Source organism: Shigella sp. SIG3 (assembly GCF_053555855.1).
In genome coordinates this window covers 1-53,486 of record NZ_JBQZXE010000003.1, presented here as the reverse complement: position 1 = coordinate 53,486, position 53,486 = coordinate 1, and the positions used below count along the sequence as shown (strand labels likewise).

Below are 53,486 nucleotides of genomic sequence, written 5' to 3'. Positions count from 1 at the left end.
AGGTATTTATTGCCGCTGCGCTGGCGCATAACCAGACCGGACGCCCGATCTCCACGCATACGTCGTTCAGCACCATGGGGCTGGAACAACTGGCTCTGTTGCAAGCCCACGGAGTTGATCTTTCGCGCGTCACCGTTGGTCACTGCGATCTGAAAGACAACCTCGACAACATTTTGAAGATGATCGATCTCGGCGCGTACGTGCAGTTCGACACCATTGGTAAGAACAGTTACTACCCGGACGAAAAGCGCATTGCGATGCTCCACGCGCTACGTGACCGTGGGTTGCTGAACCGCGTCATGCTGTCGATGGATATTACGCGCCGCTCCCATTTAAAAGCCAATGGTGGTTATGGCTATGACTATTTATTGACCACCTTTATTCCGCAATTGTGCCAGTCAGGATTCAGTCAGGCCGATGTGGATGTGATGTTACGTGAAAATCCCTCTCAATTTTTCCAATAAGGACAGACTCATGAAAAAGATTGGCGTTGCAGGCTTACAGCGTGAGCAGATTAAAAAAACCATTGAAGCGACGGCTCCTGGCTGTTTTGAAGTTTTCATTCACAACGACATGGAAGCGGCAATGAAGGTGAAATCCGGGCAACTAGATTATTACATTGGCGCGTGTAATACCGGTGCGGGCGCGGCATAAAGCGAAAGACGAGCATATCGCCAAAATGATCGCTGAAGGGAAAGTGGCGTTTGGCCTTTCCGTTGAGCACGTCGAACACGCGATTCCGATGTTGATTAACCATCTGAAATAAAAGGCACGACTATGGATCTGTATATTCAGATTATCGTGGTGGCGTGCCTGACGGGTATGACATCGCTTCTGGCGCATCGCTCGGCGGCTGTTTTTCATGACGGCATCCACCCGATCCTGCCGCAACTGATTGAAGGCTATATGAACCGTCGCGAGGCGGGGAGTATCGCTTTTGGTCTGAGCATTGGTTTTGTGGCCTCGGTGGGGATCTCTTTTACCCTGAAAACCTGGCTGCTCAACGCATGGTTACTCTTTCTTCCTACCGATATCCTCGGCGTACTGGCGATAAACAGCCTGATGGCGTTTGGTCTTGGCGCTATCTGGGGCGTGTTGATCCTTACTTGCCTGTTGCCAGTTAACCAGCTGCTGACCGCGCTGCCGGTGGATGTATTAGGTAGCCTCGGGGAATTAAGCTCGCCGGTGGTTTCTGCTTTTGCACTGTTCCCGCTGGTGGCGATTTTCTACCAGTTTGGCTGGAAGCAAAGTCTGGTCGCCGCCGTGGTTGTTCTGATGACCCGTGTGGTAGTCGTGCGCTATTTCCCACATCTTAACCCTGAATCCATCGAAATCTTTATTGGCATGGTGATGCTGCTGGGGATCGCGATAACTCACGACCTGCGTCATCGTGATGAAAATGACATCGATGCCAGCGGGCTTTCGGTGTTTGAAGAGCGCACGTCGCGGATTATCAAAAACTTACCTTATATCGCCATCGTGGGAGCATTGATTGCCGCCGTTGCCAGTATGAAGATTTTTGCTGGTAGCGAAGTTTCGATCTTCACACTGGAGAAAGCGTATTCCGCAGGCGTGACGCCGGAACAATCGCAAACGCTGATTAATCAGGCGGCTCTGGCAGAATTTATGCGCGGACTGGGGTTTGTGCCGTTGATTGCCACCACCGCCTTAGCAACGGGTGTGTATGCAGTTGCGGGCTTTACCTTTGTTTATGCGGTGGGCTATCTCTCGCCGAATCCGATGGTTGCAGCGGTATTAGGCGCAGTGGTTATTTCGGCGGAAGTCTTGCTGCTTCGTTCGATCGGCAAATGGCTGGGACGCTACCCGTCGGTGCGTAATGCGTCGGATAACATCCGTAACGCCATGAATATGCTGATGGAAATGGCGCTGCTGGTCGGTTCGATTTTCGCAGCAATTAAGATGGCGGGTTATACCGGATTCTCTATCGCGGTTGCTATTTACTTCCTCAACGAATCCCTGGGCCGTCCGGTACAGAAAATGGCGGCACCGGTCGTGGCAGTAATGATCACCGGTATTCTGCTGAATGTTCTTTACTGGCTTGGCCTGTTCGTTCCGGCTTAAGGAAGGCTCCTATGAAGACGTTTCCTTTGCAAAGCCTGACTCTTGCTGAAGCGCAGCAAAAGCAGTTTGCGCTGGTGGACACTATTTGCCGCCATTTTCCAGGCAGCGAGTTTCTTGCTGGCGGTGATTTAGGGTTAACTCCAGGTCTGAATCAACCGCGTATTACCCAACGGGTGGAGCAGGTGCTGGCTGATGCATTTCACGCACAGGCCGCGGCGCTGGTGCAGGGCGCGGGGACTGGCGCGATTCGCGCCGGGCTGGCGGCTTTGCTCAAACCGGGGCAGCGTCTTCTGGTGCATGACGCGCCTGTTTACCCGACGACACGGGTTATTATTGAGCAGATGGGGCTGACGCTTATTACTGCTGATTTCAATGACCTGTTGGCACTGAAGCAGGTCGTCGACGAGCAACAACCTGATGCCGCGCTGGTGCAGCATACGCGCCAGCAGCCGCAGGACAGCTATGTGCTGGCAGATGTGCTGGCAACGTTGCGCGCGGCAGGTGTTCCAGCGTTAACCGATGATAACTATGCGGTGATGAAGGTAGCGCGAATCGGCTGTGAATGCGGCGCGAATGTCTCGACATTCTCCTGCTTCAAGCTGTTTGGGCCGGAGGGCGTTGGTGCAGTGGTTGGCGATGCCGATGTTATTAGTCGGATTCGCGCCACGCTTTACTCCGGCGGTAGCCAGATCCAGGGCTCACAGGCGCTGGAAGTCTTGCGTGGTCTGGTGTTCGCGCCAGTGATGCATGCGGTGCAGGCGGGAGTATCCGAACGGTTGCTGGCTTTGCTTAACGGCGGCGCGGTGGCGGAAGTGAAAAGCGCCGTCATTGCCAATGCGCAGTCGAAGGTGTTGATTGTCGAGTTTCATCAGCTGATTGCCGCCAGGGTGCTGGAAGAAGCGCAAAAGCGTGGCGCGTTGCCTTACCCGGTCGGTGCAGAGTCGAAATATGAAATCCCGCCGCTCTTCTATCGACTTTCAGGAACGTTTCGCCAGGCGAATCCACAACTCGAACATTGTGCGATTCGCATTAACCCGAATCGCAGCGGTGAAGAGACGGTGCTGCGGATTTTGCGTGAGAGTATTGCGAGTATTTAATGCTGGATAGCACCGTTCGGCAATCAAGCTAAATTCCGCACTGAACGCTCCCCTCGCCCCTTTGGGGAGAGGGTTAGGGTGAGGGGAACGTGCGGGATGTAAAATTCAGTGCGCCAGCATCGCCGGATGCGATGCTGGCGCATCTTATCCGGCCTACGGTTAATGTCTTTTATTATCAATCGTTAAGGTGATGCGATTGGCGCGGCAGAAGAGTTCGGAGACGTGCACCGGTTTGTCATTCTGATCAAAGGCGATTTTGCTGATGCGAAACAACGGTTCGCCCAGTTCGCATTTCAGCCATTTTGCCTGCGGGCGGGTGGCGGCAAAGATATCGATGGTCTTTTTGTCGCTGACCACTCGCGTGTCAAAACGCTCCTGAAATAACTGATAGGTGGAGCTTCCTTCGACGTAAATCTCATCAAAGTCAGGATAACGCGACAGCGGGATCCATGAACTATCAATAAACAGCGGCTCTTTATCGAGATACATCACCCGGCAGAGATGGAACACTTCGCTGTTTCCGGGGATGTTCAGCTTTTCGCAAAACGGCGCGGCGCTGACCCGTTCCTGTTCGATCACTTTCTCTTTCGTCGCCTTGCCTTGTGAGACGCCAAAATCGGTAAAACCACTGACAGTAAGCAGGGCGTTTTCAACTTTCTGGCTTTGTACAAAGGTGCCTTTTCCCTGCCAGCGGATCAGTACGCCGTCTGCCACTAAGTCGCTGATGGCTTTGCGAATGGTAATGCGGCTGACGTTATATTGTGTACAAAGCTCGTTTTCGGTAGGGATCTGTTGCCCGGCCTGGTAAACCCCCTGCGCGATATCATCCAGCAGCCGCTGGCGGACGGTAGCGTAGAGGAGTTGATGAGAGTAGCGGTCCGTAGCTGACATAATCGACCCTGAAATAAAGAATGAATTACTCGGATTATAGGGTCGTTTTCCGGCAAGTAACAGCACGTTGGCGTGAAGATGCTCACGCCAACGTTATACCTACCAGGCACCGTGGTACTGAATGGTTTTCGCCGCGCACGCCGTTCCCTGCGCCATCGCCTGCGGTAATGTCATCCCCGCAGACCAGCCGCAAAGGAATCCGGCAATGAACGAATCTCCGGCACCCATGGTGTCGATAACCGTCACCGGTTCAGGAGCCTGACGCCAGAACTGCGCGCCATCCCAGGCAATGCTGCCGTTTTCACCCAGCGTGACAATCACTGTTCCTGCGCCACGGGCAACAATCGCTTTCATCTTCAGACGCAGCGCTTCGTCTTCTTGCGGTGCGGAGGCAAAGGCAAAATCGAGATGCGGCACCAGTGTCTGCCAGAGCGGGCTGTCCCACTTGTCGGAGAAGTCGAAAGCGGTAAGTTTGCCCGCAGCGTGCAGCTGTGGGAATGCGTCTTCCGCATGTCCCCAGATTGCCGCGTGCACAATGTCATACTGCGCCAGCCAGGCGTAATCCTCTTCACTCAGGGCAAAGTCGGCCATCACGCCTTCGGTGTAGTCGCCAAAAACGCGATCATTGTCGTGCAGTTCCACCTGAGTTTGTGCGGTAACGCCGTGTTTCGTATGGACATGGCTGATATCGACGCCCATGCGGGCGAGATCCTGCTTCAGCTTTGTGCCGTAGTCATCGTCACCCACCCAGGTAATGCATCCCGGCTGTATGCCGTAGCGAGTGCAGTACACCGCCACATTGACCGCATTACCGCCAGAAAACGCTTTATTCAGTTGCGGGTAGATATCGACGCAGTTATCGCCGATTGTCGCTAGGGTTTTCATCTCTCATCCTCCGGCAGCAGCGCGCGAAAGCGTTCCAGCGCCTGGCGGGCATAGAGTCTGGGCTCGTTCATATACATCGTCACCAGCTCCACCGTACAGTAACCCTCATAGCCCCGATCAATAATATCGCGCATCAGTTCCCGCAGCGGCATTTTGCCTTCTCCAGGAATGTAATGCGTGTCGCTGGCCCCGTCGCTGTCGACAATATGCAGATGACGTAATTTATCGCCCAGTTTGTCGAAATAACTCATCACCGGTTCCGCCTGGACATACGGCGCGCAAATGTCGACCATGCTGAACAGGCGCGGCGAAGGCACCAGCGCCAGCGCATGAAGCACATCATTAGCATTACACACGACGTTCGATTCATACGGCGTTAACGGTTCGAGGATCAGATCCATGCCGATGTTTTCCGCGTACTCACACAGTTCGCTTAAGTTCTCTGCCAGCCGCCCCCAGATAACGTTAGGCGGCGTGAGATAGCCCGCGTGGGCCGCAGAAATCAGCGTATAACCCGCGTTCATCTCTTTTGCCATATATATCGCCAGCTTGATCATGTCCAGGCTTTCACGACGCATATGTTCATCGCCCAGCATCATGTTATACGGATAGCCGTTGGTTTCTGGCGTGTAACCGATAATCGGCATCTGATACGTCTGCGCCAGCGCCTTGATTTGTTTGATGCCGCCCGCTTTTAAGTCCGGCGCGAACGCGTGCGGGCGACCGCCCCAAATTTCGATGCCGTCGTAACCCAGCTCGCTTGCATCACGAAATGCGTGTTCAATAGGCAGCCGCTGGTGGCCGCAGGTAAACATACCTGTTTTCATCGGGTAACTCCTTGCGTAAATCCGGCCCGTTGCCGGGCCGGGAGAGGGATTAATATTCCACCAGACCACCGTAATAGCGGCGTTCATCCGGGTTGTGATCTTTGTAAATAGACAGGTAGTAGCAGAGCCACTCCATTGGCACGAACATCAGGAACGGTGCCAGCCACGGGTGCAGCCCTTGCGAAATTTCGGCGTAATCGATGACGATCACGTTGTCAGTACGCTGTTTAACAAAGTTAATGGCGCGTTCGGTGGTGTGGCGACTTTCATCATTGCCGAGCAGGAACAGGAACGGAACGCCCGGTTCGACAATCTCCAGCGGGCCATGGCGGAACTCTCCGCTCTCAATCACGCAGCCGTGCGTCCAGGTAAATTCCATCAGCGTTACAATGCCTTCTTTGTAACCCAGCGGACGCAGCGGACCCGCAGCAACGGTATAAATCATCGGCCACTGGCTGGCCAGTTCACCAAGCTGGCGGCCTTTTTCTTCCCAGGTGCGTACCAGATGACCGAGCGCATTCGGCAACTGCTTGAGATCGTTTTTGATCTTGCCGATTTCCGCGTTCGGCGCGAGGAGGGTGATCATCTCCAGCACCACGCTGTAGCAGAGCAGCAGGTGAATTTCCCAGATACAGTCGGCCTGATAATCAATGCTAAATTCCGCCGCCGAGGTAATCGGGCTGTCCGCGCGTTTGGTGAACGCCGCAGTGAGTGCGCCGCAGGCCCGGCCCAGCTCCAGCGCTTTGATTACCTCTTCCGTTTTACCGTAGTCAGAAACGCCAATCACCGCGCAACGATCGTCGAGGCGATACGGGGTGTTATCGCAGAACTCCCAGCCGGAAATGGCGTAGACCTGAAGATCGGAAAAGCGATCCGCCAGATGTTTCGCCGTTTGCGCCGCGTTGAGTGGCGAGCCGCAGGCAACGAAATAAATACGATCAATGTCGCGCTTCACCATCTCTTCCACGATGGCGTGCACCAGCGGAACGTCATGGCTGAGAACTTTTTCCACTTCCTGAACCATATTTTCGGTGACCAGAAAGTCCACGGTGCTTTTATCAATATCCAACATTTTATTTTCTTCAGATAACATTACGACAAAGCGTTGAGCTGGCGGCTACGCTTCGCCCAGAAGGCGTAAGCAGGCAGACCAGTAGCAATAACGATGACGGCGCAGATAAGGCCGGGAATCGGTGCCCAGACAAAGGTTGAGGCGACCAGAATGAGGCTTGACGCAATGGCGAGGGTGGTCATCAGCCCGAAAGCCGGAGTACGCCACAGCGGTTTGTAATCGTCGCGTTTACGACACCAGATGATGGAGCCGAAGGTGAGGGTATTTTTGAAACACATCACCAGGGTGAAATAACCCAGCAGGCTGGTGAGATCGGAAACGAAGATGAAGAAGATCCCCAGCGCCCCTTGCAGGATGATGGAGACATCCGGCGTGTTGTATTTCGGATGCACATGGCCGAAGCATTTAAAGAACAGGTTGTCTTTCGCCATCGCGTATTCCAGCCGCGGCTGGTACATCACGCAGCTGGAAAGCGAACCAAGAATGACGATCATCGCCGTGATGGCAACAAAGATCCCAGCGGTGCTGCCGAGTGCGGGGATCTAGGTCAGGGCGTCGGAAATCGGCGTTTCAGAATTGGCGAGTTTGTCGAAGGGCATCAGGCCGGAAATCACCAGCGCCAGCAGGGTGTAGAGCACCAGAACCAGCAGACAGGAACCAATCAGCGCTCGTGGCATGGTTTTTCCGGGGTTTTTAATTTCGCCGGTCATATAACAGATAGAGGCCATGCCGGTATACGACCAACTGGTGGCAGAGATCCCCGCCAGCAGCGCCATAAAGCTGCCCGTTGCGCCAATCGCAGTGGTGGTAAGGGCGGCAAAATTCTCCGCTTTAAACCAGAAGATCCCAAGGCCAATGACGATAGTGAACGGGATAATTTTGGCGATGGTAATTAGCGTCTGAAACGCTGCGCCGCCTTCAACGGAGCGCAGGTGTAGCAACATAAAGGCGATAATTAATCCGGCGGCGATAAATTTACCGAGCAACGGATCGATAGGCGTTAAAAAGCCAAGATTGCTGACAATCGCCAGCGCCATAATCGACAATGACGGCGCATCGTTGGCCCAGAAGCTGGCCCAGCCGGAGAGGAAAGCCAGCGGTCGGCTTCCGGCATTTTTCAGATAAACATAATCTGCGCCATTTTCCGGATAAGCGGTGGATAGTTCCGCATAGACGCACATTTGCGGGATCACAATTAACCCGCCAATGACAAACGCGAGCACCGTAAGCCACGGCGTGCCCGCTGCTTTTGCCACTTCACCCACAGATACAAAAATACCGGAGCCGACGGTTGTCCCGACGGCGATTGCAAGAACGGCCCAAAATCCGAGCTTGCGTTGGAGTTCCTGGCTTCCCATAGCGATACCTTTTTCTTGTCCAATACGTTGTAGGGGAGAGTTTGCAGTCATTTAAAAGGCAACATGACAATGCATGATGAATATAACAACATATGATGTTGTGTAATGTGGAGGAAGATCACAAAATTTCGCACAGGATCGCGCTGTGGCTAATGGATGTAGTTATAAAATTGAATTTAAAGTGAAAATATTTTTACGGGCGGGGGCAAGAAGGACATAGAAACAAATACGCCCTCGGAAAATCCAGAGGGCGTCGGGCAATTAAACCGGTGTTAGCCGATTTCTGTCAGAGACTTACTGTGCAGTAGGACCGCAACCGCCAATGATTTTAGAAATAGAAATTGCCGGGTGCAGCAGGTAGTCGTAAGAGCAGTTCTTATCACGGTTTTCAATATGACCAGTACATGCAGTTAACGTAGCCAGTACTGCACCTACCAGTGCAACTTTAATAAATTTGTTCATTTACATTCCCTATGTATTATATATTAATTAATATTCATTGATTATATGAATATAAGCAGACTGCTCGTTAAGAACGATACAGGAATATTTAATTGGCGTCAGTGAGCGAATGACTTAATTTTGTAAGTCGCTGTAACGGTGAATATAACCCATTAGCAGATAATATTTATTAAGGGGTTATGTTTTATTTGCTGAATATATAAAAAGAGTCATTAAGAAGGCCAGAATTCTCTGGCCCGGGTTAAATTAATGATTGGAGAACCAGTTCAGTTTATCGCGCAGGCCAACAACCCGACCAATAATAATTAGCGATGGACTGTTCATTTGCTGAGCAAGTTCACCGAGTTGCGTGAGCGTACCGTCAATCACGCGCTGCGTGACTGCCGTTCCGTTTTCGACAATTGCCACCGGCATTTCGCCAGGCATACCGTGTTCAATCAGCTTTTGCTGAATAGTCGCGGCCTGATTCAACCCCATATAGAACACCAGCGTCTGTTTTTCTGCCGCCAGGTTTTCCCAGTCCAGCTCGCCACCGGTTTTTAAGTGTCCGGTAATTAAGCGTACGCTCTGGGCATAATCGCGATGCGTGAGTGGAATACCCGAATAGGCAGAGCAACCAGAAGCTGCGGTAATACCCGGAACCACCGAGAACGGAATACCCGCGTTGCACAGTGTTTCCAGCTCTTCGCCACCACGGCCAAAAATAAACGGATCGCCACCTTTCAGCCGCACCACGCGTTTGCCTTTTTGCGCTTCCCGCAGCAGGATCTGGTTAATCTCTTCCTGCGGTACACAGTGGTATCCCGCGCGTTTGCCGACGAAAACGCGATCAGCATCGCGGCGTACCAGATTCATAATATCGTCAGAAACCAGACGGTCGTAGACCACCACATCTGCCTGCTGAATTTGTTGCAGTCCTTTCAGCGTCAGCAGCCCGGCATCGCCCGGACCTGCACCAACCAGCACCACTTCACCGCGATGGTCGAGCGGTTCGTTGATTAACTGTTCGGTCGTTTCAGTAATGGCTTTCTGATCGTTGTTTGCCAGCGACTGCGCCAGGCGGTCGTTAACGAACAATTTCTCCCAGAAACGGCGACGCTCACTCATCGTGGCGAACTGTTGTTTCACTCGCCCGCGTAATTGCCCGGCATATTTCGCCACCTGGCCCAGATGCAACGGCAGCAGTGATTCGAGTTTTTCGCGCAACAGGCGCGCCAGAACCGGAGAGGTGCCGCCAGAGGAGACCGCTACCATTAGCGGTGAGCGGTCAATAATCGACGGCATAATAAAGCTGGCGGCTTTCGGCGCATCGACTACGTTACAGAAGATGCGACGAGCTTCAGCGGCTTCGCTGACGCGCTGGTTAAGCGTGTCATCATCCGTCGCTGCAATCGCCAGCCAGCAGGTGTCGAGAAGGCTTTCATCAAATGGCCCTTCGACGAGGGTTAACATGCCTGCATCTGCCCATGCGGTGAACTGTGGAATAAACGCTAATGCATTCACCGTTAAGCGAGCGCCTGCGTCTAACAGCAACCTTGCTTTGCGTTCCGCGACATCACCACCGCCGACAATCAGACAGTCGCGATCGCGTAATTGGCAAAATATAGGCAAATGATCCACGTAAAAACCCCTTAGTAATTAACCGGCAGCCGTTTCAGTTTGATTAAATTTGTCCGCAACCGGACGATTCGCTTTCGGCGTAGCATACCAATAACCCAATCCCATGAATACGGCACCTGATAAAGTATTACCCAGCGTCACCCACAGCAGGTTATGACCAATACCCGCCAGCGTGTAGGCTTCGCTGTGGTTGCCGAACCAGGAGAGCGCGAACAGCGTCATGTTAGCGATAGAGTGCTCGTAGCCGGACGCGATAAATGCCAGCAGACACCACCAGATAGCGATAAATTTCGCCGCCCCTTCAGTGCGCAGCGCCATCCAGATTGCCAGGCAAACCAGCCAGTTACACAATGCACCTTTGAAGAACAGTACCATTGCCGGTGCAGTGGTTTTAGCCAGCGCGACGGAGTGAACGATGCTGGTATCTACCGGCAGCAGGCTACCGCCGCCCCAGCTATAGAGCATGGCAACGAAGACGGAACCGACCAGGTTACCCAGCCAGGTTTGCGGCAGGATTGCCCACATTTGCCCGTGGCTGATGCTGCCCGCTTTTACCCCAAAGGTGAGGAACATGGTGTGTCCGGTGAACAGTTCAGAACCGGCGATAATCACCAGCGTTAAGGCGATACCAAAGGTCGCGCCCATCACCAGCGGACGTACGGACGGGTCGAGCAAATTACCGAGCGTGAAAATCAGGATGATCCCAAGACCCACATATGCGCCCGCCATGGCGGAGCTGACCCAAAAGCCGAGCGGGTTATTTGCCGACAGGCGTGCAATGCGCGCAGCATTAGCCGCACACTTATTAATAGTGTCTGTAAACATTTGATTATCCTTTAAAAAATAAAAACAAAAAATAAAACAAAAAGTTTAAAAAATGTCCTGCAATATACCGAAGGTCATTACAGGACCATGCAAAAAGGGGAGGCATTGCGCCTCCCGTTAAAACATTAACCGCGCAGCTGCACCACGCCGTCTTTCACTCGTGCTTCGTAATGTTTGACGGAAAACTGTTCGTCTTCCATGCACAAGCCATCACTTAAGCGAAAACGCTGTTTTTTCAGCGGGCTGGCGACCCACAGCTCGCCCTGGTGTTCCGCAATCAGCCCGCGTGATAGCACGCTGGACTCGAAGAACGGATCAATGTTGCTGATCGCAAACACCTGGTCGCTGTGATACGGGCGGAAAATCGCTACCTGCTCGTCACCTAACAGCGCGCAGACGCCGGTTTCAGGCAGGATGTCATCGATTTTGCAGATGTCTTTCCACTGGCTCATGCGTTGTCCTCCACCAGAGTTACCGGGATACGTTCATACGGCGTTGCCGGACGGTGCTGTTCGCGCTCTGGCACCATCTGCACGTTCGGGTCACGCTTGTCGCTGTTGATGAAGTGTTTGAAGCGAGTCTGCGCGGACGGTGTATTGACCGTTTCAGTCCACTCACACACTACCGCTTCACGCAGGCGCGCCATCTCTTCTTCCAGATGAGCGTTCAGCCCCAGTTTGTCGTCAATGATCACCGCTTTCAGGTAATCGATGCCGCCTTCGAGGTTTTCTAACCACGGCGCGGTACGCGTCAGTTTGTCGGCGGTACGGATGTAGAACATCATGAAGCGGTCGAGATATTTGATCAGCGTTTCGCGATCGATATCCGCTGCCAGCAGATCCGCATGACGCGGTTTCATGCCGCCGTTACCGCAAACATACAGGTTCCAGCCTTTTTCAGTGGCGATAATACCCACGTCTTTACCCTGAGCTTCTGAACATTCACGGGTACAGCCGGAGACACCGAACTTCATTTTGTGCGGCGTACGGATGCCTTTGTAGCGGTTTTCCAGTTCCACGCCGAGGCCGACGCTATCGCCAACACCGTAGCGGCACCAGGTGCTACCCACGCAGGTTTTCGCCATACGCAGTGCTTTCGCATAGGCATGACCGGTTTCGAAGCCAGCTTCAATCAGCTGACGCCAGATTTCCGGCAGATCGCCTTTCTGTGCGCCAAACATCGCCAGGCGCTGGGAGCCGGTGATTTTGGTGTAGAGATTAAATTTACGCGCGATACGACCCACTGCCATCAGCCCTTCCGGGGTGATTTCACCGCCCGGAGAACGCGGGATCACCGAGTAGGTGCCGTCTTTCTGGATGTTAGCGAGGAAGTTGTCGTTAGAATCCTGCAGCGGAGTATGTTCCGGCTTCAGAATGTATTCGTTCCAGCAGGAGGCCAGCAGCGAACCGACGGTTGGTTTACAAACTTCACAACCGTAGCCTTTGCCGTGTTTCGCCAGCAGTTCTTCGAAGGTTTTAATGCCTTCAACGCGGATCAAATGGAACAGTTCCTGACGCGAATAAGCAAAGTGTTCGCACAGGTTGTTGTTAACTTCGATGCCCTGTTTCGCCAGTTCCGCGTTCAGTACCTGAGTGACCAGCGGGATACAGCCACCGCAGCCAGTACCCGCTTTGGTTTCAGCTTTCAGCGCCGCAACTGTGTGGCAGCCTTTGTTGATGGCAGCAATCAGATCACCTTTAGTGACGTCGAAGCAGGAGCAGATTTGCGCGCTGTCCGGCAGTTTATCAACACCGATAGACGGCTTACCGCTACCCGAGTGCGCCGGCAGAATCAGAGAATCCGGGTTTTCCGGCAGCTCGATAGCGTTCAGCACCAGTTGCAGCAGGTTGCCGTAGTCGCTGGTATCGCCCACCAGTACCGCACCGAGCAGGGTTTTGTTGTCTTCGCTGACAATCAGGCGTTTGTAGATCTCTTTACTTTCGTCGAGGTAAACATAGCTACGTGCGCCAGGCGTGCGACCGTGCGCATCACCAATACCACCTACGTCTACGCCCAGCAGTTTCAGCTTGGCGCTAAGGTCAGCACCTTCAAAGGCGTTTTCGCTACCCAGAATATGGTCAACGGCGACCTGCGCCATTTTGTAGCCTGGTGCTACCAGACCAAATACACGGTTGTTCCAGCTTGCGCATTCACCGATGGCGTAGATATCCGGATCGGAAGTCTGGCAGGAATCATTAATGACAATCCCCCCACGCGGAGCAACGTCCAGACCACACTGGGTTGCCAGCTTATCGCGCGGACGGATACCGGTAGAGAAGACGATAAAGTCGACTTCCAGTTCGCTGCCGTCGGCAAAACGCATGGTTTTACGCGCTTCGACACCTTCCTGCACAATCTCAAGGGTGTTTTTGCTGGTGTGAACGCGCACGCCCATACTTTCGATTTTGCGACGCAGCTGCTCGCCACCCATCTGATCAAGCTGTTCCGCCATCAGCATAGGGGCAAATTCGATAACGTGGGTTTCAATACCTAAGTTTTTCAGCGCGCCAGCGGCTTCCAGACCTAACAGGCCGCCACCAACAACGGCACCGCGTTTGCTGCGACGGGCGCAGGATTCAATGGCGTTGAGGTCTTCAATGGTGCGATAGACAAAGCAGTCCTGAGTATCAGAACCTTTGATTGGTGGGATCCACGGGTAGGAACCGGTTGCCATGATCAGCTTGTCATAAAAAACGGTACGTCCGGCGCTGGAGTGAATCACCTTCTCCTGACGGTTGATGGTGATAGCGCGTTCGCCGACCAGAACTTTGATGCCGTGTTTCTCGTAGAAGCCTTCGCGCACCAGCGACAGCTCTTCGGCGGTGTGGTGAGAGAAGTAAGACGAGAGGTGTACGCGGTCATAAGCGATGCGCGGTTCTTCACAGAAAACGGTAATATCAAAGTTGGCCGCATCAGATTTATCAAGAAGATCTTCGATAAAGCGATGGCCGACCATACCGTTACCGATAATTGCGAGTCTGACTTTGCTCATTTTTGCCTCGATTTCTTTTCTATTACCGCCTACCTTAACGATTCAGCAACCCCGCTTATTGATGTAAATCAAATTCACCTTTATATACTCCTTAAGGGGTATATTGCTGATTTGTATAAATTTTCTTAAGTCACGGAATTGTCTGACATTTCATGTTTGTGCAAAAAATGGACAAAATGAACGGGTTTATAGAAATAGATGCACGTAGCGGGGGAAGAGAGGAAAAGGCCGGACGACGATAGTGCCGTCCGGCATTAGCAATTAATGAGAGGTCAGGGTGTTATGCTGACGGTGACGGCTGACGAAACCTAACAGGAAGCACATCACAAAGACGACAGCGTACAGACCGTTTGCTGTAAGCAGTGCCGCCTGCGGACCGCTATGTTCAACAATCGGGCCGGTAACCACAAAGGTCAACATAGTACCGATGGTTCCGCAGGTCAGGACAAAGTTAACCAGTTTTGGCGACGGTACTTTGGTCTGCTGTGAACCCAGGGTGATGATGGTGGTATAGATCGCGCTGGAGAAGAAGCCCAGAGCGAGAATTGACCACGCCATATGTGCTGGTGTTCCGGTGTTAAAGACGTACATCAGAATCGCAGCCAGACCAGCCAGTACGGTCAGAATGCGTTGCAAATCAAAGAAGCGAAGAATAAAGCTGAACGCCCACATGCCGACCATGTATGACATCCAGAAGTTACTCACCAGCGTGCCCGCGTCGTTCAGGCTCATGCCCAGGCCTTTGGCATACTCAGGCACCCAGGAGATAAAACCTAACTGACCGAGGATGTAGCACAGCGCCGCAACAGAGAGAAACAGTACGCCGATCCCCCACTTTTCTTTCTCTACCGGAGCATCCGTTTTTGGTGCACGTTTGCCCAGTGCCGGGAACTCACAGCTGAAGGTCAGAATAAAAATAGCGACATACACCAGCCCGATGCAGGCATAAACCCAGTACCACTCAATGCTGCGCGCCAGTAGAAACGCGGCGATCATTGGGAAAATCATCCCAGCCATACTGAAGAAGGAGTCAGTAAATAACAGGCGGGAACCGCGCTGACGCCCTTCATACATTTGTGTTATCAGGAATGTACCAATCGACATAGTAATGCCGCTGACCACCCCGAGAATGAACATCGCCGTCGAGAACAGCGCCAGGCTGTGGCTGAACATCAAACCGGCAACCGCCAGCACCATCAGGAGAAAGCCAAAACGTAACTGCGTTTTCAACGGGACGATTTCCATCAGCCAGGCGTTGAGGAAGATAGAGATTAAAATGCCGGCGTTGAGGAAGGTGAAGGTGTTACTCATACTGGAAACAGGCAGATTGAAATAATCGGCGATATTTCCCATCACCATCCCGGTGACAATAACCAACGCACCAGTCAGTGCGTAGGAGAGAAAGCTAATCCATGTGAGCTTGATGCGATTGCTGTTAGTCATGATTGGCCTGCGTTCAAAAATAAAATGGCATAGCGGGATATGCCGCGAGCGGGCGATTTTAGGTGATTTTGTGATCTGTTTAAATGTTTTATTGCAATCGGTTGCTAAATTGCATTTTAAGAGGTGATTTTGATTACGGAATAAAAAGTGATCGTCAGGTTACATATATTTCAGATACGTAAAATTAGGTAAAGGGATGGCCTTGTTCTTGAAGGCTATTTAGAATCTCTTCACTTGCTTTTTTTCTGCTCTGTTTGTTAAGGAAATCTCATGTTCAAATCGACCCTGGCGGCGATGGCTGCTGTTTTCGCTCTTTCTGCTCTTTCTCCCGCAGCAATGGCAGCGAAAGGGGACCCGCACGTATTGTTGACAACCTCAGCTGGTAACATCGAACTGGAGCTGGATAAACAAAAAGCGCCAGTGTCTGTGCAAAACTTTGTCGATTATGTGAACAGCGGTTTTTATAACAACACTACCTTTCACCGCGTCATTCCTGGCTTTATGATTCAGGGCGGCGGTTTCACCGAGCAGATGCAGCAGAAAAAACCAAACCCGCCAATCAAAAATGAAGCCGATAACGGCCTGCGCAACACGCGTGGCACCATCGCGATGGCGCGTACCGCTGACAAAGACAGCGCCACCAGCCAGTTCTTTATCAACGTTGCCGATAACGCCTTCCTTGACCATGGTCAGCGTGATTTCGGTTACGCGGTATTTGGTAAAGTGGTGAAAGGCATGGACGTTGCCGATAAGATTTCCCAGGTGCCGACTCATGATGTTGGTCCGTACCAGAATGTGCCGTCAAAACCGGTAGTTATCCTTTCCGCTAAAGTCCTGCCGTAATGATTTCTCGCGCGGGCAATCTTGCCCGCGCTTCTGCTCTCCCGGCGTAACCCGGATTTGCCGCTTATACTTGTGGCAAATGGACACGTTCAGGGAGGCATCAAGTGAAGAAACTCACCGATAAGCAAAAGTCCCGTCTCTGGGAGCTTCAGCGTAATCGTAATTTCCAGGCCAGTCGCCGTCTTGAAGGCGTCGAGATGCCTTTAGTCACTCTTACTGCCGCAGAGGCTTTAGCGCGCCTTGAAGAGCTGAGGAGGCACTATGAGCGATAAATTCGGCGAAGGGCGCGATCCGTATCTTTATCCTGGCCTTGATATCATGCGTAACCGGCTGAACATCCGCCAGCAGCAGCGGCTGGAACAGGCCGCTTACGAAATGACGGCGCTGCGTGCTGCGACCATTGAGCTTGGTCCGCTGGTGCGCGGTTTACCGCATTTGCGCACTATCCATCGCCAGCTGTACCAGGATATTTTCGACTGGGCAGGGCAACTGCGTGAAGTTGATATTTATCAGGGCGATACGCCGTTCTGCCACTTTGCTTATATCGAAAAAGAGGGCAATGCCCTGATGCAGGATCTGGAGGAAGAAGGTTATCTGGTTGGCCTGGAGAAAGCGAAGTTCGTCGAGCGGCTGGCGCATTACTATTGTGAAATCGACGTGCTGCATCCCTTCCGGGTGGGAAGTGGTCTGGCACAGCGGATCTTCTTCGAGCAACTGGCGATTCATGCCGGATATCAACTGAGCTGGCAGGGTATCGAAAAAGAGGCTTGGAATCAGGCAAATCAGAGTGGGGCAATGGGGGATCTCACCGCACTGCAGATGATATTTAGCAAAGTGGTAAGCGAAGCCGGGGAATCTGAGTAAAATAGTGCGGTTCTTTCGTACCGGAGCCGCCATGATCCTGCTTATAGATAACTACGATTCTTTTACCTGGAACCTCTACCAGTACTTTTGTGAACTGGGGGCGGATGTGCTGGTTAAGCGCAACGATGCGTTGACGCTGGCGGATATCGACGCCCTTAAACCACAAAAAATTGTCATCTCACCTGGCCCCTGTACGCCAGATGAAGCCGGGATCTCCCTTGACGTTATTCGCCACTATGCCGGGCGCTTGCCGATTCTTGGCGTCTGCCTCGGTCATCAGGCAATGGCGCAGGCATTTGGCGGCAAAGTTGTGCGCGCCGCAAAGGTCATGCACGGCAAAACCTCGCCGATTACACATAGCGGTGAGGGCGTATTTCGGGGGCTGGCAAATCCACTTACCGTGACACGCTACCATTCGCTGGTGGTGGAACCTGACTCATTACCAGCGTGCTTTGACGTGACGGCCTGGAGCGAAACCCGCGAGATTATGGGGATTCGCCATCGCCAGTGGGATCTGGAAGGTGTGCAGTTCCATCCAGAAAGTATTCTTAGCGAACAAGGACATCAACTGCTGGCTAATTTCCTGCATCTCTGATTTCCGATTGCCATTCAGTGATTTTTTATGCATATTTTGTGATTATAATTTCATATTTATTTATGCGTAACAGGGTGATCATGAGATGGCAATTGAACAAACAGCAATTACACGCGCGACTTTCGATGAAGTGATCCTGCCGATTTATGCTCCGGCAGAGTTTATTCCGGTAAAAGGTCAGGGCAGCCGAATCTGGGATCAGCAAGGCAAGGAGTATGTCGATTTCGCGGGTGGCATTGCAGTTACGGCGTTGGGCCATTGCCATCCTGCGCTGGTGAACGCGTTAAAAACCCAGGGCGAAACTCTGTGGCATATCAGTAACGTTTTCACCAATGAACCGGCGCTGCGTCTTGGGCGCAAACTGATTGAGGCGACGTTTGCCGAACGCGTGGTGTTTATGAACTCCGGCACGGAAGCTAACGAAACCGCCTTTAAACTGGCACGCCATTACGCCTGTGTGCGTCATAGCCCGTTCAAAACCAAAATTATTGCCTTCCATAACGCTTTTCATGGTCGCTCGCTGTTTACCGTTTCGGTGGGTGGGCAGCCAAAATATTCCGACGGCTTTGGGCCGCAACCGGCAGACATCATCCACGTTCCCTTTAACGATCTCCATGCAGTGAAAGCGGTGATGGATGATCACACCTGTGCGGTGGTGGTTGAGCCGATCCAGGGCGAGGGCGGTGTGACGGCAGCGACGCCAGAGTTTTTGCAGGGCTTGCGCGAGCTGTGCGATCAACATCAGGTATTATTGGTGTTTGATGAAGTGCAGTGCGGGATGGGGCGGACTGGCGATTTGTTTGCTTACAGGTACTACGGTGTGACGCCGGATATTCTGACTTCTGCGAAAGCGTTAGGCGGCGGCTTCCCGATTAGCGCCATGCTGACCACGGCGGAAATTGCTTCTGCGTTTCATCCTGGTTCTCACGGTTCCACCTACGGCGGTAATCCTCTGGCCTGTGCAGTAGCGGGCGCGGCGTTTGATATCATCAATACCCCTGAAGTGCTGGAAGGCATTCAGGCGAAACGCCAGCGTTTTGTTGACCATTTGCAGAAGATCGATCAGCAGTACGATGTGTTTAGCGATATTCGCGGTATGGGGCTGTTAATTGGCGCGGAGCTGAAACCACACTACAAAGGTCGGGCGCGTGATTTCCTGTATGCGGGTGCAGAGGTTGGCGTAATGGTGCTGAATGCCGGACCGGATGTGATGCGTTTAGCACCGTCGCTGGTGGTGGAAGATGCGGATATCGATGAGGGGATGCAACGTTTCGCCCACGCGGTGGCGAAGGTGGTTGGGGCGTAAATAAGACGCATCAGGCAAAATATGTCGGATGCGGCGTGAATGCCTTATCCGATGGTTTAGCCTGTATTACGCCTTCGAATCCCGCAACTTGCGACTCAGCCAAATCCCGTGATGCGGTCGCTGACGCCATGCCATCGACGAAATGGTGTGCATGGTGTTCAGATGGCCAATAACCCGCTGTAAATGCTGCTCCAGCGTACCTGCCGCGCCTTCGTGCGGCTGCATCTCCGGCGCATCCATGATATTGGCATCGCCAGAACTACCCGGTTCGTCATACTCCAGTCGCTGCTGACAACGCTGAATGGCGATTTCACAAGACTGTAAATACTCTTGTGCCAGTTCAGGTGGCAATGCCCGGTGTTCCCGCGCCAGCGTGGTCATGGCATTAATATGCTCAACAATAAACTGGCTGTGCGTTACCCACAGTTTCATATCTGCCAGATAATGGCTGTTGAATGCCGGTTCCTGCATCGCCTGATTCAATGAGTTATACAGAGTGTTATGCGCCTGATTTACCCGCATTCTCTGCCAGGCCAGTGGCGTTGGTTGCGGGTCCTCGCTCAGAATCAAGCGAATCGCTTCCTGATAGGCTTCTAAAGCATCATGGGCGTTTTTACGCAATAACCCGCTCTGCCACTGCGGCCACAGCCAGACGGTACCACCGAAAGCAATCAAACAACCAATAATGGTATCGATAAGACGTGGAAGGATGTACTGCTCACCGTTCAGCCACAACAGTTGCAGGGTATACACTGCGGTAATAGTAAAACCGACCGTTGCCCAGCCGTAGTTTTTGCGCAATATCAGGTAGCTGGCGAGGGTGGTAATCAGCATCAACGTCAGGGTGTAACCTTCGGGAATTTTAAAGTGCAGCGCTACGCCCGCAATGATTAACCCGACCACGGTTCCCACGGAGCGATTCACAATCCTCAGACGGGTTGCGCCATAGCCATTTTGTGTCACCAGCAATACCGTCATCAGGATCCAGTACGACTTCGGCAGATGCAGCACGGTGCCCATCAGGCTGGCAACGCTTAACATCACACTGAGTCGTCCGGCATTGCGTAGCGCCGGAGACTTTAGTGACAGATAACTTTTCAGTGCCGGAAGCAACGGCATTCGCCGCTGTTTATCGGCCAGTAAGTCACGGGCATAGAGCGGTTTTTGGGTGCGCAGCACGCGGGCGATGCGGCTGAAATGCCAGTAGCAGAATTGCCCAACCGGATTATCCGGATGCTGGCGGGCGATTTTTTCCAGTGCGCCAATTTGCTTTTCCATCGTAAAACGCGTTGGCAGGCGATGGTAAAGAATGTCATCAGCCAGCACGCGCAGGCGAGCGGCGACGGTTTGCGCATTCCAGCGGATAACTTCTTCCGCATGGCTACGCTCGACCAGTTTTTGCACCTCTTCCGGCTGATGCAAACTGACCGAAATATGTTCCTGCAAATCCAGCGCCTCCTGGAAAATACGCAGCATCCGCTTGTAATCGGTATTGTTTTGCGCGGAAAGCATATGCATTTGCTGATAGCACTGAGTAATTAAATCGACCGCTTTTTGCTGGCGCACCAGCAGCGGTGGCAGCGCTTTTTCAGGATCGGTGTGCTGGGTAAGCAGGCTGTATTTGGCTTCACAATAATCTGCCAGTTCACGGTACAGCAGACTTAGTGACTCGCGCAGCGGTTGTTCGCGCCAGATCCAGAACCAAAACCAGTTAAACAATCCGTACCAGAGAGTGCCCAACGCATAGATGAGCAATGGTTCCCAGACCGGCATGTATCCCGCCAGACTGAGGGTAAAAATGGCGGCGAGCAGCGATGCAGGAAGCAATTTTGCGTGCAATGGCCCCAGCTCAGCAGTGACGCCAAGTACCAGCGTTAATCCGGTCAGCAAAAAGGGCAGGGGAACATCTTTTACCAGTAGCAGCTGTGTCAGTAAGCTACAGGTGGCAAACAGCGACGCACCAATGATTAAGTGTTTGAAAAAACGTTTATGAGGCGTATCAAGGCCCGCAATATTGCAACAGGCAGGAACGAGGGAGAAGAGCAGACCGAATCGTAATTCGCCAAGCATTAACCCAACGGCCACGGGCAAACATAGCACCAGCGTTTGTCGAAGTGCATAGTTGATATCGGGGTGATAAATCAGTCTGCGCCACATCGGGGGAAACAAAATGGCGCGCTACCAGGTAACGCGCCACTCCGACGGGATTAACGAGTGCCGTAAACGACGATGGTTTTACCGTGTGCGGAGATCAGGTTCTGATCTTCCAGCATCTTCAGAATGCGTCCCACGGTTTCACGAGAACAGCCGACAATCTGACCGATTTCCTGACGGGTAATTTTGATTTGCATACCGTCCGGGTGAGTCATAGCATCTGGTTGTTTTGCCAGGTTCAGCAGAGTCTGTGCAATGCGGCCCGTCACGTCGAGGAACGCCAGGTTGCCCACTTTCTCTGAAGTGACTTGCAGACGACGCGCCATCTGTGCAGACAGACGCATCAGAATGTCCGGGTTTACCTGAATCAATTGGCGAAATTTTTTGTACGAAATTTCAGCCACTTCACAGGCGGTTTTCGCACGTACCCATGCGCTACGTTCCTGGCCCTCTTCAAACAGGCCCAGTTCGCCAATAAAATCACCCTGATTCAGATAGGAGAGGATCATTTCTTTACCCTCTTCGTCTTTGATCAGCACTGCCACAGAGCCTTTAACGATGTAGTACAGCGTTTCCGCTTTTTCACCCTGGTGAATAAGCGTGCTCTTGGATGGGTACTTATGAATGTGGCAATGAGACAAGAACCATTCGAGAGTCGGGTCTGTTTGCGGTTTGCCAAGCACCATGCGCGGTTATCCTCTGTTATAAGCTTTCTCCAGAGCCAGATAACGCCGCTGTCTCTGGATTGCCGAAATATGCTTCCCGCTACCTGGGAAGGGGCTATCAACTGTACTGCACGGTAATGTGACGTCCTTTGCATACATGCAGTACATCAATGTATTACTGTAGCATCCTGACTGTTTTAGCATAGCTTTCGCTTTGTGTCTCCTGGTGTCTCGCTTCAGCATGACCCAGGTCGCCTTCCGTTGCGCGATTTGGTTAGTACGCGTACTCTGTCAGGAAAATTGACGCAGTGGAGTAGCAAAAATGCAAGCGCGAGTGAAGTGGGTCGAAGGGTTAACTTTTCTGGGCGAATCCGCCTCTGGTCACCAGATTTTAATGGACGGCAACTCAGGCGATAAAGCACCAAGTCCGATGGAAATGGTGTTGATGGCGGCGGGTGGTTGCAGTGCCATCGATGTGGTTTCGATCCTGCAAAAAGGGCGTCAGGATGTGGTCGATTGTGAAGTAAAATTGACCTCTGAACGCCGCGAAGAGGCACCACGCCTGTTTACGCACATTAATCTGCATTTTATCGTCACCGGTCGCGACCTGAAAGACGCAGCGGTTGCGCGTGCGGTTGATCTCTCTGCCGAGAAATATTGTTCAGTGGCGTTGATGCTGGAAAAAGCGGTGAATATTACTCACTCGTATGAAGTGGTTGCCGCGTGACTTAACTATCCCGTTGTGAAGCCGGATAGTATTTTATCCGGCATAATAGCAAAGTTACTCGATTTTCTTTCCTTCCATCAATCGTTGCACCAGCAGCAGCATAATTAATTCCATTGCCAGCCCCATTTTGCCGCCAGGTACCACTAACGTATTGATGTGGGAAATGAATGAGCCTTGCAACATCGCCAGCAGCCAAGGGAAATCGATCCCTTCCAGATTACGAAAATGGATCACCACAAAGCTTTCATCCAGCGACGGGATACCTTTTGCCGCGAACGGGTTTGAAGTGTCGACGGTGGGAACGCGCTGGAAGTTAAGATGGGTGCGGGAAAACTGCGGTGTGATGTAGTTGATATAGTCTTCCATTGAACGCACTACCGAGTCCATCACTGCTTCTCGTGAGTGCCCGCGCTCGCTGGTGTCGCGGATCAGTTTTTGAATCCACTCAAGGTTAACGATAGGCACTACGCCGACCAGTAAGTCCACATGCTGCGCAACGTTATGCTGTGGCGTGACTACGCCGCCGTGTAAACCTTCATAAAACAGTACATCAGTGGGTTCTGGTAAAGGTTGCCAGGGGGTGAATGTTCCCGGTACCTGATTCCAGGGTACGGCTTCGTCGTAGGTATGCAGATATTTGCGAGATTTCCCTTTGCCGCTCTGACCGTATTCAATGAAGGTTTGTTCCAGCAGGCCGAAGTCGTTCGCTTCGGGGCCGAAGTAGCTGATATGCCGCCCGGCGTCGCGCGCTTTGCGGATCGCCATGTCCATTTCCGGGCGGGTGTAACGGTGAAAACTGTCGCCTTCCACCTCAGCTGCATGCAGATTTAACTGCGCGAATATTTTACGAAACGCGAGGCTGGTGGTGGTGGTCCCCGCGCCGCTGGATCCTGTTACCGCAATGACCGGATGTTTGGCAGACATAGTAACTCCATGACTTAGCTATCACTATTATCTCGTCCGCCGACGGTTGCAGGTTATTCGCGAAACTGACTGCGCGGCATAATATTGACCGTTTCGTGCAGTTCCGACCATACCAGCACCGCTTCTCCGCACTGTAGCTGGCGTTTGACGTCGGCGACTTTCTGTTCAAGTGTACGCTCATGTTCACCATAATCGGTGCCTTCACGTAACACAAAGCTTTCAATTAAATTTTCCAGCGTTTCGGGGGAGAGGTCTTGCCACGGAATCAACATGATTTCGCCTCCAGATACGTTGTTAACCAGTCAGGAATGCGTGACTCCAGCCACATTTGCGGATGAAGTAATGTACCGCCAATAAAGCCAACATGACCGCCATGTTCAGTCAGTTGATACTCCACCTGCGAGGGGAGACTTTCCGGTTTTGGGATCACCTGATGATCCATAAACGGATCGTCTTTGGCGTGAATAATCAGCGTCGGTTTGGCGATCCGGTTCAGCATCGGCATGGCGCTACACTGACGATAATAGTCGATAGCGTCGGCGTAGCCGTGAATTCTGGCGGTGATTAGATCGTCAAATTCACGGATGCGACGTACCGATTTTAACTGCGCGAGATTAATCGGCAGCGTTCCGGGGTAGGCTGCCAGCTTGCGCGCGGCATTGGCTTTTAACAGGTTCAGCAAGTAACGCTGATAAACGCGGGAAAAGCCCTTTTCCATATGATAGCTACAGGCTTCCAGCATAAACGGCGCAGAGACAATCACCGCCGCATCAACCGGGAGATCATTGCCTTCCTTTGCCAGCAAACAGGCCAGCATATTACCGCCGAGCGAATAGCCGACGGCAGCCGTTGGCGCATGACCAAATTCGCGTTGCAGCCAGCGTAAAAACCAACTGGCGTCTTCGGTTTCGCCCGAATGGTAAATGCGGTGCATACGGTTTGGTTCACCGCTGCATCCGCGAAAATGCATCACCACGCCCAGCCAGCCGCGCTTTTGCGCCGCCTCAACCAGACCGTGGGCGTAAGGGCTATTGAGACTGCCTTCCAGCCCGTGAAACACCACTAAACGCGGTTTATGTTTCGCCTGTGCGGGGTCTTCACTCCACGCGAGATCGACAAAATCGCCGTCGGGCAACTCCAGCCGCTGCCAGTACGGGGTGAATTTCACCTGACGACGAAACAAACGCGGCAGCATAGTTTGTAGATGACAATTGCTAAAGCCGCGCATAGGGGTGAATTCAGCACTGCTGCTAAATTCATTGGCATCGGTCGTCGTTATCTGCGCCATCAGTTGCTTTGGCCTTCCAGCAGCATCTGCTCAAGCTGCTCCTGGGCTTCCAGCCACGCCATTTCGCACTCTTCCAGGCCGGATTTGGCGCTGGCTTGCTGTTGCAGGCAGGCGGTCAACTCCGCTTTACGGCTCTGGTCATACAGTTCGCTGTCGCCGAGTTTCTCTTCCGCCTGCGCCAGTTGCGCGTTCAGCTTCTCCATCTCTTTTTCCAGACGGGCAATCTCTTTACGCAGCGGCTGGGTTTGCGCACGCAGCTCCGCTTCCCGACGCTTCTGATCTTTACGTGCCTGGGCGCTGTTCGCGTTCTCTTTTGGCGCTTCGTCGGTCTGGTTTTCCTGCTTTTGTACGTCGCTCAACCACTGTTGATAATCTTCCAGATCGCCGTCGAACGGTTCGACTTTACGATCGTGAACCAGGTAGAGATCGTCAGTGGTGGAACGCAGCAAATGACGGTCGTGCGAAACGACAACCAGCGCGCCTTCAAACTCGATTAATGCTTCGGTGACTGCCTGACGCATGTCGAGGTCAAGGTGGTTAGTCGGTTCGTCGAGCAGCAGCAGATTCGGACGCTGCCAGACAATTAATGCCAGCACCAGGCGGGCCTTTTCCCCACCGGAGAAGCGGCGCGTTTCTTCGGTTACTTTATCGCCCAGGAAACCAAAGCCGCCGAGGTAGTCACGCAGTTTTTGTTCCAGCTCCTGCGGCGCTAAACGTGCCAGATGTTGAATAGGTGATTCGTCGGCGCGCAGGTATTCAAGTTGATGCTGGGCGAAGTAGCCGAGCTTGATCCCTTTTGCCAGACCAATTTCACCGCTGACTGGCGCAAGTTCACCGGCTAACAGTTTGATTAATGTCGATTTACCTGCGCCGTTGCGGCCTAACAGACCAATGCGCGAGCCGGGGACCAGATTCAATTTAATCGAGTCGAGAATAATGCGATCGCCATAGCCTGCGCTGACCTTTTCCATCTTCAGTAACGGATTTGGCAGGCTTTCCGGCGCGCGGAAGCTAAAGCGGAACGGGTTGTCGACGTGTGCGGGGGCAATCAGCTCCATACGTTCCAGCATCTTAATGCGGCTCTGGGCCTGCTTCGCTTTGGTGGCTTTGGCACGGAAACGATCGATATAACTTTGCAGATGTGCCACGCGTTCCTGCTGGCTTTCGTACATCGCTTGTTGCTGCGCCAGACGGGTGGCGCGCTGTACTTCAAACGAACTGTAGTTGCCGGTGTACTCGAACATGCTTTGTTGTTCGATCTGAATAATTTTATCAACGATCGGATCGAGGAAGTCGCGGTCGTGAGAGATCAGGATCAGCGTGCCCTGATAGCTCTTCAACCATTTTTCCAGCCAGATAACGGCATCGAGATCGAGGTGGTTAGTCGGTTCGTCGAGCAGCAGCAAGTCTGAACGGCAAATCAGCGCCTGGGCAAGGTTAAGACGCATACGCCAGCCACCGGAGAAATCACTTACCGGGCGCTCCAGTTGTTCATTGCTGAAACCGAGGCCGTGCAGCAGGCTGGCGGCACGGGAGCGAATACTCCATGCGTCAATAGCATCCAGCTTGCTATGAATGGTCGCAATGGCGTGCCCGTCGTTACGTTCGTTGGCGTCGTGCAGCTGCGCTTCCAGTTGACGATATTCACGGTCGCCGTCAATGACATATTCCAGCGCCGCTTGCGGTAACGCTGGCGTTTCCTGATTCACCCACGCCAGTTGCCAGCTTCCCGGAAAGGTGTAGCTGCCGCCGTCGGCGCTGATTTCATTTTTCAGCAATGCCAGCAGGGTAGATTTACCACAGCCGTTTTTACCCACCAGGCCGACTTTCTGCCCGGGGTTGATGGTGGCGGTGGCATTATCCAGCAGGACGCGCACGCCGCGACGAATTTGTAACGAGGAGAAAACAATCATAAGGCGCCGTATGTTCAGACTATGTTAACTTATCATTATGATAATGTAATGTATGGGCGAGCTGCCGCACCGGGCGCAATGGTAGCCCAAAACAGCGACTATACACAAAAACCATACCGGGAGGGGGATGATGTCTCAGCCAGCGAAAGTTTTGCTGCTGTATGCCCATCCGGAATCTCAGGACTCGGTGGCAAACCGGGTACTGCTTAAACCGGCCACGCAGCTCAGCAATGTTACCGTGCACGACCTTTACGCGCACTATCCCGATTTTTTTATTGATATCCCCCGTGAGCAGGCATTACTGCGCGAGCACGAGGTGATTGTCTTTCAGCATCCTCTTTATACCTATAGCTGCCCGGCGCTACTGAAAGAGTGGCTGGACCGGGTATTAAGTCGTGGTTTTGCCAGCGGGCCGGGAGGAAACCAACTGGCGGGAAAGTACTGGCGTAACGTGATTACCACCGGCGAGCCGGAAAGTGCTTACCGTTATGACGCGCTGAATCGCTACCCGATGAGCGATGTGCTGCGCCCCTTTGAACTGGCGGCGGGCATGTGCCGGATGCATTGGTTAAGTTCCATCATTATTTACTGGGCGAGACGGCAAAGCGCAAAGGAGCTGGCGAGCCACGCCAGAGCCTACGGTGACTGGTTGGCAAATCCGCTGTCTCCAGGAGGCCGCTGATGGAAGGTTCCGATTTTTTACTCGCAGGAGTGCTGTTTCTCTTCGCGGCGGTGGCTGCGGTGCCGTTGGCATCGCGGCTGGGGATTGGCGCTGTGTTGGGATATTTGCTGGCAGGGATTGCAATTGGCCCGTGGGGGCTGGGGTTTATTAGCGACGTCGATGAGATCCTCCACTTTTCGGAACTCGGCGTGGTATTCCTGATGTTTATCATCGGCCTTGAGTTGAATCCCTCCAAACTTTGGCAACTGCGGCGTTCGATTTTTGGCGTAGGCGTGGCACAGGTGCTGTTAAGCGCGGCGTTGCTGGCGGGATTATTGATGCTGACGGATTTCGCCTGGCAGGCGGCGGTGGTCGGTGGCATTGGCCTTGCGATGTCTTCAACTGCAATGGCGTTGCAATTGATGCGTGAGAAAGGGATGAATCGCAGCGAATCCGGCCAGCTCGGGTTTTCGGTTCTGCTGTTTCAGGATCTGGCAGTGATCCCAGCACTGGCGTTAGTGCCGTTGTTGGCGGGGTCGGCAGACGAACATTTCGACTGGATGAAGATCGGCATGAAGGTGCTGGCGTTTGTCGGCATGCTGATTGGTGGGCGCTATTTACTGCGTCCGGTATTCCGCTTTATTGCAGCTTCTGGCGTGCGGGAAGTGTTCACCGCCGCGACGCTGCTGCTGGTGTTGGGTTCCGCATTGTTTATGGATGCGCTGGGGCTGTCGATGGCGCTCGGTACATTTATTGCGGGCGTGCTGCTGGCGGAAAGTGAATATCGCCATGAACTGGAAACGGCTATCGATCCCTTCAAAGGCTTGCTGCTCGGTTTGTTCTTTATCTCTGTCGGCATGTCGCTCAACCTCGGGGTGCTTTATACCCATCTGTTGTGGGTAGTGATAAGCGTGGTTGTGCTGGTGGCGGTGAAAATTCTCGTGCTGTATCTGCTGGCGCGATTGTATGGCGTGCGTAGCTCAGAGCGGATGCAGTTTGCTGGCGTGTTGAGTCAGGGCGGTGAGTTTGCCTTTGTCCTCTTTTCTACCGCTTCTTCACAACGTTTATTCCAGGGCGACCAGATGGCGCTGTTGCTGGTGACGGTGACGCTTTCCATGATGACCACGCCGTTGCTGATGAAGCTGGTGGATAAATGGCTATCCCGCCAGTTTAACGGACCGGAAGAAGAAGACGAAAAACCGTGGGTCAACGATGATAAACCCCAGGTCATTGTCGTGGGCTTCGGGCGTTTTGGTCAGGTGATTGGTCGTTTGCTGATGGCAAATAAAATGCGCATTACCGTGCTGGAGCGGGATATCAGCGCCGTTAACCTGATGCGTAAATATGGCTACAAAGTTTATTACGGCGACGCCACGCAGGTCGATCTTTTACGTTCTGCGGGTGCAGAGGCCGCTGAGTCTATCGTCATTACCTGTAACGAGCCGGAAGACACCATGAAGCTGGTGGAAATATGCCAGCAGCACTTTCCGCATTTGCATATTCTTGCGCGAGTGCGCGGACGTGTGGAAGCGCATGAGTTATTACAGGCAGGGGTGACGCAGTTTTCCCGTGAAACATTCTCCAGTGCGTTAGAGCTGGGGCGCAAGACGCTGGTCACGCTTGGCATGCATCCGCATCAGGCACAGCGGGCGCAACTGCATTTTCGCCGCCTGGATATGCGAATGCTGCGGGAGTTAATCCCGATGCATGCTGATACCGTACAAATTTCTCGCGCCAGGGAAGCCCGACGCGAACTGGAAGAGATTTTCCAGCGTGAAATGCAACAAGAACGACGCCAGCTGGACGGCTGGGATGAATTTGAGTAGAGGGTAAGGATGGCAATCCGAAAACGTTTTATAGCGGGCGCAAAATGCCCGGCCTGTCAGGCGCAGGATTCAATGGCGATGTGGCGCGAAAATAATATTGATATTGTTGAATGTGTTAAGTGCGGACATCAGATGCGAGAAGCAGACAAAGAAGCCCGCGATCACGTTCACAAAGATGAGCAAGTGATCGGGATTTTTCATCCGGACTAGCGATATGCGCCGAGTTTTTTTAAGCTAGTGAGTACACGGCTGCAGAATTCCGCTACAATCTGCGCCACTATTCTTCCCATGCTCAGGAGATATCATGAAAGTAGCAAAAGACCTGGTGGTCAGCCTGGCCTATCAGGTACGTACAGAAGACGGTGTGTTGGTTGATGAGTCTCCGGTGAGTGCGCCGCTGGACTACCTGCATGGTCACGGTTCCCTGATCTCTGGCCTGGAAACGGCGCTGGAAGGTCATGAAGTTGGCGACAAATTTGATGTCGCTGTTGGCGCGAACGACGCTTACGGTCAGTACGACGAAAACCTAGTGCAACGTGTTCCTAAAGACGTATTTATGGGCGTTGATGAACTGCAGGTAGGTATGCGTTTCCTGGCTGAAACTGAGCAGGGTCCGGTACCGGTTGAAATCACTGCGGTTGAAGACGATCACGTAGTGGTTGATGGTAACCACATGCTGGCCGGTCAGAACCTGAAATTCAACGTTGAAGTTGTGGCGATTCGCGAAGCGACCGAAGAAGAACTGGCTCATGGCCACGTTCACGGCGCGCACGATCATCACCACGATCACGACCACGACGGTTGCTGCGGCGGTCATGGCCACGATCACGGTCATGAACACGGTGGCGAAGGCTGCTGTGGCGGTAAAGGCAACGGCGGTTGTGGTTGCCACTAATACCGAAAAGGTGACAAAAAAGCGGGGAATCCCCGCTTTTTTTACGCCTCAATAATGTGGCGGTGGCGTTTCTTCAGCCTGCGACGCGATGTTCGACGGCTGGCTGGCTTTTAACTTCTCGGTCAGCAGACGCAGATGATCGCGCAGTTTCGCCATCTCCATTTCATGAGCGGTCACCGTGACGTTCAGTTCTTCAATGGTGATTTCCTGAAAAGCCAGTCGGCTCTCCAGCTCTGCCAGGCGTGCTTCCAATGATAAATCCTGCATGATTCACCTCTTTTGTCGAATGGTCGCCGCGGATTCTACTTAACTTTGCTGCCCGAGACAGCACTCATTTCGCGGTCATCGAAACTAATTTAAACAAAAAGAGTCTGAAAATAGATGATAATAGGGCGTGTCTGTATGTAGATTTGTTCGACAACGCTTTATAGTACCCTTCTGATAATAGTTAACCCTGGGGTGAGATGCCCCGATCCTGGAGATATGGATGAAATCACTGTTTAAAGTAACGCTACTGGCGACCACAATGGCCGTTGCCCTGCATGCACCAATCACTTTTGCTGCTGAAGCTGCAAAACCTGCTACAACTGCTGACAGCAAAGCAGCGTTCAAAAATGACGATCAGAAATCAGCTTATGCACTGGGTGCTTCGCTGGGTCGTTACATGGAAAACTCTCTTAAAGAACAAGAAAAACTGGGCATCAAACTGGATAAAGATCAGCTGATCGCTGGTGTTCAGGATGCATTTGCTGATAAGAGCAAACTCTCCGACCAAGAGATCGAACAGACTCTGCAAGCATTCGAAGCTCGCGTGAAGTCTTCTGCTCAGGCGAAGATGGAAAAAGACGCGGCTGATAACGAAGCAAAAGGTAAAGAGTACCGCGAGAAATTTGCCAAAGAGAAAGGTGTGAAAACCTCTTCAACTGGTCTGGTTTATCAGGTAGTAGAAGCCGGTAAAGGCGAAGCACCGAAAGACAGCGATACTGTTGTAGTGAACTACAAAGGTACGCTGATCGACGGTAAAGAGTTCGACAACTCTTACACCCGTGGTGAACCGCTTTCTTTCCGTCTGGACGGTGTTATCCCGGGTTGGACAGAAGGTCTGAAGAACATCAAGAAAGGCGGTAAGATCAAACTGGTTATTCCACCAGAACTGGCTTACGGCAAAGCGGGTGTTCCGGGGATCCCACCGAATTCTACCCTAGTGTTTGACGTAGAGCTGCTGGATGTGAAACCAGCGCCGAAGGCTGATGCAAAGCCGGAAGCTGATGCGAAAGCCGCAGATTCTGCTAAAAAATAAGCATTAAGAACCGCCGCCTGACCAGGCGGCGGTTTTTTTATTACAGGCCGGATATAATTAGTGCTGGAAAGCGGAACCTCCGCTGTATTAATTTAGTTACCCGCATCATTAATGAGCCTGCCCTGAAAAGTTAACGACAGGCTCCTGAAAAGGAGTGTTTTTTTTCATGTCCAGGTCGCTTTTAACCAACGAAACCAGTGAGTTGGATTTACTGGATCAACGTCCTTTCGACCAGACCGATTTTGATATTCTGAAATCCTACGAAGCGGTGGTGGACGGGTTAGCGATGCTTATTGGCTCCCACTGTGAAATCGTTTTGCACTCTTTGCAGGATCTAAAATGTTCAGCCATTCGCATTGCTAACGGTGAACATACAGGCCGGAAGATTGGTTCGCCAATTACTGACCTGGCGCTACGTATGCTGCACGATATGACGGGAGCGGATAGCAGCGTTTCTAAATGCTACTTTACTCGCGCCAAAAGCGGCGTATTAATGAAGTCCCTGACTATCGCGATTCGTAACCGCGAACAGCGTGTAATTGGTCTGCTGTGCATCAATATGAATCTTGATGTTCCCTTCTCGCAGATTATGAGCACTTTTGTGCCGCCAGAAACCCCGGATGTCGGTTCAAGCGTCAACTTTGCCTCTTCTGTTGAAGATCTGGTTACCCAAACGCTGGAGTTCACCATCGAAGAAGTGAATGCCGATCGCAATGTTTCTAATAACGCCAAAAATCGTCAGATCGTGCTGAATCTCTACGAGAAAGGGATCTTCGATATTAAAGATGCGATCAACCAGGTTGCTGACCGCCTGAACATCTCCAAACACACTGTCTATCTCTACATCCGCCAGTTCAAGAGCGGTGATTTTCAGGGGCAAGATAAGTAATGCGTTTTGCCATCGTGGTGACCGGGCCAGCATACGGTACGCAACAGGCGAGTAGTGCTTTTCAGTTTGCGCAGGCGCTGATAGCAGAAGGCCATAAGTTAAGCAGCGTCTTTTTCTATCGGGAAGGGGTCTATAACGCTAACCAACTGACCTCACCGGCAAGCGACGAATTTGACCTTGTGCGCGGCTGGCAACAGTTGAATGCGCAACATGGTGTGGCGCTGAATATCTGCGTAGCGGCAGCGTTACGCCGCGGTATCGTCGATGAAACTGAAGCAGGAAGGCTGGGGCTGGCTTCGTCAAACCTTCAGCCGGGATTTACCTTAAGCGGACTTGGCGCGCTGGCGGAAGCCTCGCTGACCTGTGACAGGGTGGTACAGTTCTGATGAAACGAATTGCGTTTGTTTTTTCTACTGCACCTCATGGTACAGCTGCTGGTCGGGAAGGTTTAGATGCTTTACTGGCAACTTCCGCATTAACTGACGATCTGGCCGTCTTCTTTATTGCTGATGGCGTTTTTCAGCTGCTGTCAGGACAAAAGCCCGATGCAGTGCTGGCGCGTGATTACATTGCCACTTTTAAATTGTTGAGTCTGTACGACATTGAACAGTGCTGGGTTTGTGCGGCTTCACTGCGCGAACGCGGGTTAGATCCGCAGACACCCTTTGTTGTCGAAGCCACGCCGCTCGAAGCAGATGCCTTACGCCGCGAACTCGCCAACTACGATGTTATTTTGAGGTTTTGAGGCGTTTATGCTGCACACGTTACATCGTTCACCCTGGCTGACGGATTTTGCTGCGCTGCTGCGTCTGCTCAGTGAAGGAGACGAACTGCTATTATTGCAAGATGGCGTAACTGCCGCAGTTGACGGTAACCGCTACCTTGAAAGTCTGCGTAATGCCCCCATTAAGGTCTATGCCCTGAACGAAGACCTTATTGCCCGCGGTTTGACTGTTCAAATTTTGAACGACATCATTCCCATTGACTATACTGATTTCGTCAGACTTACGGTTAAGCACTCCAGCCAGATGGCCTGGTGATGGCGGGATCGTTGTATATTTCTTGACACCTTTTCGGCATCGCCCTAAAATTCGGCGTCCTCATATTGTGTGAGGACGTTTTATTACGTGTTTACGAAGCAAAAGCTAAAACCAGGAGCTATTTAATGGCAACAGTTAACCAGCTGGTACGCAAACCACGTGCTCGCAAAGTTGCGAAAAGCAACGTGCCTGCGCTGGAAGCATGCCCGCAAAAACGTGGCGTATGTACTCGTGTATATACTACCACTCCTAAAAAACCGAACTCCGCGCTGCGTAAAGTATGCCGTGTTCGTCTGACTAACGGTTTCGAAGTGACTTCCTACATCGGTGGTGAAGGTCACAACCTGCAGGAGCACTCCGTGATCCTGATCCGTGGCGGTCGTGTTAAAGACCTCCCGGGTGTTCGTTACCACACCGTACGTGGTGCGCTTGACTGCTCCGGCGTTAAAGACCGTAAGCAGGCTCGTTCCAAGTATGGCGTGAAGCGTCCTAAGGCTTAATGGTTCTCCGTTAAGTAAGGCCAAACGTTTTAACTTAAATGTCAAACTAAACTCGTAGAGTTTTGGACAATCCTGAATTAACAACGGAGTATTTCCATGCCACGTCGTCGCGTCATTGGTCAGCGTAAAATTCTGCCGGATCCGAAGTTCGGATCAGAACTGCTGGCTAAATTTGTAAATATCCTGATGGTAGATGGTAAAAAATCTACTGCTGAATCTATCGTATACAGCGCGCTGGAGACCCTGGCTCAGCGCTCTGGTAAATCTGAACTGGAAGCATTCGAAGTAGCTCTCGAAAACGTGCGCCCGACTGTAGAAGTTAAGTCTCGCCGCGTTGGTGGTTCTACTTATCAGGTACCAGTTGAAGTCCGTCCGGTTCGTCGTAATGCTCTGGCAATGCGTTGGATCGTTGAAGCTGCTCGTAAACGCGGTGATAAATCCATGGCTCTGCGCCTGGCGAACGAACTTTCTGATGCTGCAGAAAACAAAGGTACTGCAGTTAAGAAACGTGAAGACGTTCACCGTATGGCCGAAGCCAACAAGGCGTTCGCACACTACCGTTGGTAATCCCTTCGGAGTTTTAGTCACCAGGCGGGCGCTTCCAGTAAGCAGCCCGCTTTGGGCTACTTAAATTGAACGCCTAAAAGATAAACGAGGAAACAAATGGCTCGTACAACACCCATCGCACGCTACCGTAACATCGGTATCAGTGCGCACATCGACGCCGGTAAAACCACTACTACCGAACGTATTCTGTTCTACACCGGTGTAAACCATAAAATCGGTGAAGTTCATGACGGCGCTGCAACCATGGACTGGATGGAGCAGGAGCAGGAACGTGGTATTACCATCACTTCCGCTGCGACTACTGCATTCTGGTCTGGTATGGCTAAGCAGTATGAGCCGCATCGCATCAACATCATCGACACCCCGGGGCACGTTGACTTCACAATCGAAGTAGAACGTTCCATGCGTGTTCTCGATGGTGCGGTAATGGTTTACTGCGCAGTTGGTGGTGTTCAGCCGCAGTCTGAAACCGTATGGCGTCAGGCAAACAAATATAAAGTTCCGCGCATTGCGTTCGTTAACAAAATGGACCGCATGGGTGCGAACTTCCTGAAAGTTGTTAACCAGATCAAAACCCGTCTGGGCGCGAACCCGGTTCCGCTGCAGCTGGCGATTGGTGCTGAAGAACATTTCACCGGTGTTGTTGACCTGGTGAAAATGAAAGCTATCAACTGGAACGACGCTGACCAGGGCGTAACCTTCGAATACGAAGATATCCCGGCAGACATGGTTGAACTGGCTAACGAATGGCACCAGAACCTGATCGAATCCGCAGCTGAAGCTTCTGAAGAGCTGATGGAAAAATACCTGGGTGGTGAAGAACTGACTGAAGCAGAAATCAAAGGTGCTCTGCGTCAGCGCGTTCTGAACAACGAAATCATCCTGGTAACCTGTGGTTCTGCGTTCAAGAACAAAGGTGTTCAGGCGATGCTGGATGCGGTAATTGATTACCTGCCATCCCCGGTTGACGTACCTGCGATCAACGGTATCCTGGACGACGGTAAAGACACTCCGGCTGAACGTCACGCAAGTGATGACGAGCCGTTCTCTGCACTGGCGTTCAAAATCGCTACCGACCCGTTTGTTGGTAACCTGACCTTCTTCCGTGTTTACTCCGGTGTGGTTAACTCTGGTGATACCGTACTGAACTCCGTGAAAGCTGCACGTGAGCGTTTCGGTCGTATCGTTCAGATGCACGCTAACAAACGTGAAGAGATCAAAGAAGTTCGCGCGGGCGACATCGCTGCTGCTATCGGTCTGAAAGACGTAACCACTGGTGACACCCTGTGTGACCCGGATGCGCCGATCATTCTGGAACGTATGGAATTCCCTGAGCCGGTAATCTCCATCGCAGTTGAACCGAAAACCAAAGCTGACCAGGAAAAAATGGGTCTGGCTCTGGGCCGTCTGGCTAAAGAAGACCCGTCTTTCCGTGTATGGACTGACGAAGAATCTAACCAGACCATCATCGCGGGTATGGGCGAACTGCACCTCGACATCATCGTTGACCGTATGAAGCGTGAATTCAACGTTGAAGCGAACGTAGGTAAACCGCAGGTTGCTTACCGTGAAACTATCCGCCAGAAAGTTACCGATGTTGAAGGTAAACACGCGAAACAGTCTGGTGGTCGTGGTCAGTATGGTCATGTTGTTATCGACATGTACCCGCTGGAGCCGGGTTCAAACCCGAAAGGCTACGAGTTCATCAACGACATTAAAGGTGGTGTAATCCCTGGCGAATACATCCCGGCCGTTGATAAAGGTATCCAGGAACAGCTGAAAGCAGGTCCGCTGGCAGGCTACCCGGTAGTAGACATGGGTATTCGTCTGCACTTCGGTTCTTACCATGACGTTGACTCCTCTGAACTGGCGTTTAAACTGGCTGCTTCTATCGCCTTTAAAGAAGGCTTTAAGAAAGCGAAACCAGTTCTGCTTGAGCCGATCATGAAGGTTGAAGTAGAAACTCCGGAAGAGAACACCGGTGACGTTATCGGTGACTTGAGCCGTCGTCGTGGTATGCTCAAAGGTCAGGAATCTGAAGTTACTGGCGTTAAGATCCACGCTGAAGTACCGCTGTCTGAAATGTTCGGATACGCAACTCAGCTGCGTTCTCTGACCAAAGGTCGTGCATCATACACTATGGAATTCCTGAAGTATGATGAAGCGCCGAGTAACGTTGCTCAGGCCGTAATTGAAGCCCGTGGTAAATAAGCCTAAGGGTTAATACCAAAGTCCCGTGCTCTCTCCTGAAGGGGAGAGCACTATAGTAAGGAATATAGCCGTGTCTAAAGAAAAATTTGAACGTACAAAACCGCACGTTAACGTTGGTACTATCGGCCACGTTGACCACGGTAAAACTACTCTGACCGCTGCAATCACCACCGTACTGGCTAAAACCTACGGCGGTGCTGCTCGTGCATTCGACCAGATCGATAACGCGCCGGAAGAAAAAGCTCGTGGTATCACCATCAACACTTCTCACGTTGAATATGACACCCCGACCCGTCACTACGCACACGTAGACTGCCCGGGGCACGCCGACTATGTTAAAAACATGATCACCGGTGCTGCTCAGATGGACGGCGCGATCCTGGTAGTTGCTGCGACTGACGGCCCGATGCCGCAGACTCGTGAGCACATCCTGCTGGGTCGTCAGGTAGGCGTTCCGTACATCATCGTGTTCCTGAACAAATGCGACATGGTTGATGACGAAGAGCTGCTGGAACTGGTTGAAATGGAAGTTCGTGAACTTCTGTCTCAGTACGACTTCCCGGGCGACGACACTCCGATCGTTCGTGGTTCTGCTCTGAAAGCGCTGGAAGGCGACGCAGAGTGGGAAGCGAAAATCCTGGAACTGGCTGGCTTCCTGGATTCTTATATTCCGGAACCAGAGCGTGCGATTGACAAGCCGTTCCTGCTGCCGATCGAAGACGTATTCTCCATCTCCGGTCGTGGTACCGTTGTTACCGGTCGTGTAGAACGCGGTATCATCAAAGTTGGTGAAGAAGTTGAAATCGTTGGTATCAAAGAGACTCAGAAGTCTACCTGTACTGGCGTTGAAATGTTCCGCAAACTGCTGGACGAAGGCCGTGCTGGTGAGAACGTAGGTATTCTGCTGCGTGGTATCAAACGTGAAGAAATCGAACGTGGTCAGGTACTGGCTAAGCCGGGCACCATCAAGCCGCACACCAAGTTCGAATCTGAAGTGTACATTCTGTCCAAAGATGAAGGCGGCCGTCATACTCCGTTCTTCAAAGGCTACCGTCCGCAGTTCTACTTCCGTACTACTGACGTGACTGGTACCATCGAACTGCCGGAAGGCGTAGAGATGGTAATGCCGGGCGACAACATCAAAATGGTTGTTACCCTAATCCACCCGATCGCGATGGACGACGGTCTGCGTTTCGCAATCCGTGAAGGCGGCCGTACCGTTGGCGCGGGCGTTGTTGCTAAAGTTCTGGGCTAATTACACGTTAATTAGTTTTGAATTGAAAAGGGCGCTTCGGCGCCCTTTTTGCTGCCCGTAATTTGAGCTCGAAATATTTAGTCGTAATTTTGCTCGCTGAACTATGGCGCAAATAAAACTGTGCTATTGTAATCATAACCATTCTCATTTACACTTTGTGCAGAATTTGAACGGGAGCAATCATGTACGTTTGTTTGTGTAATGGTGTAAGTGACAAAAAAATTCGCCAGGCAGTCCGTCAGTTTCATCCGCAATCTTTCCAACAATTGCGTAAGTTTATTCCTGTGGGAAATCAATGCGGTAAGTGCATTCGCGCCGCGCGCGAAGTGATGCAGGACGAGTTGATGCAGATGCCAGAATTTAAAGAGATTGCCTGAAGCCCACGCTTATTTTTTGACATCCCGCTAGCCCCATCTACGCTCTAATAGTGGAAGCGGAGGGACTATAAAATGAAAGGTGATGTTAAAATCATAAATTATCTCAATAAACTATTGGGAAATGAGCTTGTCGCAATCAATCAGTATTTTCTCCATGCCCGGATGTTTAAAAACTGGGGCCTGATGCGTCTCAATGACGTCGAATACCATGAATCCATCGATGAGATGAAACACGCTGATAAATATATCGAGCGTATTTTGTTTTTAGAAGGAATCCCCAACTTACAGGATTTAGGCAAACTGGGGATTGGTGAAGATGTCGAGGAGATGCTGCAATCTGACCTGCGATTAGAACTGGAAGGCGCGAAGGATCTGCGTGAGGCTATCGCATATGCCGACAGCGTTCATGACTATGTTAGCCGCGATATGATGATCGAGATCCTTGCTGATGAAGAAGGTCATATCGACTGGCTCGAAACTGAACTGGATCTCATCGGTAAAATCGGCCTACAAAATTACCTGCAATCACAAATTAAAGTTAAAGATTAACGGCCTATCAGCAAACTATCCCAGCCTATAACGAAACCCGCAGCCGCCAGAAATGGCCCAAAAGGCAGCGGGTTTTTTAATGATTCTTTTCCTCTCATGAGCAGACCAATAACTACGGCTCCGCAAGCGAATGAGGCAGCAAGGAAAACCAGTCGTGGTAAGAAGGCCCATGAATGCCAGGCGCCAAGGGCGGCGAGAAACTTCACATCACCATAGCCTAATCCTTCTTTATGTCGCAGTATGCGATACCCCCAGTAAATGACAGCGAATGTGCCGTAACCAACAATTGCCCCCCATAACGCATCGGCTAAACCATCAGGATGACAAACTTGATAGAACAAAAGACCTGACCAGAGTAACGGGCACGTAAATCTGTCAGGTAACAAGCCATGCTTTGCATCCCAGAAAAAAAGTAGGGCTGATAAACAAGCGTACAAAATTAGAAAGGGAAGGGTAGTGTCCATAAAACATCCTCTGTAATTGGAGTATCACCATCGAATAACTCCGGATGCTCAGCAACAGAGAGAGCGCTGATTTGTTAACCTGATTCCGGTGAAAAACGCTATCTTCACAACCTTACAAATTTCGTGGAATGCAGCTCGCAATCTGCGCGTTGCGATTAATTTCTACCCGATGCTTGCGTCAGGCTCAGATTTGCGTATAATGCGCGGGCTTGTCGTAGTTGACAGCAGGTTCAATCTGAACCTCAGTTAGCCGAATTTGGCTACCTAACAATGCTCCCAATCGGGGAGCTACGTAAGAACGGTTACACTCTCCCATCAATCGTAATGGGTCTGAGGAGTAATCATTTTCGTTTATAAAATAATTGGAGCTCTGGTCTCATGCAGAACCAAAGAATCCGTATCCGCCTGAAAGCGTTTGATCATCGTCTGATCGATCAAGCAACCGCGGAAATCGTCGAGACTGCCAAGCGCACTGGTGCGCAGGTCCGTGGTCCGATCCCGCTGCCGACACGCAAAGAGCGCTTCACTGTTCTGATCTCCCCGCACGTCAACAAAGACGCGCGCGATCAGTACGAAATCCGTACTCACTTGCGTCTGGTTGACATCGTTGAGCCAACCGAGAAAACCGTTGATGCTCTGATGCGTCTGGATCTGGCTGCCGGTGTAGACGTGCAGATCAGCCTGGGTTAATCAGGTCATTGAGCGATTGAGAGGTTGAAACAATGATTGGTTTAGTCGGTAAAAAAGTGGGTATGACCCGTATCTTCACAGAAGACGGCGTTTCTATCCCAGTAACCGTAATCGAAGTTGAAGCAAACCGCGTTACTCAGGTTAAAGACCTGGCTAACGATGGCTACCGTGCTATTCAGGTGACCACCGGTGCTAAAAAAGCTAACCGTGTGACCAAGCCTGAAGCTGGCCACTTCGCTAAAGCTGGCGTAGAAGCTGGCCGTGGTCTGTGGGAATTCCGCCTGGCTGAAGGCGAAGAGTTCACTGTAGGTCAGAGCATTAGCGTTGAACTGTTTGCTGACGTTAAAAAAGTTGACGTAACTGGCACCTCTAAAGGTAAAGGTTTCGCAGGTACCGTTAAGCGCTGGAACTTCCGTACCCAGGACGCTACTCACGGTAACTCCTTGTCTCACCGCGTTCCGGGTTCTATCGGTCAGAACCAGACTCCGGGCAAAGTGTTCAAAGGCAAGAAAATGGCAGGTCAGATGGGTAACGAACGTGTAACCGTTCAGAGCCTTGACGTAGTACGCGTTGACGCTGAGCGCAACCTGCTGCTGGTTAAAGGTGCTGTCCCGGGTGCAACCGGTAGCGACCTGATCGTTAAACCAGCTGTGAAGGCGTAAGGAGATAGCAATGGAATTAGTATTGAAAGACGCGCAGAGCGCGCTGACTGTTTCCGAAACTACCTTCGGTCGTGATTTCAACGAAGCGCTGGTTCACCAGGTTGTTGTTGCTTATGCAGCTGGTGCTCGTCAGGGTACTCGTGCTCAGAAGACTCGTGCTGAAGTAACTGGTTCCGGTAAAAAACCGTGGCGCCAGAAAGGCACCGGCCGTGCGCGTTCTGGTTCTATCAAGAGCCCGATCTGGCGTTCTGGTGGCGTGACCTTTGCTGCTCGTCCGCAGGACCACAGTCAAAAAGTTAACAAGAAGATGTACCGCGGCGCGCTGAAAAGCATCCTGTCCGAACTGGTACGTCAGGATCGTCTGATCGTTGTCGAGAAGTTCTCTGTAGAAGCGCCGAAAACTAAGCTGCTGGCACAGAAACTGAAAGACATGGCTCTGGAAGATGTGCTGATCATCACCGGTGAGCTGGACGAAAACCTGTTCCTGGCTGCGCGCAACCTGCACAAGGTTGACGTACGCGATGCAACTGGTATCGACCCGGTTAGCCTGATCGCCTTCGACAAAGTCGTAATGACTGCTGATGCTGTTAAGCAAGTTGAGGAGATGCTGGCATGATTCGTGAAGAACGTCTGCTGAAGGTGCTGCGTGCACCGCACGTTTCTGAAAAAGCGTCTACTGCGATGGAAAAATCCAACACCATCGTACTCAAAGTTGCTAAAGACGCGACCAAAGCAGAAATCAAAGCTGCTGTGCAGAAACTGTTTGAAGTCGAAGTCGAAGTCGTTAACACCCTGGTAGTTAAAGGGAAAGTTAAACGTCACGGACAGCGTATCGGTCGTCGTAGCGACTGGAAAAAAGCTTACGTCACCCTGAAAGAAGGCCAGAATCTGGACTTCGTTGGCGGCGCTGAGTAAGTCGGAGGAGTAATACAATGGCAGTTGTTAAATGTAAACCGACATCTCCGGGTCGTCGCCACGTAGTTAAAGTGGTTAACCCTGAGCTGCACAAGGGCAAACCTTTTGCTCCGTTGCTGGAAAAAAACAGCAAATCCGGTGGTCGTAACAACAATGGCCGTATCACCACTCGTCATATCGGTGGTGGCCACAAGCAGGCTTACCGTATTGTTGACTTCAAACGCAACAAAGACGGTATCCCGGCAGTTGTTGAACGTCTTGAGTACGATCCGAACCGTTCCGCGAACATCGCGCTGGTTCTGTACAAAGACGGTGAACGCCGTTACATCCTGGCCCCTAAAGGCCTGAAAGCTGGCGACCAGATTCAGTCTGGCGTTGATGCTGCAATCAAACCAGGTAACACCCTGCCGATGCGCAACATCCCGGTTGGTTCTACTGTTCATAACGTAGAAATGAAACCAGGTAAAGGCGGTCAGCTGGCACGTTCCGCTGGTACTTACGTTCAGATCGTTGCTCGTGATGGTGCTTATGTCACCCTGCGTCTGCGTTCTGGTGAAATGCGTAAAGTAGAAGCAGACTGCCGTGCAACTCTGGGCGAAGTTGGCAATGCTGAGCATATGCTGCGCGTTCTGGGTAAAGCAGGTGCTGCACGCTGGCGTGGTGTTCGTCCGACCGTTCGCGGTACTGCGATGAACCCGGTAGACCACCCACATGGTGGTGGTGAAGGTCGTAACTTTGGTAAGCACCCGGTAACTCCGTGGGGCGTTCAGACCAAAGGTAAGAAGACCCGCAGCAACAAGCGTACTGATAAATTCATCGTACGTCGCCGTAGCAAATAATTTTAGAGGATAAGCCATGCCACGTTCTCTCAAGAAAGGTCCTTTTATTGACCTGCACTTGCTGAAGAAGGTAGAGAAAGCGGTGGAAAGCGGAGACAAGAAGCCCCTGCGCACTTGGTCCCGTCGTTCAACGATCTTTCCTAACATGATCGGTTTGACCATCGCTGTCCATAATGGTCGTCAGCACGTTCCGGTATTTGTAACCGACGAAATGGTCGGTCACAAACTGGGTGAATTCGCACCGACTCGTACTTATCGCGGCCACGCTGCTGATAAAAAAGCGAAGAAGAAATAAGGTAGGAGGAAGAGATGGAAACTATTGCTAAACATCGCCATGCTCGTTCTTCTGCTCAGAAGGTTCGCCTTGTTGCTGACCTGATTCGCGGTAAGAAAGTGTCGCAGGCTCTGGATATTTTGACCTACACCAACAAGAAAGCGGCTGTACAGGTCAAGAAAGTTCTGGAATCTGCCATTGCTAACGCTGAACACAACGATGGCGCTGACATTGACGATCTGAAAGTTACGAAAATTTTCGTAGACGAAGGCCCGAGCATGAAGCGCATTATGCCGCGTGCAAAAGGTCGTGCAGATCGTATCCTGAAGCGCACCAGCCACATCACTGTGGTTGTGTCCGATCGCTGAGACTCTGGAGACTAGCAATGGGTCAGAAAGTACATCCTAATGGTATTCGCCTGGGTATTGTAAAACCATGGAACTCTACCTGGTTTGCGAACACCAAAGAATTCGCTGACAACCTGGACAGCGATTTTAAAGTACGTCAGTACCTGACTAAGGAACTGGCTAAAGCGTCCGTATCTCGTATCGTTATCGAGCGTCCGGCTAAGAGCATCCGTGTAACCATTCACACTGCTCGCCCGGGTATCGTTATCGGTAAGAAAGGTGAAGACGTAGAAAAACTGCGTAAGGTCGTAGCGGACATCGCTGGCGTTCCTGCACAGATCAACATCGCCGAAGTTCGTAAGCCTGAACTGGACGCAAAACTGGTTGCTGACAGCATCACTTCTCAGCTGGAACGTCGCGTTATGTTCCGTCGTGCTATGAAGCGTGCTGTACAGAACGCAATGCGTCTGGGCGCTAAAGGTATTAAAGTTGAAGTTAGCGGCCGTCTGGGCGGCGCGGAAATCGCACGTACCGAATGGTACCGCGAAGGTCGCGTACCGCTGCACACTCTGCGTGCTGACATCGACTACAACACCTCTGAAGCGCACACCACTTACGGTGTAATCGGCGTTAAAGTGTGGATCTTCAAAGGCGAGATCCTGGGTGGTATGGCTGCTGTTGAACAACCGGAAAAACCGGCTGCTCAGCCTAAAAAGCAGCAGCGTAAAGGCCGTAAATAAGGAGCGTCGCTGATGTTACAACCAAAGCGTACAAAATTCCGTAAAATGCACAAAGGCCGTAACCGCGGTCTGGCGCAGGGTACGGATGTTAGCTTCGGCAGCTTCGGTCTGAAAGCTGTTGGCCGTGGTCGTCTGACTGCCCGTCAGATCGAAGCAGCACGTCGTGCTATGACCCGTGCAGTTAAGCGTCAAGGTAAGATCTGGATCCGTGTGTTCCCGGACAAACCGATCACTGAAAAGCCGCTGGCAGTGCGTATGGGTAAAGGTAAAGGTAACGTGGAGTATTGGGTTGCCTTGATTCAGCCGGGTAAAGTCCTGTATGAAATGGACGGTGTTCCGGAAGAGCTGGCCCGTGAAGCATTCAAGCTGGCAGCAGCGAAACTGCCGATTAAAACCACCTTTGTAACTAAGACGGTGATGTAATGAAAGCAAAAGAGCTGCGTGAGAAGAGCATTGAAGAGCTGAACACCGAGCTGCTGAACCTGCTGCGTGAGCAGTTCAACCTGCGTATGCAGGCTGCAAGTGGCCAGCTGCAACAGTCTCACCTGTTGAAGCAAGTGCGTCGCGATGTCGCACGCGTTAAGACTTTACTGAACGAGAAGGCGGGTGCGTAATGACCGATAAAATCCGTACTCTGCAAGGTCGCGTTGTTAGCGACAAAATGGAGAAATCCATTGTTGTTGCTATCGAACGTTTTGTGAAACACCCGATCTACGGTAAATTCATCAAGCGTACGACCAAACTGCACGTACATGACGAGAACAACGAATGCGGTATCGGTGACGTGGTTGAAATCCGCGAATGCCGTCCGCTGTCCAAGACTAAATCCTGGACGCTGGTTCGCGTTGTAGAGAAAGCGGTTCTGTAATACAGTACACTCTCTCGATATGAATAAACGGCTCAGAAATGAGCCGTTTATTTTTTCTACCCATATCCTTGAAGCGGTGTTATAATGCCGCGCCCTCGATATGGGGATTTTTAACGACCTGATTTTCGGGTCTCAGTAGTAGTTGACATTAGCGGAGCACTAAAATGATCCAAGAACAGACTATGCTGAACGTCGCCGACAACTCCGGTGCACGTCGCGTAATGTGTATCAAGGTTCTGGGTGGCTCGCACCGTCGCTACGCAGGCGTAGGCGACATCATCAAGATCACCATCAAAGAAGCAATTCCGCGTGGTAAGGTCAAAAAAGGTGATGTGCTGAAGGCGGTAGTGGTGCGCACCAAGAAGGGTGTTCGTCGCCCGGACGGTTCTGTCATTCGCTTCGATGGTAATGCTTGTGTTCTTCTGAACAACAACAGCGAGCAGCCTATCGGTACGCGTATTTTTGGGCCGGTAACTCGTGAGCTTCGTAGTGAGAAGTTCATGAAAATTATCTCTCTGGCACCAGAAGTACTCTAAGGAGCGAATCATGGCAGCGAAAATCCGTCGTGATGACGAAGTTATCGTGTTAACCGGTAAAGATAAAGGTAAACGCGGTAAAGTTAAGAATGTCCTGTCTTCCGGCAAGGTCATTGTTGAAGGTATCAACCTGGTTAAGAAACATCAGAAGCCGGTTCCGGCCCTGAACCAACCGGGTGGCATCGTTGAAAAAGAAGCCGCTATTCAGGTTTCCAACGTAGCAATCTTCAATGCGGCAACCGGCAAGGCTGACCGTGTAGGCTTTAGATTCGAAGACGGCAAAAAAGTCCGTTTCTTCAAGTCTAACAGCGAAACTATCAAGTAATTTGGAGTAGTACGATGGCGAAACTGCATGATTACTACAAAGACGAAGTAGTTAAAAAACTCATGACTGAGTTTAACTACAATTCTGTCATGCAAGTCCCTCGGGTCGAGAAGATCACCCTGAACATGGGTGTTGGTGAAGCGATCGCTGACAAAAAACTGCTGGATAACGCAGCAGCAGACCTGGCAGCAATCTCCGGTCAAAAACCGCTGATCACCAAAGCACGCAAATCTGTTGCAGGCTTCAAAATCCGTCAGGGCTATCCGATCGGCTGTAAAGTAACTCTGCGTGGCGAACGCATGTGGGAGTTCTTTGAGCGCCTGATCACTATTGCTGTACCTCGTATCCGTGACTTCCGTGGCCTGTCCGCTAAGTCTTTCGACGGTCGTGGTAACTACAGCATGGGTGTCCGTGAGCAGATCATCTTCCCAGAAATCGACTACGATAAAGTCGACCGCGTTCGTGGTTTGGATATTACCATTACCACTACTGCGAAATCTGACGAAGAAGGCCGCGCTCTGCTGGCTGCCTTTGACTTCCCGTTCCGCAAGTAAGGTAGGGTTACTAAATGGCTAAGCAATCAATGAAAGCACGCGAAGTAAAACGCGTAGCTTTAGCTGATAAATACTTCGCGAAACGCGCTGAACTGAAAGCGATCATCTCTGATGTGAACGCTTCCGACGAAGATCGTTGGAACGCTGTTCTCAAGCTGCAGACTCTGCCGCGTGATTCCAGCCCGTCTCGTCAGCGTAACCGCTGCCGTCAAACAGGTCGTCCGCATGGTTTCCTGCGGAAGTTCGGGTTGAGCCGTATTAAGGTCCGTGAAGCCGCTATGCGCGGTGAAATCCCGGGTCTGAAAAAGGCTAGCTGGTAATTGTCACCAATTGAATCACGGGAGTAAAGACAGATGAGCATGCAAGATCCGATCGCGGATATGCTGACCCGTATCCGTAACGGTCAGGCCGCGAACAAAGCTGCGGTCACCATGCCTTCCTCCAAGCTGAAAGTGGCAATCGCCAACGTGCTGAAGGAAGAAGGTTTTATTGAAGATTTTAAAGTTGAAGGCGACACCAAGCCTGAACTGGAACTTACTCTGAAGTATTTCCAGGGCAAAGCTGTTGTAGAAAGCATTCAGCGTGTCAGCCGCCCAGGTCTGCGCATCTATAAACGTAAAGATGAGCTGCCGAAAGTTATGGCGGGTCTGGGTATCGCAGTTGTTTCTACCTCTAAAGGTGTTATGACTGATCGTGCAGCGCGCCAGGCTGGTCTTGGTGGCGAAATTATCTGCTACGTAGCCTAATCGGAGGAAAAAATGTCTCGTGTTGCTAAAGCACCGGTCGTTGTTCCTGCCGGCGTTGACGTAAAAATCAACGGTCAGGTTATTACGATCAAAGGTAAAAACGGCGAGCTGACCCGTACTCTCAACGATGCTGTTGAAGTTAAACATGCAGATAATACCCTGACCTTCGGTCCGCGTGATGGTTACGCAGACGGTTGGGCACAGGCTGGTACCGCGCGTGCCCTGCTGAACTCAATGGTTATCGGTGTTACCGAAGGCTTCACTAAGAAGCTGCAGCTGGTTGGTGTAGGTTACCGTGCAGCGGTTAAAGGCAATGTGATTAACCTGTCTCTGGGTTTCTCTCATCCTGTTGACCATCAGCTGCCTGCGGGTATCACTGCTGAATGTCCGACTCAGACTGAAATCGTGCTGAAAGGCGCTGATAAGCAGGTGATCGGCCAGGTTGCAGCGGATCTGCGCGCCTACCGTCGTCCTGAGCCTTACAAAGGCAAGGGTGTTCGTTACGCCGACGAAGTCGTGCGTACCAAAGAGGCTAAGAAGAAGTAAGGTAACACTATGGATAAGAAATCTGCTCGTATCCGTCGTGCGACCCGCGCACGCCGCAAGCTCCAGGAGCTGGGCGCAACTCGCCTGGTGGTACATCGTACCCCGCGTCACATTTACGCACAGGTAATTGCACCGAACGGTTCTGAAGTTCTGGTAGCTGCTTCTACTGTAGAAAAAGCTATCGCTGAACAACTGAAGTACACCGGTAACAAAGACGCGGCTGCAGCTGTGGGTAAAGCTGTCGCTGAACGCGCTCTGGAAAAAGGCATCAAAGATGTATCCTTTGACCGTTCCGGGTTCCAATATCATGGTCGTGTCCAGGCACTGGCAGATGCTGCCCGTGAAGCTGGCCTTCAGTTCTAAGGTAGAGGTGTAAGATGGCTCACATCGAAAAACAAGCTGGCGAACTGCAGGAAAAGCTGATCGCGGTAAACCGCGTATCTAAAACCGTTAAAGGTGGTCGTATTTTCTCCTTCACAGCTCTGACTGTAGTTGGCGATGGTAACGGTCGCGTTGGTTTTGGTTACGGTAAAGCGCGTGAAGTTCCAGCAGCGATCCAGAAAGCGATGGAAAAAGCCCGTCGCAATATGATTAACGTCGCGCTGAATAACGGCACTCTACAACACCCTGTTAAAGGTGTTCACACGGGTTCTCGCGTATTCATGCAGCCGGCTTCCGAAGGTACCGGTATCATCGCCGGTGGTGCAATGCGCGCCGTTCTGGAAGTCGCTGGGGTTCATAACGTTCTGGCTAAAGCATATGGTTCCACCAACCCGATCAACGTGGTTCGTGCAACTATTGATGGCCTGGAAAATATGAATTCTCCAGAAATGGTCGCTGCCAAGCGTGGTAAATCCGTTGAAGAAATTCTGGGGAAATAAACCATGGCAAAGACTATTAAAATTACTCAAACCCGCAGTGCAATCGGTCGTCTGCCGAAACACAAGGCAACGCTGCTTGGCTTGGGTCTGCGTCGTATTGGTCACACCGTAGAGCGCGAGGATACTCCTGCTATTCGCGGTATGATCAACGCGGTTTCCTTCATGGTTAAAGTTGAGGAGTAAGAGATGCGTTTAAATACTCTGTCTCCGGCCGAAGGCTCCAAAAAGGCGGGTAAACGCCTGGGGCGTGGTATCGGTTCTGGCCTCGGTAAAACCGGTGGTCGTGGTCACAAAGGTCAGAAGTCTCGTTCTGGCGGTGGCGTACGTCGCGGTTTCGAGGGTGGTCAGATGCCTCTGTACCGTCGTCTGCCGAAATTCGGCTTCACTTCTCGTAAAGCAGCGATTACAGCCGAAGTTCGTCTATCTGACCTGGCTAAAGTAGAAGGCGGTGTTGTAGACCTGAACACGCTGAAAGCGGCTAACATTATCGGTATCCAGATCGAGTTCGCGAAAGTGATCCTGGCTGGCGAAGTAACGACTCCGGTAACTGTTCGTGGCCTGCGTGTTACTAAAGGCGCTCGTGCTGCTATCGAAGCTGCTGGCGGTAAAATCGAGGAATAAGTAGCAGATGGCTAAACAACCGGGATTAGATTTTCAAAGTGCCAAAGGTGGCTTAGGCGAGCTGAAACGCAGACTGCTGTTTGTTATCGGTGCGCTGATTGTGTTCCGTATTGGCTCTTTTATTCCGATCCCTGGTATTGATGCCGCTGTACTTGCCAAACTGCTTGAGCAACAGCGAGGCACCATCATTGAGATGTTTAACATGTTCTCTGGTGGTGCTCTCAGCCGTGCTTCTATCTTTGCTCTGGGGATCATGCCGTATATTTCGGCGTCGATCATTATCCAGCTGCTGACGGTGGTTCACCCAACGTTGGCAGAAATTAAGAAAGAAGGGGAGTCTGGTCGTCGTAAGATCAGCCAGTACACCCGTTACGGTACTCTGGTGCTGGCAATATTCCAGTCGATCGGTATTGCTACCGGTCTGCCGAATATGCCTGGTATGCAAGGCCTGGTGATTAACCCGGGCTTTGCATTCTACTTCACCGCTGTTGTAAGTCTGGTCACAGGAACGATGTTCCTGATGTGGTTGGGCGAACAGATCACTGAACGAGGTATCGGCAACGGTATTTCAATCATTATCTTCGCCGGTATTGTCGCGGGACTCCCGCCAGCCATTGCCCATACTATCGAGCAAGCGCGTCAAGGTGACCTGCACTTCCTCGTGTTGCTGTTGGTTGCAGTATTAGTATTTGCAGTGACGTTCTTTGTTGTGTTTGTTGAGCGTGGTCAACGCCGCATTGTGGTAAACTACGCGAAACGTCAGCAAGGTCGTCGTGTCTATGCTGCACAGAGCACACATTTACCGCTGAAAGTGAATATGGCGGGGGTAATCCCGGCAATCTTCGCTTCCAGTATTATTCTGTTCCCGGCGACCATCGCGTCATGGTTCGGGGGCGGTACTGGTTGGAACTGGCTGACAACAATTTCGCTGTATTTGCAGCCTGGGCAACCGCTTTATGTGTTACTCTATGCGTCTGCAATCATCTTCTTCTGTTTCTTCTACACGGCGTTGGTTTTCAACCCGCGTGAAACAGCAGATAACCTGAAGAAGTCCGGTGCATTTGTACCAGGAATTCGTCCGGGAGAGCAAACGGCGAAGTATATCGATAAAGTAATGACCCGCCTGACCTTGGTTGGTGCGCTGTATATTACCTTTATCTGCCTGATCCCGGAGTTCATGCGTGATGCAATGAAAGTACCGTTCTACTTCGGTGGGACCTCACTGCTTATCGTTGTTGTCGTGATTATGGACTTTATGGCTCAAGTGCAAACTCTGATGATGTCCAGTCAGTATGAGTCTGCATTGAAGAAGGCGAACCTGAAAGGCTACGGCCGATAATTGGTCGCCCGAGAAGTTACGGAGAGTAAAAATGAAAGTTCGTGCTTCCGTCAAGAAATTATGCCGTAACTGCAAAATCGTTAAGCGTGATGGTGTCATCCGTGTGATTTGCAGTGCCGAGCCGAAGCATAAACAGCGCCAAGGCTGATTTTTTCGCATATTTTTCTTGCAAAGTTGGGTTGAGCTGGCTAGATTAGCCAGCCAATCTTTTGTATGTCTGTGCGTTTCCATTTGAGTATCCTGAAAACGGGCTTTTCAGCATGGAACGTACATATTAAATAGTAGGAGTGCATAGTGGCCCGTATAGCAGGCATTAACATTCCTGATCATAAGCATGCCGTAATCGCATTAACTTCGATTTATGGCGTCGGCAAGACCCGTTCTAAAGCCATCCTGGCTGCAGCGGGTATCGCTGAAGATGTTAAGATCAGTGAGCTGTCTGAAGGACAAATCGACACGCTGCGTGACGAAGTTGCCAAATTTGTCGTTGAAGGTGATCTGCGCCGTGAAATCAGCATGAGCATCAAGCGCCTGATGGATCTTGGTTGCTATCGCGGTTTGCGTCATCGTCGTGGTCTCCCGGTTCGCGGTCAGCGTACCAAGACCAACGCACGTACCCGTAAGGGTCCGCGCAAACCGATCAAGAAATAATCGGGGTGATTGAATAATGGCAAAGGCACCAATTCGTGCACGTAAACGTGTAAGAAAACAAGTCTCTGACGGCGTGGCTCATATCCATGCTTCTTTCAACAACACCATCGTGACTATCACTGATCGTCAGGGTAACGCGTTGGGTTGGGCAACAGCCGGTGGTTCCGGTTTCCGTGGTTCTCGCAAATCCACTCCGTTTGCAGCTCAGGTTGCAGCAGAGCGTTGCGCTGACGCCGTGAAAGAATACGGCATCAAGAATCTGGAAGTTATGGTTAAAGGTCCGGGTCCAGGCCGCGAATCTACTATTCGTGCTCTGAACGCCGCAGGTTTCCGCATCACTAACATTACTGATGTGACTCCGATCCCTCATAACGGTTGTCGTCCGCCGAAAAAACGTCGCGTATAACGCCTCGTTTTCCAGGTTTGTTGGAGAAAGAAAATGGCAAGATATTTGGGTCCTAAGCTCAAGCTGAGCCGTCGTGAGGGCACCGACTTATTCCTTAAGTCTGGCGTTCGCGCGATCGATACCAAGTGTAAAATTGAACAAGCTCCTGGCCAGCACGGTGCGCGTAAACCGCGTCTGTCTGACTATGGTGTGCAGTTGCGTGAAAAGCAAAAAGTTCGCCGTATCTATGGTGTGCTGGAGCGTCAGTTCCGTAACTACTACAAAGAAGCAGCACGTCTGAAAGGCAACACCGGTGAAAACCTGTTGGCTCTGCTGGAAGGTCGTCTGGACAACGTTGTATACCGTATGGGCTTCGGTGCCACTCGTGCAGAAGCACGTCAGCTGGTTAGCCATAAAGCAATTATGGTAAACGGTCGTGTTGTTAACATCGCTTCTTATCAGGTTAGTCCGAATGACGTTGTAAGCATTCGTGAGAAAGCGAAGAAGCAGTCTCGCGTGAAAGCCGCTCTGGAGCTGGCTGAGCAGCGTGAAAAGCCAACTTGGCTGGAAGTTGATGCTGGCAAGATGGAAGGTACGTTTAAGCGTAAGCCGGAGCGTTCTGATCTGTCTGCGGACATTAACGAACACCTGATCGTCGAGCTTTACTCCAAGTAAAGCTTAGTACCAAAGAGAGGACACAATGCAGGGTTCTGTGACAGAGTTTCTAAAACCGCGCCTGGTTGATATCGAGCAAGTGAGTTCGACGCACGCCAAGGTGACCCTTGAGCCTTTAGAGCGTGGCTTTGGCCATACTCTGGGTAACGCACTGCGCCGTATTCTGCTCTCATCGATGCCGGGTTGCGCGGTGACCGAGGTTGAGATTGATGGTGTACTACATGAGTACAGCACCAAAGAAGGCGTTCAGGAAGATATCCTGGAAATCCTGCTCAACCTGAAAGGGCTGGCGGTGAGAGTTCAGGGCAAAGATGAAGTTATTCTTACCTTGAATAAATCTGGCATTGGCCCTGTGACTGCAGCCGATATCACCCACGACGGTGATGTCGAAATCGTCAAGCCGCAGCACGTGATCTGCCACCTGACCGATGAGAACGCGTCTATTAGCATGCGTATCAAAGTTCAGCGCGGTCGTGGTTATGTGCCGGCTTCTACCCGAATTCATTCGGAAGAAGATGAGCGCCCAATCGGCCGTCTGCTGGTCGACGCATGCTACAGCCCTGTGGAGCGTATTGCCTACAATGTTGAAGCAGCGCGTGTAGAACAGCGTACCGACCTGGACAAGCTGGTCATCGAAATGGAAACCAACGGCACAATCGATCCTGAAGAGGCGATTCGTCGTGCGGCAACCATTCTGGCTGAACAACTGGAAGCTTTCGTTGACTTACGTGATGTACGTCAGCCTGAAGTGAAAGAAGAGAAACCAGAGTTCGATCCGATCCTGCTGCGCCCTGTTGACGATCTGGAATTGACTGTCCGCTCTGCTAACTGCCTTAAAGCAGAAGCTATCCACTATATCGGTGATCTGGTACAGCGTACCGAGGTTGAGCTCCTTAAAACGCCTAACCTTGGTAAAAAATCTCTTACTGAGATTAAAGACGTGCTGGCTTCCCGTGGACTGTCTCTGGGCATGCGCTTGGAAAACTGGCCACCGGCAAGCATCGCTGACGAGTAACCGGATCACAGGTTAAGGTTTTACTGAGAAGGATAAGGTCATGCGCCATCGTAAGAGTGGTCGTCAACTGAACCGCAACAGCAGCCATCGCCAGGCTATGTTCCGCAATATGGCAGGTTCACTGGTTCGTCATGAAATCATCAAGACGACTCTGCCTAAAGCGAAAGAGCTGCGCCGCGTAGTTGAGCCGCTGATTACTCTTGCCAAGACTGATAGCGTTGCTAATCGTCGTCTGGCATTCGCCCGTACTCGTGATAACGAGATCGTGGCAAAACTGTTTAACGAACTGGGCCCGCGTTTCGCGAGCCGTGCCGGTGGTTACACTCGTATTCTGAAGTGTGGCTTCCGTGCAGGCGACAACGCGCCGATGGCTTACATCGAGCTGGTTGATCGTTCAGAGAAAGCAGAAGCTGCTGCAGAGTAATCTGAAGCAACGTAAAAAAACCCGCCCCGGCGGGTTTTTTTATACCCGTAGTATCCCCACTTATCTACAATAGCTGTACTCTTTTT

At 51.7% G+C, this 53,486-nt stretch carries 70 protein-coding genes and 2 pseudogenes (1 of these 72 running past the window's edge); 53 read left to right on the top strand and 19 right to left on the bottom strand.

What is annotated here, in order from left to right:
• From ACUU1I_RS01565 to ACUU1I_RS01550, 4 genes and pseudogenes are all read left to right on the top strand, one after another.
• A protein-coding gene (locus tag ACUU1I_RS01565; RefSeq protein ID WP_000007017.1) for a phosphotriesterase-related protein crosses the window boundary here: on the top strand, positions 1-464 show its 3' portion. The gene continues 415 nt to the left of window position 1, outside the view; the window shows 464 of its 879 coding nt (coding positions 416-879); its start codon lies off the left edge, out of view; the stop codon is at positions 462-464.
• Between the two features lie 10 nt (positions 465-474).
• Positions 475-766, top strand: a pseudogene (locus ACUU1I_RS01560) (DUF2620 family protein).
• Between the two features lie 11 nt (positions 767-777).
• Positions 778-2,082 (top strand): YhfT family protein, encoded by a 1,305-nt coding sequence (locus ACUU1I_RS01555; protein WP_000366834.1) that lies wholly within the window; start codon positions 778-780, stop codon positions 2,080-2,082.
• A gap of 11 nt (positions 2,083-2,093) precedes the next feature.
• On the top strand, positions 2,094-3,179 hold the full coding sequence (locus ACUU1I_RS01550) for an aminotransferase class I/II-fold pyridoxal phosphate-dependent enzyme (RefSeq protein ID WP_000847154.1): 1,086 nt from the start codon (positions 2,094-2,096) through the stop codon (positions 3,177-3,179).
• A gap of 159 nt (positions 3,180-3,338) precedes the next feature.
• Here the strand turns inward: ACUU1I_RS01550 and frlR are convergent, their stop codons facing one another.
• From frlR to tsgA, 11 genes and pseudogenes are all read right to left on the bottom strand, one after another.
• The gene (frlR, locus tag ACUU1I_RS01545) at positions 3,339-4,070 is read right to left on the bottom strand and encodes a DNA-binding transcriptional regulator FrlR (protein WP_001276847.1); all 732 of its coding nucleotides are present in this window, start codon (positions 4,068-4,070) and stop codon (positions 3,339-3,341) included.
• Between the two features lie 99 nt (positions 4,071-4,169).
• Entirely contained in the window at positions 4,170-4,955 is a 786-nt protein-coding gene (gene frlD / locus ACUU1I_RS01540) for a fructoselysine 6-kinase (protein WP_000853346.1), read from the bottom strand.
• A complete protein-coding gene (gene frlC / locus ACUU1I_RS01535) occupies positions 4,952-5,782 on the bottom strand; it encodes a fructoselysine 3-epimerase (protein ID WP_000847822.1) in 831 nt (276 codons plus the stop codon). The genes frlD and frlC overlap by 4 nt, the downstream gene beginning before the upstream one ends.
• Before the next feature lie 49 nt (positions 5,783-5,831).
• Positions 5,832-6,854: a fructoselysine 6-phosphate deglycase gene (gene frlB / locus ACUU1I_RS01530; protein WP_005072143.1), complete on the bottom strand. Its 1,023-nt coding sequence runs from the start codon at positions 6,852-6,854 to the stop codon at positions 5,832-5,834.
• 20 nt (positions 6,855-6,874) lie between these two features.
• A pseudogene (frlA, locus tag ACUU1I_RS01525) lies at positions 6,875-8,212 on the bottom strand (fructoselysine/psicoselysine transporter).
• Positions 8,213-8,506: 294 nt separating this feature from the next.
• On the bottom strand, positions 8,507-8,674 hold the full coding sequence (locus tag ACUU1I_RS01520; RefSeq protein WP_001031834.1) for a YhfL family protein: 168 nt from the start codon (positions 8,672-8,674) through the stop codon (positions 8,507-8,509).
• Between the two features lie 246 nt (positions 8,675-8,920).
• On the bottom strand, positions 8,921-10,294 hold the full coding sequence (gene cysG, locus ACUU1I_RS01515; protein WP_000349881.1) for a siroheme synthase CysG: 1,374 nt from the start codon (positions 10,292-10,294) through the stop codon (positions 8,921-8,923).
• A gap of 18 nt (positions 10,295-10,312) precedes the next feature.
• Positions 10,313-11,119, bottom strand: coding sequence for a nitrite transporter NirC (gene nirC / locus ACUU1I_RS01510; protein ID WP_000493556.1), 807 nt, complete (start codon positions 11,117-11,119; stop codon positions 10,313-10,315).
• Positions 11,120-11,244: 125 nt separating this feature from the next.
• On the bottom strand, positions 11,245-11,571 hold the full coding sequence (gene nirD / locus ACUU1I_RS01505; protein WP_000084764.1) for a nitrite reductase small subunit NirD: 327 nt from the start codon (positions 11,569-11,571) through the stop codon (positions 11,245-11,247).
• On the bottom strand, positions 11,568-14,111 hold the full coding sequence (gene nirB / locus ACUU1I_RS01500) for an NADPH-nitrite reductase large subunit (RefSeq protein WP_000049219.1): 2,544 nt from the start codon (positions 14,109-14,111) through the stop codon (positions 11,568-11,570). Before nirB ends, nirD begins: the two co-directional genes overlap by 4 nt.
• Before the next feature lie 261 nt (positions 14,112-14,372).
• Positions 14,373-15,554, bottom strand: a complete 1,182-nt coding sequence (gene tsgA, locus ACUU1I_RS01495) for an MFS transporter TsgA (protein WP_000185263.1) — start codon at positions 15,552-15,554, stop codon at positions 14,373-14,375.
• 270 nt (positions 15,555-15,824) lie between these two features.
• Between tsgA and ppiA the strand changes: the two genes are divergently transcribed.
• The 5 genes from ppiA (at position 15,825) to argD (ending at position 19,162) form a co-directional block, all read left to right on the top strand.
• Positions 15,825-16,397: a peptidylprolyl isomerase A gene (gene ppiA, locus ACUU1I_RS01490; RefSeq protein ID WP_000477225.1), complete on the top strand. Its 573-nt coding sequence runs from the start codon at positions 15,825-15,827 to the stop codon at positions 16,395-16,397.
• Between the two features lie 104 nt (positions 16,398-16,501).
• Positions 16,502-16,669, top strand: a complete 168-nt coding sequence (locus ACUU1I_RS01485) for a YhfG family protein (RefSeq protein ID WP_000736860.1) — start codon at positions 16,502-16,504, stop codon at positions 16,667-16,669.
• The gene (locus ACUU1I_RS01480) at positions 16,659-17,261 is read left to right on the top strand and encodes a putative adenosine monophosphate-protein transferase Fic (protein ID WP_001280636.1); all 603 of its coding nucleotides are present in this window, start codon (positions 16,659-16,661) and stop codon (positions 17,259-17,261) included. Before ACUU1I_RS01485 ends, ACUU1I_RS01480 begins: the two co-directional genes overlap by 11 nt.
• Before the next feature lie 31 nt (positions 17,262-17,292).
• The gene (gene pabA / locus ACUU1I_RS01475; RefSeq protein WP_000601855.1) at positions 17,293-17,856 is read left to right on the top strand and encodes an aminodeoxychorismate synthase component 2; all 564 of its coding nucleotides are present in this window, start codon (positions 17,293-17,295) and stop codon (positions 17,854-17,856) included.
• A gap of 85 nt (positions 17,857-17,941) precedes the next feature.
• Positions 17,942-19,162, top strand: coding sequence for a bifunctional acetylornithine/succinyldiaminopimelate transaminase (gene argD, locus ACUU1I_RS01470; protein WP_000963820.1), 1,221 nt, complete (start codon positions 17,942-17,944; stop codon positions 19,160-19,162).
• 66 nt (positions 19,163-19,228) lie between these two features.
• Here the strand turns inward: argD and ACUU1I_RS01465 are convergent, their stop codons facing one another.
• Together ACUU1I_RS01465 and crp are read right to left on the bottom strand one after the other, a co-directional pair.
• A complete protein-coding gene (locus tag ACUU1I_RS01465; RefSeq protein ID WP_005081986.1) occupies positions 19,229-21,319 on the bottom strand; it encodes a YccS/YhfK family putative transporter in 2,091 nt (696 codons plus the stop codon).
• A gap of 50 nt (positions 21,320-21,369) precedes the next feature.
• The gene (gene crp / locus ACUU1I_RS01460; RefSeq protein ID WP_000242755.1) at positions 21,370-22,002 is read right to left on the bottom strand and encodes a cAMP-activated global transcriptional regulator CRP; all 633 of its coding nucleotides are present in this window, start codon (positions 22,000-22,002) and stop codon (positions 21,370-21,372) included.
• A gap of 301 nt (positions 22,003-22,303) precedes the next feature.
• On the opposite strand from crp, the gene ACUU1I_RS01455 reads away from it, so the two are divergent.
• Positions 22,304-22,708: an OsmC family protein gene (locus ACUU1I_RS01455; protein WP_001148908.1), complete on the top strand. Its 405-nt coding sequence runs from the start codon at positions 22,304-22,306 to the stop codon at positions 22,706-22,708.
• Positions 22,709-22,762: 54 nt separating this feature from the next.
• On the opposite strand, the gene ACUU1I_RS01450 is transcribed toward ACUU1I_RS01455, so the two are convergent.
• Genes ACUU1I_RS01450 through ACUU1I_RS01435 form a run of 4 tightly spaced genes read right to left on the bottom strand, consistent with a single transcriptional unit; the run spans position 22,763 to position 26,833 of the window.
• Positions 22,763-23,632, bottom strand: coding sequence for a phosphoribulokinase (locus tag ACUU1I_RS01450; protein WP_001274678.1), 870 nt, complete (start codon positions 23,630-23,632; stop codon positions 22,763-22,765).
• 53 nt (positions 23,633-23,685) lie between these two features.
• A complete protein-coding gene (locus ACUU1I_RS01445) occupies positions 23,686-23,904 on the bottom strand; it encodes a YheU family protein (protein ID WP_000907085.1) in 219 nt (72 codons plus the stop codon).
• Entirely contained in the window at positions 23,898-24,920 is a 1,023-nt protein-coding gene (locus ACUU1I_RS01440) for a hydrolase (RefSeq protein WP_000057406.1), read from the bottom strand. The genes ACUU1I_RS01445 and ACUU1I_RS01440 overlap by 7 nt, the downstream gene beginning before the upstream one ends.
• Positions 24,920-26,833 (bottom strand): ABC transporter ATP-binding protein, encoded by a 1,914-nt coding sequence (locus ACUU1I_RS01435; RefSeq protein WP_000634827.1) that lies wholly within the window; start codon positions 26,831-26,833, stop codon positions 24,920-24,922. Before ACUU1I_RS01435 ends, ACUU1I_RS01440 begins: the two co-directional genes overlap by 1 nt.
• 130 nt (positions 26,834-26,963) lie before the next feature.
• Between ACUU1I_RS01435 and kefG the strand changes: the two genes are divergently transcribed.
• The 4 genes from kefG to slyD all read left to right on the top strand — a co-directional run bounded on the left by kefG (position 26,964) and on the right by slyD (position 30,215).
• On the top strand, positions 26,964-27,515 hold the full coding sequence (kefG, locus tag ACUU1I_RS01430; RefSeq protein ID WP_005072161.1) for a glutathione-regulated potassium-efflux system ancillary protein KefG: 552 nt from the start codon (positions 26,964-26,966) through the stop codon (positions 27,513-27,515).
• Positions 27,515-29,320 (top strand): glutathione-regulated potassium-efflux system protein KefB, encoded by a 1,806-nt coding sequence (gene kefB, locus ACUU1I_RS01425; protein WP_000399167.1) that lies wholly within the window; start codon positions 27,515-27,517, stop codon positions 29,318-29,320. The genes kefG and kefB overlap by 1 nt, the downstream gene beginning before the upstream one ends.
• A gap of 9 nt (positions 29,321-29,329) precedes the next feature.
• A complete protein-coding gene (locus ACUU1I_RS01420; protein WP_001007729.1) occupies positions 29,330-29,530 on the top strand; it encodes a YheV family putative zinc ribbon protein in 201 nt (66 codons plus the stop codon).
• Positions 29,531-29,624: 94 nt separating this feature from the next.
• The gene (gene slyD, locus ACUU1I_RS01415; RefSeq protein ID WP_000861347.1) at positions 29,625-30,215 is read left to right on the top strand and encodes a peptidylprolyl isomerase; all 591 of its coding nucleotides are present in this window, start codon (positions 29,625-29,627) and stop codon (positions 30,213-30,215) included.
• Positions 30,216-30,263: 48 nt separating this feature from the next.
• On the opposite strand, the gene ACUU1I_RS01410 is transcribed toward slyD, so the two are convergent.
• The gene (locus ACUU1I_RS01410; protein WP_001153615.1) at positions 30,264-30,482 is read right to left on the bottom strand and encodes a protein SlyX; all 219 of its coding nucleotides are present in this window, start codon (positions 30,480-30,482) and stop codon (positions 30,264-30,266) included.
• A 220-nt stretch (positions 30,483-30,702) separates the two neighbouring features.
• Between ACUU1I_RS01410 and fkpA the strand changes: the two genes are divergently transcribed.
• From fkpA to bfr, 11 genes are all read left to right on the top strand, one after another.
• Positions 30,703-31,515, top strand: coding sequence for an FKBP-type peptidyl-prolyl cis-trans isomerase (gene fkpA / locus ACUU1I_RS01405; RefSeq protein ID WP_000838261.1), 813 nt, complete (start codon positions 30,703-30,705; stop codon positions 31,513-31,515).
• Between the two features lie 166 nt (positions 31,516-31,681).
• Positions 31,682-32,404, top strand: a complete 723-nt coding sequence (locus tag ACUU1I_RS01400) for a helix-turn-helix transcriptional regulator (protein WP_000091466.1) — start codon at positions 31,682-31,684, stop codon at positions 32,402-32,404.
• Positions 32,404-32,790: a sulfurtransferase complex subunit TusD gene (gene tusD, locus ACUU1I_RS01395; RefSeq protein ID WP_001209706.1), complete on the top strand. Its 387-nt coding sequence runs from the start codon at positions 32,404-32,406 to the stop codon at positions 32,788-32,790. The genes ACUU1I_RS01400 and tusD overlap by 1 nt, the downstream gene beginning before the upstream one ends.
• Entirely contained in the window at positions 32,790-33,149 is a 360-nt protein-coding gene (tusC, locus tag ACUU1I_RS01390) for a sulfurtransferase complex subunit TusC (protein ID WP_000820723.1), read from the top strand. Before tusD ends, tusC begins: the two co-directional genes overlap by 1 nt.
• Positions 33,150-33,156: 7 nt before the next feature.
• A complete protein-coding gene (tusB, locus tag ACUU1I_RS01385) occupies positions 33,157-33,444 on the top strand; it encodes a sulfurtransferase complex subunit TusB (RefSeq protein WP_000903383.1) in 288 nt (95 codons plus the stop codon).
• Positions 33,445-33,569: 125 nt separating this feature from the next.
• Entirely contained in the window at positions 33,570-33,944 is a 375-nt protein-coding gene (gene rpsL, locus ACUU1I_RS01380) for a 30S ribosomal protein S12 (protein ID WP_000246815.1), read from the top strand.
• Positions 33,945-34,040: 96 nt separating this feature from the next.
• Positions 34,041-34,511 carry a 30S ribosomal protein S7 gene (rpsG, locus tag ACUU1I_RS01375; RefSeq protein ID WP_001138043.1) on the top strand — a complete coding sequence of 157 codons (471 nt, stop codon included), beginning with the start codon at positions 34,041-34,043 and terminating at the stop codon, positions 34,509-34,511.
• Between the two features lie 96 nt (positions 34,512-34,607).
• A complete protein-coding gene (gene fusA, locus ACUU1I_RS01370) occupies positions 34,608-36,722 on the top strand; it encodes an elongation factor G (protein ID WP_000124700.1) in 2,115 nt (704 codons plus the stop codon).
• Between the two features lie 70 nt (positions 36,723-36,792).
• Positions 36,793-37,977 (top strand): elongation factor Tu, encoded by a 1,185-nt coding sequence (gene tuf / locus ACUU1I_RS01365; protein WP_000031771.1) that lies wholly within the window; start codon positions 36,793-36,795, stop codon positions 37,975-37,977.
• A 182-nt stretch (positions 37,978-38,159) separates the two neighbouring features.
• Positions 38,160-38,354, top strand: a complete 195-nt coding sequence (bfd, locus tag ACUU1I_RS01360; protein ID WP_000289090.1) for a bacterioferritin-associated ferredoxin — start codon at positions 38,160-38,162, stop codon at positions 38,352-38,354.
• A gap of 72 nt (positions 38,355-38,426) precedes the next feature.
• On the top strand, positions 38,427-38,903 hold the full coding sequence (bfr, locus tag ACUU1I_RS01355) for a bacterioferritin (RefSeq protein ID WP_000675515.1): 477 nt from the start codon (positions 38,427-38,429) through the stop codon (positions 38,901-38,903).
• On the opposite strand, the gene ACUU1I_RS01350 is transcribed toward bfr, so the two are convergent.
• The gene (locus tag ACUU1I_RS01350; RefSeq protein WP_000381748.1) at positions 38,900-39,367 is read right to left on the bottom strand and encodes a prepilin peptidase; all 468 of its coding nucleotides are present in this window, start codon (positions 39,365-39,367) and stop codon (positions 38,900-38,902) included. The two genes, bfr and ACUU1I_RS01350, sit on opposite strands and share 4 nt — an antisense overlap.
• A 378-nt stretch (positions 39,368-39,745) precedes the next feature.
• Here ACUU1I_RS01350 and rpsJ point away from each other — a divergent pair, with 378 nt between their 5' ends.
• The 28 genes from rpsJ (at position 39,746) to rplQ (ending at position 53,400) form a co-directional block, all read left to right on the top strand.
• Entirely contained in the window at positions 39,746-40,057 is a 312-nt protein-coding gene (rpsJ, locus tag ACUU1I_RS01345; RefSeq protein ID WP_001181004.1) for a 30S ribosomal protein S10, read from the top strand.
• A 32-nt stretch (positions 40,058-40,089) separates the two neighbouring features.
• Positions 40,090-40,719 carry a 50S ribosomal protein L3 gene (rplC, locus tag ACUU1I_RS01340; RefSeq protein ID WP_000579833.1) on the top strand — a complete coding sequence of 210 codons (630 nt, stop codon included), beginning with the start codon at positions 40,090-40,092 and terminating at the stop codon, positions 40,717-40,719.
• 10 nt (positions 40,720-40,729) lie between these two features.
• Positions 40,730-41,335, top strand: coding sequence for a 50S ribosomal protein L4 (gene rplD / locus ACUU1I_RS01335; protein WP_000424395.1), 606 nt, complete (start codon positions 40,730-40,732; stop codon positions 41,333-41,335).
• On the top strand, positions 41,332-41,634 hold the full coding sequence (gene rplW / locus ACUU1I_RS01330; RefSeq protein ID WP_000617544.1) for a 50S ribosomal protein L23: 303 nt from the start codon (positions 41,332-41,334) through the stop codon (positions 41,632-41,634). The genes rplD and rplW overlap by 4 nt, the downstream gene beginning before the upstream one ends.
• Positions 41,635-41,651: 17 nt before the next feature.
• Positions 41,652-42,473 carry a 50S ribosomal protein L2 gene (rplB, locus tag ACUU1I_RS01325; protein ID WP_000301864.1) on the top strand — a complete coding sequence of 274 codons (822 nt, stop codon included), beginning with the start codon at positions 41,652-41,654 and terminating at the stop codon, positions 42,471-42,473.
• 16 nt (positions 42,474-42,489) lie between these two features.
• Entirely contained in the window at positions 42,490-42,768 is a 279-nt protein-coding gene (rpsS, locus tag ACUU1I_RS01320; RefSeq protein ID WP_001138117.1) for a 30S ribosomal protein S19, read from the top strand.
• A gap of 14 nt (positions 42,769-42,782) precedes the next feature.
• The gene (gene rplV, locus ACUU1I_RS01315) at positions 42,783-43,115 is read left to right on the top strand and encodes a 50S ribosomal protein L22 (protein ID WP_000447531.1); all 333 of its coding nucleotides are present in this window, start codon (positions 42,783-42,785) and stop codon (positions 43,113-43,115) included.
• A gap of 17 nt (positions 43,116-43,132) precedes the next feature.
• A complete protein-coding gene (gene rpsC, locus ACUU1I_RS01310; RefSeq protein WP_000529945.1) occupies positions 43,133-43,834 on the top strand; it encodes a 30S ribosomal protein S3 in 702 nt (233 codons plus the stop codon).
• Between the two features lie 12 nt (positions 43,835-43,846).
• On the top strand, positions 43,847-44,257 hold the full coding sequence (gene rplP, locus ACUU1I_RS01305) for a 50S ribosomal protein L16 (RefSeq protein WP_000941212.1): 411 nt from the start codon (positions 43,847-43,849) through the stop codon (positions 44,255-44,257).
• Positions 44,257-44,448 carry a 50S ribosomal protein L29 gene (gene rpmC / locus ACUU1I_RS01300; RefSeq protein WP_000644739.1) on the top strand — a complete coding sequence of 64 codons (192 nt, stop codon included), beginning with the start codon at positions 44,257-44,259 and terminating at the stop codon, positions 44,446-44,448. The genes rplP and rpmC overlap by 1 nt, the downstream gene beginning before the upstream one ends.
• Entirely contained in the window at positions 44,448-44,702 is a 255-nt protein-coding gene (gene rpsQ / locus ACUU1I_RS01295) for a 30S ribosomal protein S17 (protein WP_000130100.1), read from the top strand. Before rpmC ends, rpsQ begins: the two co-directional genes overlap by 1 nt.
• A gap of 164 nt (positions 44,703-44,866) precedes the next feature.
• Positions 44,867-45,238: a 50S ribosomal protein L14 gene (gene rplN / locus ACUU1I_RS01290; RefSeq protein WP_000613955.1), complete on the top strand. Its 372-nt coding sequence runs from the start codon at positions 44,867-44,869 to the stop codon at positions 45,236-45,238.
• Positions 45,239-45,248: 10 nt separating this feature from the next.
• Positions 45,249-45,563, top strand: coding sequence for a 50S ribosomal protein L24 (gene rplX / locus ACUU1I_RS01285; RefSeq protein WP_000729185.1), 315 nt, complete (start codon positions 45,249-45,251; stop codon positions 45,561-45,563).
• Between the two features lie 14 nt (positions 45,564-45,577).
• Positions 45,578-46,117, top strand: coding sequence for a 50S ribosomal protein L5 (gene rplE / locus ACUU1I_RS01280; RefSeq protein WP_001096200.1), 540 nt, complete (start codon positions 45,578-45,580; stop codon positions 46,115-46,117).
• 14 nt (positions 46,118-46,131) lie between these two features.
• Positions 46,132-46,437, top strand: a complete 306-nt coding sequence (rpsN, locus tag ACUU1I_RS01275) for a 30S ribosomal protein S14 (RefSeq protein WP_001118930.1) — start codon at positions 46,132-46,134, stop codon at positions 46,435-46,437.
• A gap of 33 nt (positions 46,438-46,470) precedes the next feature.
• Complete coding sequence (rpsH, locus tag ACUU1I_RS01270) at positions 46,471-46,863, top strand: 30S ribosomal protein S8 (RefSeq protein ID WP_000062611.1); 393 nt, start codon at positions 46,471-46,473, stop codon at positions 46,861-46,863.
• 12 nt (positions 46,864-46,875) lie between these two features.
• Positions 46,876-47,409 carry a 50S ribosomal protein L6 gene (gene rplF, locus ACUU1I_RS01265; RefSeq protein ID WP_000091945.1) on the top strand — a complete coding sequence of 178 codons (534 nt, stop codon included), beginning with the start codon at positions 46,876-46,878 and terminating at the stop codon, positions 47,407-47,409.
• Between the two features lie 9 nt (positions 47,410-47,418).
• Positions 47,419-47,772, top strand: coding sequence for a 50S ribosomal protein L18 (rplR, locus tag ACUU1I_RS01260; RefSeq protein ID WP_000358960.1), 354 nt, complete (start codon positions 47,419-47,421; stop codon positions 47,770-47,772).
• A 14-nt stretch (positions 47,773-47,786) separates the two neighbouring features.
• Positions 47,787-48,290 (top strand): 30S ribosomal protein S5, encoded by a 504-nt coding sequence (rpsE, locus tag ACUU1I_RS01255; RefSeq protein WP_000940121.1) that lies wholly within the window; start codon positions 47,787-47,789, stop codon positions 48,288-48,290.
• 3 nt (positions 48,291-48,293) lie between these two features.
• Positions 48,294-48,473, top strand: a complete 180-nt coding sequence (rpmD, locus tag ACUU1I_RS01250; protein ID WP_001140433.1) for a 50S ribosomal protein L30 — start codon at positions 48,294-48,296, stop codon at positions 48,471-48,473.
• A 3-nt stretch (positions 48,474-48,476) separates the two neighbouring features.
• The gene (gene rplO, locus ACUU1I_RS01245; protein ID WP_001238917.1) at positions 48,477-48,911 is read left to right on the top strand and encodes a 50S ribosomal protein L15; all 435 of its coding nucleotides are present in this window, start codon (positions 48,477-48,479) and stop codon (positions 48,909-48,911) included.
• A gap of 7 nt (positions 48,912-48,918) precedes the next feature.
• Positions 48,919-50,250, top strand: coding sequence for a preprotein translocase subunit SecY (gene secY / locus ACUU1I_RS01240; RefSeq protein WP_001118861.1), 1,332 nt, complete (start codon positions 48,919-48,921; stop codon positions 50,248-50,250).
• Between the two features lie 31 nt (positions 50,251-50,281).
• Positions 50,282-50,398 (top strand): 50S ribosomal protein L36, encoded by a 117-nt coding sequence (gene rpmJ / locus ACUU1I_RS01235; protein WP_000868187.1) that lies wholly within the window; start codon positions 50,282-50,284, stop codon positions 50,396-50,398.
• A gap of 146 nt (positions 50,399-50,544) precedes the next feature.
• Positions 50,545-50,901 carry a 30S ribosomal protein S13 gene (gene rpsM, locus ACUU1I_RS01230; protein ID WP_000090775.1) on the top strand — a complete coding sequence of 119 codons (357 nt, stop codon included), beginning with the start codon at positions 50,545-50,547 and terminating at the stop codon, positions 50,899-50,901.
• A gap of 16 nt (positions 50,902-50,917) precedes the next feature.
• The gene (gene rpsK, locus ACUU1I_RS01225) at positions 50,918-51,307 is read left to right on the top strand and encodes a 30S ribosomal protein S11 (protein WP_001029684.1); all 390 of its coding nucleotides are present in this window, start codon (positions 50,918-50,920) and stop codon (positions 51,305-51,307) included.
• A 33-nt stretch (positions 51,308-51,340) separates the two neighbouring features.
• The gene (rpsD, locus tag ACUU1I_RS01220) at positions 51,341-51,961 is read left to right on the top strand and encodes a 30S ribosomal protein S4 (protein ID WP_000135224.1); all 621 of its coding nucleotides are present in this window, start codon (positions 51,341-51,343) and stop codon (positions 51,959-51,961) included.
• A gap of 25 nt (positions 51,962-51,986) precedes the next feature.
• Positions 51,987-52,976 (top strand): DNA-directed RNA polymerase subunit alpha, encoded by a 990-nt coding sequence (locus tag ACUU1I_RS01215; RefSeq protein ID WP_001162094.1) that lies wholly within the window; start codon positions 51,987-51,989, stop codon positions 52,974-52,976.
• Positions 52,977-53,016: 40 nt separating this feature from the next.
• Complete coding sequence (rplQ, locus tag ACUU1I_RS01210) at positions 53,017-53,400, top strand: 50S ribosomal protein L17 (protein WP_001216368.1); 384 nt, start codon at positions 53,017-53,019, stop codon at positions 53,398-53,400.
• Positions 53,401-53,486 lie beyond the last annotated feature (86 nt).

Bases quoted from the DNA above. Each gene is read 5' to 3' on its own strand.
- rpsL (WP_000246815.1), top strand. From the start codon at position 33,570: ATGGCAACAGTTAACCAGCTGGTACGCAAACCACGTGCTCGCAAAGTT.
- rplX (WP_000729185.1), top strand. From the start codon at position 45,249: ATGGCAGCGAAAATCCGTCGTGATGACGAAGTTATCGTGTTAACCGGT.
- frlB (WP_005072143.1), bottom strand. From the start codon at position 6,854: ATGTTGGATATTGATAAAAGCACCGTGGACTTTCTGGTCACCGAAAAT.
- rpsG (WP_001138043.1), top strand. From the start codon at position 34,041: ATGCCACGTCGTCGCGTCATTGGTCAGCGTAAAATTCTGCCGGATCCG.
- ACUU1I_RS01435 (WP_000634827.1), bottom strand. From the start codon at position 26,833: ATGATTGTTTTCTCCTCGTTACAAATTCGTCGCGGCGTGCGCGTCCTG.
- slyD (WP_000861347.1), top strand. From the start codon at position 29,625: ATGAAAGTAGCAAAAGACCTGGTGGTCAGCCTGGCCTATCAGGTACGT.
- bfr (WP_000675515.1), top strand. From the start codon at position 38,427: ATGAAAGGTGATGTTAAAATCATAAATTATCTCAATAAACTATTGGGA.
- rplR (WP_000358960.1), top strand. From the start codon at position 47,419: ATGGATAAGAAATCTGCTCGTATCCGTCGTGCGACCCGCGCACGCCGC.
- tusC (WP_000820723.1), top strand. From the start codon at position 32,790: ATGAAACGAATTGCGTTTGTTTTTTCTACTGCACCTCATGGTACAGCT.
- secY (WP_001118861.1), top strand. From the start codon at position 48,919: ATGGCTAAACAACCGGGATTAGATTTTCAAAGTGCCAAAGGTGGCTTA.
- ACUU1I_RS01400 (WP_000091466.1), top strand. From the start codon at position 31,682: ATGTCCAGGTCGCTTTTAACCAACGAAACCAGTGAGTTGGATTTACTG.
- rpsS (WP_001138117.1), top strand. From the start codon at position 42,490: ATGCCACGTTCTCTCAAGAAAGGTCCTTTTATTGACCTGCACTTGCTG.
- tsgA (WP_000185263.1), bottom strand. From the start codon at position 15,554: ATGACTAACAGCAATCGCATCAAGCTCACATGGATTAGCTTTCTCTCC.
- ACUU1I_RS01480 (WP_001280636.1), top strand. From the start codon at position 16,659: ATGAGCGATAAATTCGGCGAAGGGCGCGATCCGTATCTTTATCCTGGC.
- rplO (WP_001238917.1), top strand. From the start codon at position 48,477: ATGCGTTTAAATACTCTGTCTCCGGCCGAAGGCTCCAAAAAGGCGGGT.
- rpsD (WP_000135224.1), top strand. From the start codon at position 51,341: ATGGCAAGATATTTGGGTCCTAAGCTCAAGCTGAGCCGTCGTGAGGGC.
- rpsQ (WP_000130100.1), top strand. From the start codon at position 44,448: ATGACCGATAAAATCCGTACTCTGCAAGGTCGCGTTGTTAGCGACAAA.
- ACUU1I_RS01465 (WP_005081986.1), bottom strand. From the start codon at position 21,319: ATGTGGCGCAGACTGATTTATCACCCCGATATCAACTATGCACTTCGA.
- kefG (WP_005072161.1), top strand. From the start codon at position 26,964: ATGTCTCAGCCAGCGAAAGTTTTGCTGCTGTATGCCCATCCGGAATCT.
- rpsC (WP_000529945.1), top strand. From the start codon at position 43,133: ATGGGTCAGAAAGTACATCCTAATGGTATTCGCCTGGGTATTGTAAAA.
- ACUU1I_RS01455 (WP_001148908.1), top strand. From the start codon at position 22,304: ATGCAAGCGCGAGTGAAGTGGGTCGAAGGGTTAACTTTTCTGGGCGAA.
- rplP (WP_000941212.1), top strand. From the start codon at position 43,847: ATGTTACAACCAAAGCGTACAAAATTCCGTAAAATGCACAAAGGCCGT.
- frlD (WP_000853346.1), bottom strand. From the start codon at position 4,955: ATGAAAACCCTAGCGACAATCGGCGATAACTGCGTCGATATCTACCCG.
- ACUU1I_RS01445 (WP_000907085.1), bottom strand. From the start codon at position 23,904: ATGTTGATTCCGTGGCAAGACCTCTCCCCCGAAACGCTGGAAAATTTA.
- ACUU1I_RS01410 (WP_001153615.1), bottom strand. From the start codon at position 30,482: ATGCAGGATTTATCATTGGAAGCACGCCTGGCAGAGCTGGAGAGCCGA.
- crp (WP_000242755.1), bottom strand. From the start codon at position 22,002: ATGGTGCTTGGCAAACCGCAAACAGACCCGACTCTCGAATGGTTCTTG.
- bfd (WP_000289090.1), top strand. From the start codon at position 38,160: ATGTACGTTTGTTTGTGTAATGGTGTAAGTGACAAAAAAATTCGCCAG.
- rplD (WP_000424395.1), top strand. From the start codon at position 40,730: ATGGAATTAGTATTGAAAGACGCGCAGAGCGCGCTGACTGTTTCCGAA.
- rplE (WP_001096200.1), top strand. From the start codon at position 45,578: ATGGCGAAACTGCATGATTACTACAAAGACGAAGTAGTTAAAAAACTC.
- ACUU1I_RS01520 (WP_001031834.1), bottom strand. From the start codon at position 8,674: ATGAACAAATTTATTAAAGTTGCACTGGTAGGTGCAGTACTGGCTACG.
- ACUU1I_RS01555 (WP_000366834.1), top strand. From the start codon at position 778: ATGGATCTGTATATTCAGATTATCGTGGTGGCGTGCCTGACGGGTATG.
- frlC (WP_000847822.1), bottom strand. From the start codon at position 5,782: ATGAAAACAGGTATGTTTACCTGCGGCCACCAGCGGCTGCCTATTGAA.
- rpsJ (WP_001181004.1), top strand. From the start codon at position 39,746: ATGCAGAACCAAAGAATCCGTATCCGCCTGAAAGCGTTTGATCATCGT.
- rpsE (WP_000940121.1), top strand. From the start codon at position 47,787: ATGGCTCACATCGAAAAACAAGCTGGCGAACTGCAGGAAAAGCTGATC.
- nirC (WP_000493556.1), bottom strand. From the start codon at position 11,119: ATGTTTACAGACACTATTAATAAGTGTGCGGCTAATGCTGCGCGCATT.
- nirD (WP_000084764.1), bottom strand. From the start codon at position 11,571: ATGAGCCAGTGGAAAGACATCTGCAAAATCGATGACATCCTGCCTGAA.
- ppiA (WP_000477225.1), top strand. From the start codon at position 15,825: ATGTTCAAATCGACCCTGGCGGCGATGGCTGCTGTTTTCGCTCTTTCT.
- ACUU1I_RS01215 (WP_001162094.1), top strand. From the start codon at position 51,987: ATGCAGGGTTCTGTGACAGAGTTTCTAAAACCGCGCCTGGTTGATATC.
- tusD (WP_001209706.1), top strand. From the start codon at position 32,404: ATGCGTTTTGCCATCGTGGTGACCGGGCCAGCATACGGTACGCAACAG.
- rplN (WP_000613955.1), top strand. From the start codon at position 44,867: ATGATCCAAGAACAGACTATGCTGAACGTCGCCGACAACTCCGGTGCA.
- ACUU1I_RS01440 (WP_000057406.1), bottom strand. From the start codon at position 24,920: ATGGCGCAGATAACGACGACCGATGCCAATGAATTTAGCAGCAGTGCT.
- rpsN (WP_001118930.1), top strand. From the start codon at position 46,132: ATGGCTAAGCAATCAATGAAAGCACGCGAAGTAAAACGCGTAGCTTTA.
- rpmD (WP_001140433.1), top strand. From the start codon at position 48,294: ATGGCAAAGACTATTAAAATTACTCAAACCCGCAGTGCAATCGGTCGT.
- tusB (WP_000903383.1), top strand. From the start codon at position 33,157: ATGCTGCACACGTTACATCGTTCACCCTGGCTGACGGATTTTGCTGCG.
- rpmJ (WP_000868187.1), top strand. From the start codon at position 50,282: ATGAAAGTTCGTGCTTCCGTCAAGAAATTATGCCGTAACTGCAAAATC.
- rplV (WP_000447531.1), top strand. From the start codon at position 42,783: ATGGAAACTATTGCTAAACATCGCCATGCTCGTTCTTCTGCTCAGAAG.
- argD (WP_000963820.1), top strand. From the start codon at position 17,942: ATGGCAATTGAACAAACAGCAATTACACGCGCGACTTTCGATGAAGTG.
- kefB (WP_000399167.1), top strand. From the start codon at position 27,515: ATGGAAGGTTCCGATTTTTTACTCGCAGGAGTGCTGTTTCTCTTCGCG.
- rplQ (WP_001216368.1), top strand. From the start codon at position 53,017: ATGCGCCATCGTAAGAGTGGTCGTCAACTGAACCGCAACAGCAGCCAT.
- ACUU1I_RS01450 (WP_001274678.1), bottom strand. From the start codon at position 23,632: ATGTCTGCCAAACATCCGGTCATTGCGGTAACAGGATCCAGCGGCGCG.
- ACUU1I_RS01350 (WP_000381748.1), bottom strand. From the start codon at position 39,367: ATGGACACTACCCTTCCCTTTCTAATTTTGTACGCTTGTTTATCAGCC.
- rpsK (WP_001029684.1), top strand. From the start codon at position 50,918: ATGGCAAAGGCACCAATTCGTGCACGTAAACGTGTAAGAAAACAAGTC.
- rpmC (WP_000644739.1), top strand. From the start codon at position 44,257: ATGAAAGCAAAAGAGCTGCGTGAGAAGAGCATTGAAGAGCTGAACACC.
- pabA (WP_000601855.1), top strand. From the start codon at position 17,293: ATGATCCTGCTTATAGATAACTACGATTCTTTTACCTGGAACCTCTAC.
- fusA (WP_000124700.1), top strand. From the start codon at position 34,608: ATGGCTCGTACAACACCCATCGCACGCTACCGTAACATCGGTATCAGT.
- fkpA (WP_000838261.1), top strand. From the start codon at position 30,703: ATGAAATCACTGTTTAAAGTAACGCTACTGGCGACCACAATGGCCGTT.
- rpsH (WP_000062611.1), top strand. From the start codon at position 46,471: ATGAGCATGCAAGATCCGATCGCGGATATGCTGACCCGTATCCGTAAC.
- ACUU1I_RS01420 (WP_001007729.1), top strand. From the start codon at position 29,330: ATGGCAATCCGAAAACGTTTTATAGCGGGCGCAAAATGCCCGGCCTGT.
- nirB (WP_000049219.1), bottom strand. From the start codon at position 14,111: ATGAGCAAAGTCAGACTCGCAATTATCGGTAACGGTATGGTCGGCCAT.
- ACUU1I_RS01550 (WP_000847154.1), top strand. From the start codon at position 2,094: ATGAAGACGTTTCCTTTGCAAAGCCTGACTCTTGCTGAAGCGCAGCAA.
- rplC (WP_000579833.1), top strand. From the start codon at position 40,090: ATGATTGGTTTAGTCGGTAAAAAAGTGGGTATGACCCGTATCTTCACA.
- rplW (WP_000617544.1), top strand. From the start codon at position 41,332: ATGATTCGTGAAGAACGTCTGCTGAAGGTGCTGCGTGCACCGCACGTT.
- rplF (WP_000091945.1), top strand. From the start codon at position 46,876: ATGTCTCGTGTTGCTAAAGCACCGGTCGTTGTTCCTGCCGGCGTTGAC.
- rplB (WP_000301864.1), top strand. From the start codon at position 41,652: ATGGCAGTTGTTAAATGTAAACCGACATCTCCGGGTCGTCGCCACGTA.
- frlR (WP_001276847.1), bottom strand. From the start codon at position 4,070: ATGTCAGCTACGGACCGCTACTCTCATCAACTCCTCTACGCTACCGTC.